Raw genomic sequence first — 55,543 nt, forward strand, 5'->3', positions numbered from 1 at the left:
CGGCGGCTTGCCGCGTCCCGCCACGGCCGCGCGCGCGGCCAGCCCGCCCATGCTGTGGCACAGCAGCAGCGGCGCCTGGCCGGTGGTGGCGGCGATGCGCGCGATGGCGGCGCGCACCTGCAGCGCGTAGTGGTCGAGGTCGCCGAACACGGGTTCGAGGTCGATCGCCTCGCAGTGGTAGCCGGCCGCGGCCAGCGCCGGCTGCATGTCCAGCCAGACCGCGTGGTTGCAGCCGTAGCCGTGCACCAGCAGCAGCGGCGGGCGCGAGCCGGGCGCGCGGGCCGGCGTGAAGCGGCGCCGCGAGCAGAACGGCTGGAGCCAGTCGAACATGCGCAGCACGGCGGCGTATTCGTGCAGGTAGCAGGCCAGCGCCGGCACCGGCGCCAGCGGCGCGGGCCGGGTCGCCAGCAGGGCCGGCGGCCGCGGCGGGCGCTGGCCGGCGGGCACGCCGAAGCCGGCCAGCGAGAGCACGAAGGCGCCGGCCAGCGACAGTCCCAGCAGGCCCAGCACCAGCAGCAGGCCGGCCAGCAGCCCGGCGCCGAGCGTCCAGCCGGCGCGCTCGCGCAGCGCCACCGCGCAGCCCGCCACCGCGGCAGCCTGCAATGCCACCGCGATGCGGCGCAAGGCGGCGGCCGAGAGCGTCATGGCCGGGGCGGGCGCAGGTCGGCCAGGCGGGTGCCGGCCATGCGGTCGTGCAGGAACTGGCGCCGCGGGTCCAGCCACGCCAGCAGGATCCAGATCAGCAGGCCGCCGGCGAGCACGCCGACGAAGGGCCCCTTGACCAGGCCGAGCGCGTGCCCGACGGCCGCCGACGGCGGCAGCCACAGCCACGCCAGCAGGTAGCGCGCGGCGGCGCGCGGCCAGCGCGGCGGCACGCCGGCGGCGGTTTCCACGCGCATGCGCCAGGTCTGCATGGCGAGGGTCTGGCCGTTGCGCTGCCAGAACCAGACGAAGTAGCAGCCCAGCACCAGAAAGCTCCATGCCTGCATGGCGAGCTCGCCGTCCACGCCGAGGCGCCGCAGCGCCGGCCGCGCCAGCAGGTAGAGCGCGGTGGAGGCGCTCAGCACGCCGAACAGCAGCACGCCCTCGTAGAGCATGCAGGCGACGCGGCGGCGCAGCGAGGGCGCCGGGCGAGGGGCGCCGGCCGGGGCGGCTGGCTTGGTGCTGGTACGGGAGGTGGCGGCGGCGGGCATGGCGGAATTGGGCAAGGGCGATGCCGGCCAGGTGCCGGCCGGGAAGAAGGGCGTCGCGACGGTCAGGGAGACCGGCGCGAGGACGGTCACCAAGCCGGTCACGAAGTCAGGCACAAAGGACGGACGCGGCGACAGATGCGGCGACGGCGGCGCGCCCGGGCGCAACGCGCATTATGCCAAAGCCCGGCCGGCGGCAGTTGGCCGGGCAGCCGCGCTTATCGGCGGACCGGCTCGTCGGGGCTGGCCGGTCCGCCGGCGTTGCTGGCCGCGGGCTCGGCGCCGGCGCCGGCGTCGTGTGGCGCATCGGGCGCGGCGAGGATCGCGGCGGGCGCCATCGTGCCGGCTGCCGGCGCGGCGGCCGGCAGGTCGGGCACATGCGCGCCGGCGTCGGAGGCGGGGTGGTGGGCGGCCATGTGCGCGGCGGCCGGCACCTTCTTCTCGAGGTGCAGCTGGCGCGTGGTCTCGGCGGGCAGCCGCTTGCCCGAGGGCAGGGCGCTGACCGCGCCCGGGCGGCGCGGCACCTTCTCGGCGGCGGCCAGGTTCTTCTTCTGTTCTTCAGGCAGTTGCTGGTACTTGTCCCAGGCTTCGGCCTTCTTCTGCGGCGGCAGCGAGCGCGTGATCTGGTAGTTCTCGCGCGCCAGCCGGCGCTGCTGCGGCGTCATCTTGACCCATTCGGTCATGCGCGTCTGCAGGCGCGCCTGCTCGGCCGGCGAGAATTTCGGGTAGCGCTCCGCGATCTGCACCCATTTGCGGCGATTCAGTTCGGGGAAGTTGTTCCACTCGTCTTGCAGCGGGGCGAGCACGCGTTGCTGCACGACGGAGAGCTCGGCCCAGGTCGGATGCGCGTTGACGGGGCTGGTGGCGGCAGAAGCGCCGGTGGCGCGGCCGCCCTGGGCCTGGCACGCCAGCGGCGCGGACAGCCAGGCGGCGGCCGCGGCGGCGCCGGCCAGCAGCAAGCCTGCCAGCCGCCGGCGTGGCGCGGCGCGGCGCGAAGGGGTGCTGGCCATCGCTATTGCTGACCGCGTTTCAGGAACACGTGGAAGCCCTGGTCGGCGTAGGCCGCCGGCGGCAGGTCGTCGAGCAGCATGGCGGCATCCACGTCGGCGAGCTCGTCCACGCGCTTCTGCTGCTGCCAGTGGTAGATGCCGATCAGGCCGGCGCCCAGCGCCACCAGCGTCCACACCAGCCCGAGGCGGCGCAGCCAGGCGCCCGCGCGGTGCAGCGGCGAATCGTCTTCGTCGAACGAGACCGTGGCCGCGCCGGCCGTGGCCAGCTGCGGCGCGGCCACCGCGGCATGCGCCTTGCGGCGCGACAGCGCCATGCGCCGCGCGGCGGCGAGCCGTTCGGTCACATTGGCCGGCAACGCGTTCGCCGAGGCATCCAGTGCCGTGCGAATCTCGTGTGCCAGGCGGCGTTCATTGATTTCTTTTTCGTTTCTGTTACTCATAGTCGGACCCCCCGCGCTCGCAATGCCTGCGCCAGTGTGTGCGTGGCGCGGGAACAGTGAGTCTTGACGCTGCCTTCCGAGCATCCCATGACAGCAGCCGTTTCCGCGACGTCCATATCCTCCCAGTAACGCATCAGGAAAGCTTCGCGTTGACGTGTCGGCAGGCGCTGGATCTCCTGTTCGATGATGTGCATGGTCTGGGCGCGTTCCACTTTGTCGGCGCTGCTTTCGGCGGATTCGGAGCCGATTTCGGCCTCGAAAGTGTCGAGCAGGTCATTATCTTCGCCTTCCCGGTCGTCGCGCAGGTTGGAAAACAGCGTGACCCAGGTGTTTCGCACCTTCTGACGGCGGAACCAGTCGTGGATGGTGTTCTGCAGTATGCGCTGGAACAGCGGCGGCAGTTCGCCGGCGCTCTTGTCGCCGTATTTCTCGGCGAGCTTGATCATGGCGTCCTGGACGATGTCCAGGGCGGCCTCGTCGTCGCGCACCGCAAACACGGCCTGTTTGAAGGCGCGCCGCTCGACGCTGGCGAGAAAGTCGGATAGTTCCTGATCGGTTGCCATGCAGGCGGGGTACAGACGGTGAGGCCGCGGCCGGTGGATGTGCGGGTTACGGCTGCCCGCACGTCCAAAATGGGGGGAATGCTAGCAAATAACCCTGTGGGTGACCATCTTTGTTCTTTGTTGCGGTCATTCACGGGCCCGCCGGCACGGGCTGCAATGGCCGCGGCGCGCGCGGAAAACCGCACCGCGCCGGGCGCGCCCGGGCAGGCAGAAAGCCGTAGACCAGCCTGATGCATTGCGGTATCATCGTCGGTTCACGACATCAGTGGTTGTCTCATCAGGCCGCTTATGAGGCGGTCTACCATGCAGACGCGCACCGCTTGAACCCGCGCCACAAGCCCGGCAGAGAGCATCCGAACAATTTTTTGCCGAAAATTGCAAAGGACTGAAATGAACATGCCCAGCGCGGAATTCTCCCACGCAGACAGCAATTCATCTGCCGCACCCGAAATGATCGGTGCGGAAATCCTCGTTCACGCACTTGCCGAAGAAGGCGTCGAGTACGTCTGGGGCTACCCCGGCGGCGCAGTGCTGTATATCTACGACGAGTTCTACAAGCAGAAGAAGATCGAGCACATCCTGGTGCGCCACGAGCAGGCCGCGGTCCATGCCGCGGACGGCTATGCGCGCGCGACCGGCAAGGTGGGCTGTGCCCTGGTGACTTCGGGTCCCGGCGTCACCAACGCGGTGACGGGCATCGCCACGGCCTACCTGGATTCGATCCCGATGGTGGTGATCACCGGCAACGTGCCGACCCACGCCATCGGCCAGGACGCATTCCAGGAATGCGACACGGTCGGCATCACCCGCCCGATCGTCAAGCACAACTTCCTGGTCAAGGACGTCCGCGATCTCGCTTCGACCATCAAGAAGGCGTTCTACATCGCCGCGACCGGCCGTCCCGGCCCGGTGGTGGTGGACATCCCCAAGGACGTCTCGCGCAACGCCTGCAAGTACGAGTATCCCAAGTCGATCGACATGCGCTCGTACAACCCGGTGAACAAGGGCCATTCGGGCCAGATCCGCAAGGCGCTCGCGCTGTTGCAGGGCGCCGAGCGGCCGTTCATCTACGCCGGCGGCGGGGTGGTGCTGGCCAACGCCAGCGAGGAGCTGCGCCAGCTGGCCGCGCTGACCGGCCATCCGGTCACCAACACGCTGATGGGCCTGGGCTCGTTCCCCGGCACCAGCAAGCAGTTCGTCGGCATGCTCGGCATGCACGGCACGTATGAAGCCAACATGGCCATGCAGAACTGCGACGTGCTGATCGCCATCGGCGCGCGCTTCGACGACCGCGTGATCGGCAACCCGGGGCACTTCACCTCGCAGCCGCGCAAGATCATCCACATCGACATCGACCCGTCTTCGATCTCGAAGCGCGTCAAGGTGGACATCCCCATCGTGGGCAACGTCAAGGACGTGCTGCAGGAGCTGATCTCGCAGCTGCAGGCCAGCGACGTCAAGCCCCGGCGCGAGGCACTGGCCCGCTGGTGGGAGCAGATCGAGCAGTGGCGCTCGGTGGACTGCCTCAAGTACGACCGCAATTCCGAGATCATCAAGCCGCAGTACGTGGTCGAGAAGATCTGGGAACTGACCAAGGGCGATGCGTACATCTGCTCTGACGTCGGCCAGCACCAGATGTGGGCCGCGCAGTTCTACAAGTTCGACCAGCCGCGCCGCTGGATCAATTCCGGCGGCCTGGGCACGATGGGCGTGGGCCTGCCGTATGCGATGGGCATCAAGAAAGCCTTCCCCGAGAAGGAAGTGGTGACCATCACCGGCGAAGGCTCGATCCAGATGTGCATCCAGGAACTGTCGACCTGCCTGCAGTACGACACCCCGGTCAAGATCTGCGCGCTCAACAACCGCTATCTCGGCATGGTGCGCCAGTGGCAGGAGATCGAGTACGACAACCGCTACTCGCACTCCTACATGGACGCGCTGCCCGACTTCGTCAAGCTGGCCGAGGCCTATGGCCACGTCGGCATGCGCATCGAGAAGACCTCGGACGTCGAGCCCGCGCTGCGCGAAGCGTTCCGCCTGAAAGACCGTACCGTGTTCCTCGACTTCCAGACCGACCCCACCGAAAACGTGTGGCCGATGGTGCAGGCCGGCAAGGGCATCTCCGAGATGCTGCTCGGCGCGGAGGACCTGTGATGCGACATATCATTTCGGTCCTGCTGGAAAACGAACCGGGCGCGCTGTCGCGCGTGGTCGGCCTGTTCTCGGCGCGCGGCTACAACATCGAGACGCTGACGGTGGCACCCACCGAGGACGCCTCGCTGTCGCGCATGACCATCGTCACGAGCGGCTCCGACGACGTGATCGAGCAGATCACCAAGCACCTGAACCGCCTGGTGGAGGTGGTCAAGGTGGTGGACCTGACCGAAGGCGCGCACATCGAGCGCGAGCTGATGCTCGTCAAGGTGCGCGCGGTCGGCAAGGAGCGCGAGGAAATGAAGCGCACCGCCGACATCTTCCGCGGCCGCATCATCGACGTCACCGAGAAGACCTACACCATCGAGCTGACCGGCAACGGCGTCAAGCTCGACGCCTTCCTCGACGCCATCGACCGCGCCGCCATCCTCGAGACCGTCCGTACCGGCGGCTCGGGCATCGGCCGCGGCGAACGCATCCTGAAGGTCTGACCCGATTGCAGTATCCCCGGGCGGCATCGCCGCGCGCCGCGCGGCAGCCGCTACCCCGACACACGAAAACGAAAGCTTGAAGGAACCATCATGAAAGTGTTTTACGACAAGGACGCCGACCTCTCCCTGATCAAGGGCAAGAACGTCACCATCATCGGCTACGGCTCGCAAGGCCATGCCCACGCGCAGAACCTGAACGACTCGGGCGTCAAGGTCACGGTCGGCCTGCGCAAGAGCGGCGCATCGTGGAACAAGGCCGTCAACGCCGGCCTGCAGGTCAAGGAAGTGGCCGAGGCGGTCAAGTCCGCCGACGTGGTCATGATCCTGCTGCCGGACGAGCAGATCGCCGAGGTGTACAAGAACGAAGTGCACGACAACATCAAGGAAGGTGCCGCGCTGGCCTTCGCCCACGGTTTCAACGTGCACTACGGCGCCGTGATCCCGCGCGCCGACCTCGACGTGATCATGATCGCGCCGAAGGCCCCGGGCCACACCGTGCGCTCGACCTACGCGCAAGGCGGCGGCGTGCCCCACCTGATCGCCGTGCACCAGAACAAGTCCGGCGCCGCCCGTGACATCGCCCTGTCGTACGCCACCGCCAACGGCGGCGGCCGCGCCGGCATCATCGAGACCAACTTCCGCGAAGAAACCGAAACCGACCTGTTCGGCGAGCAGGCCGTGCTGTGCGGCGGCACCGTCGAGCTGATCAAGGCCGGCTTCGAGACGCTGGTGGAAGCCGGCTACGCGCCGGAAATGGCCTACTTCGAGTGCCTGCACGAACTGAAGCTGATCGTCGACCTGATCTATGAAGGCGGCATCGCCAACATGAACTACTCGATCTCCAACAACGCCGAATACGGCGAGTACGTCACCGGCCCGCGCGTCGTGACCGAGGAGACCAAGAAGGCCATGAAGCAGTGCCTGACCGACATCCAGACCGGCGAGTACGCCAAGAGCTTCCTGCTCGAGAACAAGGCCGGCGCGCCGACCCTGATCTCGCGCCGCCGCCTGACGGCCGAGCACCAGATCGAGGAAGTGGGCGCCAAGCTGCGCGCCATGATGCCCTGGATCGCCAAGAACAAGCTGGTCGACCAGTCGAAGAACTAAGTCGGAATGCAGTCCTGGGCCCGCCGTTTCGCGCGGCGGGCCGCGGCCGTCCGGCCTTCCGCGCGTTCGGTCCCCGCTTCCGGGGGCGCTTTCGCGCGGGGGCTGGACGGCTTTTTGTTATCCTTGTCAGACTTTACCTTCTACCAAGCATTGCATGAACTATCCTCATCCGCTGATCGCCCGTGAAGGCTGGCCGTTCCTGGGCATTGCCTTTGTCATCTCGCTGCTGGTGCAGGTCAGCGCCGGCTTCTGGTGGGCCCTGCCGCTGTGGATCGTCACGCTGTTCGTGCTGCAGTTCTTCCGCGACCCGCCGCGGCCGATCCCGGCCCAGCCGAACGCCGTGCTGGCCCCGGCCGACGGCCGCATCGTGGTGGTCGAGAAAACCCAGGACCCCTATGCCGGGCGCGAGGCGCTGAAGATCAGCGTGTTCATGAACGTGTTCAACGTGCACTCGAACCGCGTGTCGGTGGACGGCCAGGTGGAGAAGGTCGAATACTTCCCCGGCAAGTTCGTCAACGCCGACCTCGACAAGGCCTCGCTCGAGAACGAGCGCAACGCCGTGGTGATCCGCCGCGCCGGCGACGGCAAGGTGGTGACGCTGGTGCAGGTCGCCGGGCTGGTGGCGCGCCGCATCCTCTGCTATACCCGGGTGGGGGAGACCCTGTCGCGCGGCCAGCGCTACGGCTTCATCCGCTTCGGCTCGCGCGTGGACGTGTACCTGCCCGTGGACGCGCGCCCGCGCGTGACCATCGGCGAGAAGGTGTCGGCGTCGTCGACGGTCCTGGCCGAGCTGGACTGATCCGGCCCGCGGCCACTGGAGAAAACAGGCATGGGTGCATTCAACCGGCGCAACAAGCGCGCCAGCAACGGCAACGTGACGCATCTGCGTCCGTTCCGCCACAACCAGTTGCGCGGCGGCGAGCCGGACGGCTACGACGATGCCGCCGACCCCGACATCGAATACGTGCGGCCGCGCCGGCGCGGCATCTACCTGCTGCCCAACGCCTTCACCACCGCGGCGCTGTTCGCCGGCTTCTTCGCCATCGTGCAGGCCATGAACATGCGCTTCGACACGGCGGCCATCGCCATCTTCGCGGCGATGGTGCTGGACGGCATGGACGGCCGCGTGGCGCGCATCACCAATACCCAGAGCGCGTTCGGCGAGCAGTACGACTCGCTGTCCGACATGACCTCGTTCGGCGTGGCGCCGGCGCTGGTGATGTACGAGTGGATCCTGCACGACCTCGGCAAATGGGGCTGGATCGCCGCCTTCGTCTACTGCACCTGCGCCGCGCTGCGCCTGGCGCGCTTCAACGCCAACATCGGCGTGGTCGACAAGCGCTTCTTCCAGGGGCTGCCCAGCCCGGCGGCGGCGGCGCTGGTGGCCGGCTTCGTGTGGCTGGTGATCGACAACAAGCTGCCGGTCAAGGACCTGTGGATGCCGTGGGTGGCGTTCGGCATCACGCTGTACGCCGGGCTGTCGATGGTGTCGAACGCGCCGTTCTACAGCGGCAAGGCGCTCGACGTGCGCTACCGCGTGCCGTTCGGCATGATGGTGCTGGTGCTGGTGCTGTTCGTGGTGGTGTCGACCGACCCGCCGGTGGCGCTGTTCGGGCTGTTCGTGGCCTACGCGATCTCCGGCTACCTGCTGTGGGGCTGGCGCGCGCTGCACGGGCAGCCGGCCGGCGTGCGCAAGGCGCGCGACGGCGGGAACGAACGTTCTTGAGCCGTTCCGGTGAAAAGGCGCTGCGGCGCCTTTTCTTTTTTTTACTCTTCAGTGCTCGCTCTTTTACCGCCGCTCTCTTATCTTGGCTCTCTGATCCCGGCTGCTGTTGCGCCGCTGTTGCGTTGTTGTTCCTTTTCACGATCACAGGAGGTTCTCATGGGCATGCTCGACTTCATCAAGGAAGCAGGAGAGAAACTGTTCGGCGGCGGCGAGGCCAAGGCGGCCACGCCCGCTGCCGCGCCCGCGGCCGATGCCGACGCGGCCAACCGCGCCGCCGGCGACGCCATCGAGGGCTACATCAGGCAGATGGGCCTGGACGCCACCGGGCTGACGGTGCAGGTGGACGGCTCGCAGGGGCTGGTGACGGTGTTCGGCGTGGCGCCGGACCAGGCCACGCGCGAGAAGATCATCCTGTGCTGCGGCAACGTGCAGGGCGTGGACAAGGTCGACGACAAGATGTCGGTCAACGTGGAGACGGCCGAGTCGCAATGGCACACCGTGGTCAAGGGCGACACGCTGTGGGCGATCTCCCAGACCGCCTACGGCAACGGCGCGCTGTACACCGCCATCTTCGAGGCCAACCGCCCGATGCTGTCGAACCCGGACAAGATCTATCCGGGGCAGAAGCTGCGCATCCCGCCGAAGGCCTGACGGCGGGGCGCCGATGGCCGGGGCGGCGCGGACACCGCCTGCGGCCATCGGGCATCGACTATCGGCACGATTGATGCGTCCATGTTGCGCGCGCCCGGCATCTCGGCTATAGTCGCTGACATGATTTCGCGCCAAGCCCTACTCGCCCGCACCACGCTAGGTGGCCTACTAGGCCATCAGGTCGGGACGCGTTCGCGCTGAGGGAAGCCAACACCCTCGCGCAAAGTCACACAGGATTCACAAACGCCCCGGCCTGCATCACTGCACGCCGGGGCGTTCTGCATTCAGCGCCGGCGCAGCGAGAACAGGCCAGGCCCGCCAGACGCCAAGCACAACAGATAAAGCCCAGGAGCCCCATCCATGTCCGACAAACTCATCATTTTCGACACCACCTTGCGCGACGGCGAGCAGTCGCCCGGCGCCTCTATGACCCGCGAGGAAAAGATCCGCATCGCGCGCCAGCTGGAGCGCCTGAGGGTGGACGTGATCGAAGCCGGCTTCGCGGCCAGCTCCAACGGCGATTTCGAGGCCATCCGCGCGATCGCCCAGGTGGTCAAGGACTCCACCATCTGCTCGCTGGCCCGCGCCAACGACAAGGACATCGCCCGCGCCGCCGAGGCGCTCAAGCCGGCCAACTCGTTCCGCATCCATACCTTCATCGCCACCTCGGCGCTGCACATGGAGAAGAAGCTGCGCATGACGCCGGACCAGGTCTATGAGCAGGCCCGCCTGGCCGTGCGCTTCGCGCGCCAGTTCACCGACGACATCGAGTTCTCGCCCGAGGACGGCAGCCGCTCGGACATGGACTTCCTGTGCCGCGTGCTCGAAGGCGTGATCGCCGAGGGCGCCACCACTATCAACCTGCCCGACACGGTCGGCTACGCGGTGCCGGAAGGCTACGCCGCGCTGATCCGCTCGGTGCGCGAGCGCATCCCCAATTCCGACAAGGCGATCTGGTCCGTGCACTGCCACAACGACCTCGGCATGGCGGTGGCCAACTCGCTGGCGGCGGTCAAGCTCGGCGGCGCGCGCCAGGTCGAGTGCACCATCAACGGCCTCGGCGAGCGCGCCGGCAACACCAGCCTCGAAGAGGTGGTGATGGCGGTCAAGACGCGCCGCGACTACTTCGACATGGACGTCGGCGTGGACACCACGCAGATCGTGCCGGCCTCCAAGCTGGTCTCGCAGATCACCGGCTTCGTGGTGCAGCCCAACAAGGCCGTGGTCGGCGCCAACGCGTTCGCGCACGCCTCGGGCATCCACCAGGACGGCGTGCTCAAGGCGCGCGACACCTACGAGATCATGCGCGCCGAGGACGTGGGCTGGAGCGCCAACAAGATCGTGCTGGGCAAGCTCTCGGGCCGCAACGCGTTCAAGCAGCGCCTGCAGGAGCTCGGCATCACGCTCGACAGCGAAAGCGAGATCAACGCCGCCTTCGCGCGCTTCAAGGAACTGGCCGACCAGAAGGCCGAGATCTTCGACGAAGACATCATGGCCATCGTTTCCGACGAGGCCCACGACGTCAACGACCACTTCCGCTTCATCTCGCTGTCGCAGCGCTCGGAAACCGGCGAGCGTCCGCACGCGCGCGTGGTCTTCAACATGGACGGCCAGGAACTGATCGGCGAAGCCGAGGGCAACGGCCCGGTCGACGCCACCCTGCATGCGATCGAAAGCAAGGTCAACAGCGGCGCCGAGCAGGTGCTGTATTCGGTCAACGCCATCACCACGGGCACCCAGGCCCAGGGCGAAGTGACGGTGCGCCTGTCCAAGGCCGGGCGCATCGTCAACGGCGTCGGCACGGACCCGGACATCGTGGCGGCTTCGGCCAAGGCCTACCTGGCCGCGCTGAACAAGCTGCACGACAAGGCCGTGCAGAAGATCAACCCGCAGATCTGACCCGGATCCCCGCGGCAAGCCCGCGGCCTATCCGGCCGCGCGGCTTGAACCGGCCCGCCCGTTTCCCACGAGGACGCTGGCGGGCGTTTTGCGTTTCGTTTGGGCTTTCTTTTGCGCTTCCTTCGCGCTGTCTTTGCGCTGTCTTTGCGGCTTCTCGCGCGCAATGCGCGGGCTTCAGCGGCGCCGTCATCCGGCGCGCATCCCGTGGCAACGGGCGTCATGGTGCCGCCTTCGCGGCGCCGCGCTTTCTGTCGGGCGAGGGCCGCCGCGGTTTGCCTCGGCCCGCGTCCGTGGCTTACCATGCATCGCTTTCGACGGGAGGGCTCTCGATGTGGAGTAGACGATGGCTGGCCGGCTGCCTGCTGGCGCTGGCCGCCGCGGGCGCGGGCGCGCAGGAGCCGATCCGGCTGGGCATGATCGAAGGGTTGTCCGGTCCGTTCGCCAACGCCGGCGACGCGGTGGTGCGCAACCTGCGCATCGCCGTGGAGCGCGTCAATGCGCGCGGTGGCGTGAAGACCGCGCAGGGCGCGCGCCCGTTCGAGCTGGTCACGCTCGACAGCAAGGGCAACGTCGACGAGAGCCTGATGCAGTTCCGCGCGCTGACCGACCGCCACATGCCGTTCGTCCTGCAGGGCAACAGCTCGGCGGTGGCCGCCGCGCTGGTCGGCGCGGTCAACCGCCACAACCAGCGCCAGCCCGACGCGCGCGTGCTGTTCCTCAATTACTCGGCGGTCGACCCGGCGCTGACCAACGAGAACTGCAGCTTCTGGCACTTCCGCTTCGACGCCAGCGCCGACATGCGCATGCAGGCGCTGACCGAGGTCATCCGCGCCGACGCGGGCGTGCGCCGCGTCTATCTGATCGACCAGGACTACAGCTTCGGCCACCAGGTGGCGCGCTCGGCGCGCGAGATGCTGGCCGCCAAGCGCCCCGACCTGCGCATCGTCGGCGACGAATTCCACCCGATCGGCAAGATCAAGGATTTCGCGCCGTACATCGCCAAGATCAAGGCCAGCGGCGCGGACGCCGTCATCACCGGCAACTGGGGCAACGACCTGACGCTGATGGTCAAGGCCGCGCGCGAAGGCGGCCTGAACGCCAGGTTCTACACCTTCTACGGCAACGGCCTGGGCGCGCCCGCGGCGATGGGCGACGCTGGGGTGGGGCGGGTGCTGGCGGTGGCCGAATGGCACCCGAACGTGGGCGGCGCCGCCTCGGATGCGTTCTACCGGGCCTTCCGCGCGCGCTACCCCGAGCCGCGCGACGACTACGTCCACCTGCGCATGCAGATGATGGTCGAGATGCTGGCGCGCGCGATCGAGCGGGCCGGCTCGACCGACGCCGTCAAGGTGGCGCACGCGCTGGAGGACATGCGCTACGTCAACGACTTCCACGAGGCCACCATCCGCGCCAGCGACCACCAGGTGCTGCAGCCGCTCTACGTGTCGGTGATGGAGAAGCAGGGCGGGGAGGTGCGCTTCGACAACGAGGGCTCGGGCTACGGCTTCCGCACGGTCAGGAAACTGAAGGCAGCGCAGACCACATTGCCGACGACGTGCCAGATGGAGCGGTTCTGAGGGATTTGCTGGCAAGCGCGGCCGGATTTCCGCTATAATCGCCGGCTGTCACGGCCAAACCGGGGTCATCCACGGGGCGGGCGGCGGCAAATATGCCTGAAAAGCAACGCAAGCATCGCAAACCAGCAGCACAAGCAATGCAAAAGGGCAATGCAAAAGGCACGACGCAGGCGGCGCATTCCGCGCTGTAGCGTTCGCAAGTGAAAAGGAAATCATCATGGCAGCAGCCGAAACCAGCAGCAAGACCGACATCATCAAGCAGTTCGCACGCGCAACCAACGACACCGGCAGCCCCGAAGTCCAGGTCGCCCTGCTGACCAACCGCATCAACGAACTGACCCCCCACTTCAAGGCCAACATGAAGGATCACCACAGCCGCCGCGGCCTGCTGCGCATGGTGAGCCGTCGTCGCCGCCTGCTGGACTACCTCAAGGCCAACGATGCCGACCGCTATCGTTCGCTGATCGAGAAGCTGGGCCTGCGCAAGTAAGCACCCCAGGATCGTCCGGATGGCAGCGCGAATGGATGCACTGCACGCCTTCGCGTGAAGCCATGAATGCCTGCGTCAGCGCTGCTGATGCAGGCATTTTGTTTTTGCGGGCCGACGCCCGCGACGCTGCCGGGTGGCGCGATGTCCGTTGTGACTTCGGTTCCACCCGGCAGCGCCAGGCGCCACCGCCTGGCGCCCGTTGCGCCAAGACGTGCAACGGAGTAAGTTAGTCCGTTCTTTAGCTTTTTTTTCACACCGGAGTCGGGCAAGGAAGCGGGGCTTTGTGTCATTCCAGCGTGGTATCCGCGGTCGCGGGTATCCCGCTGGAATGGCATAGCACTTCCCTGTGACCGCGACCGACGCGCATCCGGCGGTTCGCCCGCGGCTGCTAACGCGGGCATTGCACAAGCGTGCAAGCACGAACAAAGGAACGCTCATGACCATGTTCAATAAAGTCGTCAAGGAATTCCAGTGGGGCCAGCACACGGTGCGCCTGGAAACCGGCGAAATCGCCCGCCAGGCTGGCGGCGCCGTGATCGTCGACGTGGAAGACACCGTGGTGCTGGCCACCGTGGTGGCCGCCAAGTCGCCCAAGGCCGGCCAGGACTTCTTCCCGCTGACCGTCGACTACATCGAGAAGACCTACGCCGCCGGCAAGATCCCCGGCGGTTTCTTCAAGCGTGAAGGCCGTCCGTCGGAAAACGAGACGCTGACCTCGCGCCTGATCGACCGTCCGCTGCGCCCGCTGTTCCCGGAAGGCTTCTACAACGACGTGCAGGTGGTGATCCACGTGCTGTCGCTGAACCCGGAAGTGCCGGCCGACATCCCCGCGCTGATCGGCGCCTCGGCCGCGCTGGCGGTGTCGGGCATCCCGTTCAGCGGCCCCGTGGGCGCGGCCCGCGTCGGCTACAAGGACGGCCAGTACCTGCTCAACCCGACCCGCGCGCAGATCGCCGCGTCGGAGCTCGACCTGGTCGTGGCCGGCACCGAGCGCGCCGTGCTGATGGTGGAGTCGGAAGCCAACCAGTTGTCGGAAGACGTGATGCTGGGCGCCGTGGTCTATGGCCACGAGCAGATGCAGACCGCCATCAACGCCATCCATGACCTGGTGCGCGACGGCGGCAAGCCCGAGTGGGACTGGGCGCCGGCGCCGAAGAACGAAGCGCTGATCGCCAGGATCGGCGAGATCGCGCTGCCGCTGCTGCAGGACGCCTACCAGCTGCGCCAGAAGTCCGCGCGCAGCCAGAAGCTCAAGGAAGTCTACGCCGCCGTGACGGCCCAACTGGCCGAAGCCGGCGTGGAAGCCGACAAGGTCGAAGTGGGCAACGTGCTGTTCGACATCGAAGCGAAGATCGTGCGCAGCCAGGTGCTGTCGGGCGAGCCGCGCATCGACGGCCGCGACACCCGCACGGTGCGCCCGATCGAGATCCGCTCGTCGGTGCTGCCGCGCGCGCACGGCTCGGCCATCTTCACCCGCGGCGAGACGCAGGCGCTGGTGGTGGCCACGCTGGGCACCAAGGGCGACGAGCAGATCATCGACGCGCTGGCCGGCGAATACCGCGACCGCTTCATGCTCCACTACAACATGCCTCCGTTCGCCACCGGCGAGACTGGCCGCGTGGGCAGCCCGAAGCGCCGTGAAATCGGCCACGGCCGCCTGGCCAAGCGCGCGCTGATCCCGGTGCTGCCGAAGGACGACGAGTTCGCCTACACCATCCGCCTGGTCTCCGAGATCACCGAATCGAACGGCTCGTCGTCGATGGCCTCGGTGTGCGGCGGCTGCCTGGCGCTGATGGACGCCGGCGTTCCGGTCAAGGCGCACGTCGCCGGCGTGGCGATGGGCCTGATCCTGGAAGGCAACAAGTTCGCCGTGCTGACCGACATCCTCGGCGACGAGGACCACCTCGGCGACATGGACTTCAAGGTGGCGGGCACCGACGCCGGCATCACCGCGCTGCAGATGGACATCAAGGTCCAGGGCATCACCAAGGAGATCATGCAGGTCGCGCTGGCGCAGGCCAAGGAAGGCCGCCTGCATATCCTGGGCAAGATGCAGGACGCGATGGGCCACGCGCGCACCGAGCTGTCGGAGCACGCGCCGCGCATGATCACCATGAAGATCCATCCGGACAAGATCCGCGAAGTGATCGGCAAGGGCGGCTCGACCATCCAGGCGCTGACCAAGGAAACCGGCACCACCATCGACATCCAGGAAGACGGCACCATCACCATCGCCTCGACCTCGACCGAAGGCATGGCCGAAGCCAAGCGCCGCATCGAAGGTATCACCGCGGAAGCCGAAGTGGGCAAGATCTACGCCGGCACCGTGCTCAAGCTGCTGGACTTCGGCGCGATCGTCAACATCCTGCCGGGCAAGGATGGCCTGCTGCATATCTCCGAGATCGTCAACGAGCGCGTCAAGGACATCAAGGACTGGCTCAAGGAAGGCCAGCAGGTTCGCGTCAAGCTGATCCAGGCCGACGAGAAGGGCCGCCTGCGCCTGTCCCTGAAGGCCGCGCTGGCCGAAGAGGGCGGCAGCATCAGCCCGATCGTCAACAGCGACGCGCCGGCGAACCCGTCGGCGGAACAGCAGCAGTAAGCTGCCCCGCGCGGTACCCGTAGCAGGAAAAACGGCTGGCGATGTCCAGCCGTTTTTTTGTTTACACTGCGCGAGTCCCGGCCCGGCGCCGTGGCGCGCCTCCAGGGGCCGCGCCGCCGCCGGGCCCCCCGATACCGACCCCAGCCATGCGCGCACGCCGCCGCATGCGCAATGCAAGGAGAAGACATGCAAGCCATCGAAATCCGCGAATACGGCGCCCCCGAGGTCCTGCAACTGACGCAGCGCCCCGATCCCGAGGTCCGCGCGGGCGAGATCCTGATCCGCGTGAGCGCCGCCGGCGTCAACCGCCCCGACGTGTTCCAGCGCACCGGCAACTACCCGGTGCCGCCGGGCGCGTCCGACCTGCCCGGCCTGGAAGTGGCGGGCGTGGTGGCTGGCGGCGACCTCGCGCATGCCGACAACCGCTTCGGCCTCAAGCTCGGCGACCGCGTGTGCGCGCTGGTGCAGGGCGGCGGCTACGCCGAACTGTGCGCGGCGCCAGCGGCGCAGTGCCTGCCGGTGCCGGCGGGCTTGTCGGACGTCGAGGCGGCGGCCCTGCCCGAGACCTTCTTCACGGTGTGGAGCAACGTGTTCGACCGCGGCTACCTCGGGCGCGGCCCGCTCGGCAAGGACGAGACCCTGCTGATCCAGGGCGGCTCGAGCGGCATCGGCACCACCGCGATCCAGATCGCCAAGGCGCTCGGCCACAAGGTCTTCGTGACCGCCGGCAGCATCGAGAAATGTCGCGCCTGCGAGGCGCTCGGCGCCGATCGCGCCATCAACTACAAGACCGAGGACTTCGTCGCCGAGGTCAAGGCGCTGACCGGCGGGCGCGGCGCCGACGTCATCCTCGACATGGTGGCCGGCCCCTACCTCGCGCGCGAGCTGGCCTGCGTGGCCGACGACGGCCGCATCGTCATCATCGCGCTGCTGGGCGGCGCCAAGGCCGAGATCCCGCTGGCCGACATCCTGCGCCGGCGCATCACCGTGACCGGCTCGACGCTGCGCCCGCGCCCGGTGGCGTTCAAGGGCGAGATCGCGCAGGCGCTGCACCGGCACGTGTGGCCGCTGCTGGCCGCCGGCAAGATCAAGCCGGTGATCCACCAGACCTTCCCGGCGGCGCAGGCCGCCGACGCGCACCGCCTGATGGAGTCCAGCGAGCACATCGGCAAGATCGTGCTGACCTGGTAAGGGACGGCGGGGCAGGGCGCGGGGCGCTTCCCGGGGCCGGTCCAGGGCCGCTCTGGTGGCGTAGGGCCCGCGCCCGCGCTACAATAGCGGGTTTTATCGAGAGAGGCGCTCCGTGAGACAAAAGCTCGTCATCGGCAACTGGAAGATGCACGGCAGCCTGGCCGCCAACGCGGCCCTGCTGGCAGGTATCAAGGCCGCACCGGCCAGCGCCCGCCTGGCGGTGTGCGCGCCGTTCCCGTACCTGGCGCAGTGCCAGTCGCTGCTGGCCGGCACGGCCGTGGCGTGGGGCGCGCAGGACGTCTCGGCCGAGGTGCGCGGCGCGTTCACCGGCGAGGTGGCGGCTTCGATGCTGGCCGAATTCGGCGTTTCCTACGTCCTGGTCGGGCATTCGGAGCGCCGCGGCTATCATGGCGAGACCGATGCCGTGGTGGCCGCCAAGGCGGTGCGCGCGCTCGAGTCCGGCATCGTGCCGGTGGTATGCGTGGGCGAGACCCTGGCGCAGCGCGAGGCGGGCGAGACCGAGGCGGTGGTCGGCCGCCAGCTCGACGCCGTGCTGGCGGCGCTGTCGGCCGAGCAGCTCGCGCGCGTCGTGCTGGCCTACGAGCCGGTCTGGGCGATCGGCACCGGCAAGACCGCCAGCAGCGCGCAGGCCCAGGCCGTGCACGCATTCCTGCGCGGCCGCGTGGCGGCGCGCGACGCCGGCGTGGCGGCCGGCATGGCCATGTTGTACGGCGGCAGCGTCAAGCCGGACAACGCGGCAGAACTGTTTTCCATGCCCGACATCGACGGGGGCCTCATCGGAGGCGCCGCGCTGAAGTCGGACGATTTCCTCGCGATCGGCAACGCCTGAATGCCGGCCGCTCACATGGTCTGATCAGGCAAGCGAATCGAACCAAATGGCAATTTTCAAAACTTTGTTGGTAGTGGCGCAGGTACTGTCCGCGCTTGGCGTGATCGGCCTGGTGCTGCTGCAGCATGGCAAGGGCGCGGACGTCGGCGCGGCGTTCGGCTCGGGCGCCTCGGGCAGCCTGTTCGGCGCCACCGGCTCGGCCAACTTCCTGTCGCGCACCACGGCCGTGCTGGCGTCGCTGTTCTTCATCTGCACGCTGAGCCTGACGCTGATGGGCAACTACCGTCCCACTGCCTCGCTGGGCGTGATGGGCGCCGCTCCGCAGTCGGCGCCGGCCCCTGCCGCGGCGGCTTCGGCCCCCGCTGCGCCGACCGTGGCAGCCTCCGGCGCAGCCGCGCCCGCAGTACCGAAATAATCAAGCGGCCTTGCGACGGATTCTTGAAGATTTTTGTAGTTGTGCGTTGAACAAAACAAGAATTTTGGGTTAGAATGCAAGGCTTGAAACGATCCCCCAGCGACGGGGCTCCAGCCAGGATCAAGGTATCCCAGCCAGAGTTCCGAAGGGTGTAAAAACCCTGGGCCCCAAGGCCAGCGCCAGGCAATATTGTTTCTCCCCCAGCCGACGTGGTGAAATTGGTAGACACGCTATCTTGAGGGGGTAGTGGCGAAAGCTGTGCGAGTTCGAGTCTCGCCGTCGGCACCAAACAACTTGATCGGGGCGTGGAGTCCGGAGAGCATCCCGGCTTCGTGCCCCGGCCAGTCCGCAAGGCGGCGTCGTAATTTCTACGGAATGGCGCTTGGGGTGGGCAACAGGTCGCCGCTAGCTGCTGGTGCTGTTGACAACATTCCAGATAAGGCTGGCCGTACCTTGAATCTCGAAGCCTACTTCCCCGTCCTCATCTTCATCATCTTCGGTGTCGTGCTCGGCGTGGCATTGATGTCGATCGGCCGGATCCTCGGCCCCAACAAACCCGACCCCGCGAAGCTCTCTCCCTACGAGTGCGGCTTCGAAGCGTTCGAGGACGCGCGCATGAAGTTCGACGTGCGCTACTACCTCATCGCTATCCTGTTCATCCTGTTCGATCTCGAAACTGCCTTCCTTTTCCCGTGGGGTGTAGCCCTGCGCGAGATCGGCTGGCCGGGATTCTTCTCCATGGGCGTGTTTCTGCTGGAATTCATCGTGGGCTTCGTCTACATCTGGAAAAAAGGCGCGCTCGATTGGGAGTGATGTGAAATGGCAATCGAAGGCGTTCTCAATGAAGGCTTCGTCACGACTACCGCTGACAAGCTGATCAACTGGACCCGCACCGGGTCGCTCTGGCCGATGACCTTCGGCCTGGCCTGCTGTGCCGTGGAAATGATGCATGCCGGCGCGGCACGCTACGACCTGGACCGCTTCGGCGTGGTGTTCCGCCCGTCGCCGCGCCAGTCCGACGTGATGATCGTGGCCGGCACGCTGTGCAACAAGATGGCCCCCGCGCTGCGCAAGGTCTACGACCAGATGGCGGAGCCGCGCTGGGTGATCTCGATGGGGTCGTGCGCGAATGGCGGCGGCTACTATCACTACTCGTATTCCGTGGTGCGCGGCTGCGACCGCATCGTGCCGGTGGATATCTACGTGCCGGGCTGCCCGCCGACGGCCGAAGCGCTGATCTACGGCGTCATCCAGCTGCAGAACAAGATCCGCCGCACCAATACCATCGCGCGCAAGGGCTGACATGGCGAACCTCGATACCCTGAAGGCCGCGCTCGAAAAGACATTGGGCAAGCGTATCCAGAAACTCGTCGAGGCGGTAGGGGAGCTAACCCTGATCGTCAAGGCCGACGACTACCTGGAAACCGCGCTGATGCTGCGCGACGATCCCTCGCTGCGCTTCGAGCAGTTGCTCGACGTGGCCGGCGTCGATTACTCCGCGTACGGCGACGGTGCCTGGGACGGCCCCCGTTTCGCCGCGGTGACGCACCTGCTGTCGATCACCCATAACTGGCGCCTGCGCGTGCGCGTGTTCGCGCCCGACGACGACGTGCCCGTGGTGCCGTCGCTGAACGACGTCTGGAACTCGGCCAACTGGTTCGAGCGCGAAGCGTTCGACTTCTTCGGCATCGTATTCGAAGGCCATAACGACCTGCGCCGCCTGCTGACCGACTACGGTTTCGTCGGCCACCCGTTCCGCAAGGACTTCCCGGTGTCGGGCTTCGTCGAAATGCGCTACGACCCCGAGCAGAAGCGGGTGATCTATCAACCCGTGACCATCGAGCCGCGTGAAATCACGCCGCGCGTGATCCGGGAAGAGAACTACGGCGGCTTGCAGCACTGAGAAGCGCAATGGCAGACATCAAGAACTACACCCTGAACTTCGGCCCGCAGCACCCGGCGGCACACGGCGTGCTGCGCCTCGTGCTCGAGCTCGACGGCGAAGTGATCCAGCGCGCCGACCCGCACATCGGCCTGCTGCACCGTGCCACCGAGAAGCTGGCGGAGCAGAAGACCTGGATCCAGAGCGTGCCGTACATGGACCGCCTCGACTACGTGTCGATGATGGTCAACGAGCATGCCTACGTGATGGCGATCGAGAAGCTGCTCGACGTCGACGTGCCCATCCGCGCGCAGTACATCCGCGTGATGTTCGACGAGATCACGCGCCTGCTGAACCACCTGATGTGGATCGGCGCGCATGCGCTCGACGTGGGCGCGATGGCCGTCTTCCTGTACGCGTTCCGCGAACGCGAAGACATGTTCGACATGTACGAGGCGGTGTCGGGCGCGCGCATGCACGCGGCCTACTACCGTCCGGGCGGCGTGTACCGCGACCTGCCCGACACGATGCCGCAATACAAGGCGTCGAAGATCCACAACGAGCGCGCCATCAAGGCCATGAACGAAGCGCGTTCGGGCTCGCTGCTGGACTTCATCGAGGACTTCACCAACCGCTTCCCGAAGTACGTCGACGAATACGAGACGCTGCTCACCGACAACCGGATCTGGAAGCAGCGCCTGGTCGGCATCGGCGTGGTGAGCCCCGAGCGCGCGCTGCAGATGGGCTTCACCGGTCCGATGCTGCGCGGCTCCGGCATCGAGTGGGACCTGCGCAAGAAGCAGCCCTACGAGGTGTACGACCGCATGGACTTCCAGGTGCCGGTGGGCGTGGGCGGCGACTGCTACGCACGCTACCTGGTGCGCGTGGAAGAGATGCGCCAGTCCAACCACATCATCAGGCAGTGCATCGACTGGCTGCGCCGCAACCCGGGCCCGGTGATGAGCGACAACCACAAGGTGACGCCGCCGGCGCGCGTGGACATGAAGTCGAACATGGAAGAGCTGATCCACCATTTCAAGCTCTTCACCGAAGGTATCCACGTGCCCGAAGGCGAAGCCTACGCGGCGGTGGAGCACCCGAAGGGCGAGTTCGGCATCTACGCGATCTCCGACGGCGCGAACAAGCCGTACCGCCTGAAGATCCGGGCGCCGGGCTTTGCCCATCTGGCAGCCCTCGACGAAATGGCCAAGGGCCACATGATTGCAGACGCGGTAACGATCATCGGCACGCAGGACATCGTCTTCGGCGAGATCGACCGCTAACAGGAGCCGCCGGCCCCGGACGACGATCCGGGCGCCCCTGGCCGGAATCCGGGCAAGGCCCGCGTCCGGCCACGGGAAACCTGCGGTGGGCCAGGCATGCTCCGACATGCGGGCCGCAACGGCAGCGACGGCTGCAAACCTGCGCAATGCGCGCCACGTGGCGGGCATGAACGCAAATGACTCGGCGTATTACAGCAACGACCATGCTATCAGCAGAAGCTCTCAAGGAAATCGATCGCGCGATCGCCAAGTATCCGGCTGACCAGAAGCAGTCGGCCGTGATGGCGGCGCTGGCCGTGGCACAGGGCGAAGTGGGCTGGGTCTCTCCGGAAGTCATGCAGTTCGTCGCCAGCTACCTCGACATGCCCCCGGTGTGGGTCGAGGAAGTCGCGACCTTCTACAACATGTACGACACCAAGCCGGTCGGCAAGTACAAGCTGACGGTCTGCACCAACCTGCCCTGCGCCCTGTCGGGCGGCGAGCGGGCCGGCGAGTATCTCAAGCGCAAGCTCGGCATCGACTACAACGAAACCACTCCGTGCGGCACCTTCACGCTCAAGGAAGGCGAATGCATGGGCGCCTGCGGCGACGCGCCGGTGATGATCGTCAACAACACCCGCATGTGCAGCTTCATGAGCGACGCCAAGCTCGATGCGCTGGTCGACGAGCTCAAGGCCACCGAAGCCGCCAAGGGGGACAAGTAACATGACCTCTCTGCACGACCGCCACATCAAGCCGCTGATCCTGGCCGGCCTCGACGGCAGCAACTGGCACCTCGAAGACTACGTCAAGCGCGGCGGCTACCAGCAGCTGCGGCGCATCCTGACCGAGAAGGTCACGCCCGAGCAGGTGATCGCGGACGTCAAGGCCTCGGGCCTGCGCGGGCGCGGCGGCGCGGGCTTCCCCACCGGCCTGAAGTGGAGCTTCATGCCGCGCCAGTTCCCGGGCCAGAAGTACCTGGTCTGCAATACCGACGAGGGCGAGCCCGGCACCTTCAAGGACCGCGACATCATCCGCTACAACCCGCACGCGCTGATCGAAGGCATGGCCATCGGCGCGTACGCGATGGGCATCACCGTGGGCTACAACTACATCCACGGCGAGATCTGGAACGAATACCGGATCTTCGAGCAGGCGCTCGAGGAAGCGCGCGCGGCGGGTTTCCTGGGCGACGACATCCTGGGCTCGGGCTTCAACTTCCAGCTGCATGCCCACCACGGCTACGGCGCCTACATCTGCGGCGAGGAAACCGCGCTGCTCGAATCGCTGGAAGGCAAGAAAGGCCAGCCGCGCTTCAAGCCGCCGTTCCCGGCCAGCTTCGGCCTGTACGGCAAGCCGACCACCATCAACAACACCGAGACCTTCGCCGCGGTGCCGTTCCTGCTGGGCGTCGGCCCGGACAACTACCTGAAGATGGGCAAGCCGAACAACGGCGGCACCAAGATCTTCTCGGTGTCCGGCGACGTCGAGCGCCCCGGCAACTACGAGATCCCGCTGGGCACGCCGTTCTCGGCGCTGCTGGAGCTCGCCGGCGGCATGCGTGGCGGCAAGCGCATCAAGGCGGTGATCCCGGGCGGCTCGTCCGCGCCGGTGGTGCCGGGCGATTTGATGATGGCGTCCGACATGGACTACGACTCGATCTCCAAGGCCGGCTCGATGCTGGGCTCGGGCGCGGTGATCGTGATGGACGAGACGCGCTGCATGGTCCGCTCGCTGCTGCGCCTGTCGTACTTTTACTTCGAAGAATCGTGCGGCCAGTGCACGCCGTGCCGCGAAGGCACGGGCTGGCTCTACCGCATGGTGAATCGCATCGAACACGGGGAAGGGCGCCAGGAAGACCTGGACCTGCTCAATAACGTCGCTGAAAACATCATGGGCCGCACCATCTGCGCGCTCGGTGATGCGGCAGCGATGCCGGTCCGCGGCATGCTCAAGCACTACTGGAAAGAGTTCGAGTATCACGTCGAACACAAGCAGTGCATGGTTCCGGCCTACATCTAAGCGTGGCAGAACATGGTTGAACTCGAGATCGACGGCAAGAAGGTTGAGGTTGCTGAAGGCAGCCTGGTGATGGAAGCGGCCCGCAAGCTGGGCACCTACATCCCGCACTTCTGCTACCACCGCAAATTGTCCATCGCGGCCAACTGCCGCATGTGCCTGGTCGAGGTCGAAAAGGCGCCCAAGGCGCTGCCGGCCTGCGCCACTCCCGTCACCCCGGGCATGAAGGTCTTCACCAATTCGGAGAAGGCGGTCAAGGCCCAGAAGTCGGTGATGGAATTCCTGCTGATCAACCACCCGCTGGACTGCCCGATCTGCGATCAGGGCGGCGAGTGCCAATTGCAGGATCTGGCGGTCGGCTACGGCGGCTCGGAATCGCGCTACAAGGAAGAGAAGCGCGTGGTGTTCCACAAGAGCGTGGGCCCGCTGATCTCGATGGAAGAGATGACGCGCTGCATCCACTGCACCCGCTGCGTGCGCTTCGGCCAGGAAGTGGCCGGCGTGATGGAGCTGGGCATGCTCAACCGCGGCGAGCACTCGGAAATCACCACGTTCGTGGGCCAGACGGTCGACTCCGAGCTGTCGGGCAACATGATCGACCTGTGCCCGGTCGGCGCGCTGACCAGCAAGCCGTTCCGCTACTCGGCCCGCACCTGGGAACTGGCGCGCCGCAAGTCGGTGTCGCCGCATGACGGCCTCGGCGCCAACCTCGTGGTGCAGACCAAGAACCAGCGCGTGATGCGCGTGCTGCCGCTGGAAAACGAAGACGTCAACGAGTGCTGGCTGTCCGACAAGGACCGCTTCTCGTACGAAGGCCTGAACAGCGCCGACCGTCTCACCAAGCCGCTGCTCAAGCAGGGCGGCGAGTGGATGGAAACCGACTGGCAGACCGCGCTGGAATACGTGGCCAACGGCCTGGCCGGCATCAAGCGCGAGCACGGCGCCGACCAGATCGCCGCGCTGGCCAGCCCGCACAGCACGCTGGAGGAACTCCACCTGCTGGGCAAGCTGGTGCGCGGCCTGGGCAGCGACAACATCGACTTCCGCCAGCGCCAGACCGATTTCTCGGCCGCCGTGAAGGGCGCGCCGTGGCTGGGCCTGCCGATCGCCGAAGTCTCCGCGCTGCAGCGCGTGCTGGTGATCGGCTCGGCCCTGCGCAAGGACCACCCGCTGCTGGCCGCGCGTCTGCGCCAGGCCGGCAAGAAGGGCGCCCGCGTGGCCGTGCTCGGCGCCAACGCCGACGACCTGCTGATGCCGCTGGCCGCCCGCATCGACGCGGCGCCGTCCGCCTGGGCCGCGGCCCTGGCCGGCGTGGCCCGCGCGGTGGCCGCCGCCAAGGGCGTGGCCGCACCGGCCGGCACCGACGGCTTCGACGGTGACGACAAGGCCAGGCTGATCGCCGACGCGCTGCTGTCGGGCGAGCGCCGCGCCGTGTTCCTCGGCAACGAGGCCGTGCGCCATCCGCAGTTCGCCACGCTGCACGCGCTGGCGCAGTGGATCGCCACCGAGACCGGCGCCACGCTGGGCTTCCTGACCGAAGCCGCCAACACCGTGGGCGGCCACATCGCCGGCGCGCTGCCGCAGAACGGCGGCGCCAACGCGCAGGCCATGTTCGCCACCCCGCGCCGCGCCTACGTGCTGCTCAACGCCGAACCCGAGTTCGACGCCGCCAACCCGCGCCAGGCCCTGGCCGCGCTGGGCCAGGCCGGCACCGTGGTGGTGCTGTCGCCGTTCCGCTCGGAAGCCGCGCTGCAATACGCCGACGTGATCCTGCCGGTGACGCCGTACACCGAGACCGCCGGCACCTTCGTCAACTGCGAAGGCCTGCCGCAGAGCTTCAACGGCGTGGTGCGCGCGCTCGGCGACGCGCGCCCGGCCTGGAAGGTCCTGCGCGTGCTGGGCAACCTGCTCGACGTGCCGGGCTTCGACTACGAGACCGCCGAGAACGTGCGCGACGACGTGCTGGCCAAGCCGGTCGCGGCGCAGCTGAGCAACGCCACCGACGCCGCCATCCGCGTGAGCGCGGCCGCCGGCGGCATCGAGCGCGTCGCCGACGTGCCGATCTACCACGCCGACCCGATCGTGCGCCGCGCCGACTCGCTGCAACTGACCGCCGCCGCGCGCCGCGCCATGCAGGCCGGCCTGTCGGCCGACCTGTTCGCCGCGCTCGGCGTGCAGGCCGGCGACCCGGTGCGCGTGACGCAGGGGCAGGGCAGCGTGGTGCTGCCGGCGGCGCTGGAAGCGGCGCTGCCCGCCGGCACCGTGCGCGTATCCGCGGGCACCGTCGCCGCGGCCAGCCTGGACGCCACGTCGGGCACCGTCACCGTTGAGAAAGCCATCGACCTGGCCAGCGCCGCGAAGGGCGCGGCCGAGCCGGCGGCCACGGCATAAGAAGAGCGAGAAAGAAACATGATCGACTGGATTACCTCGCAAGGGCAGAATCTCTTCGGCGGCGCCTGGACGCCGCTGTGGATCCTGATTCGCGCCGTGCTCATCGTGGTGCCGCTGCTGCTGTGCGTGGCCTACCTGATCCTGTGGGAGCGCAAGCTGATCGGCTGGATGCATGTGCGTATCGGCCCGAACCGGGTCGGCCCGCTCGGCCTGCTGCAGCCGATCGCCGACGTGCTCAAGCTGCTGCTCAAGGAAGTCATGATGCCGACGCAGGTCAGCCGGGGCATGTACCTGGTTGCCCCGCTGATGGTGCTGATGCCCGCCGTGGCGGTCTGGGCGGTGATCCCGTTCCAGGCCGAGGCTGTGATGGCCAACGTCAACGCCGGCCTGCTGTACGTGATGGCGATCAGCTCGGTCGGCGTGTACGGCGTGATCCTGGCCGGCTGGGCCTCGAACTCCAAGTACGCCTTCATCGGCGCCATGCGCGCCGCGGCGCAGATGGTGTCGTACGAAATCGCGATGGGCTTCGCCCTGGTGACGGTGCTGATGGTGTCGGGCAGCCTGAACCTGTCGGCCATCGTCAACACGCAGAACACCGGCTACTTCGCCGGCCTGGGCATCAACATCCTGTCCTGGAACTGGCTGCCGCTGCTGCCGATGTTCGGTGTCTACTTCATCTCCGGCGTGGCCGAGACCAACCGCCACCCGTTCGACGTGGTGGAAGGCGAATCGGAAATCGTGGCCGGCCACATGATCGAATATTCGGGCATGGCCTTCGCGCTGTTCTTCCTGGCCGAGTACATCAACATGATCATCATCTCGACGATGACCGCGCTGATGTTCCTGGGAGGCTGGGCGCCGCCGTTCTCGAGCTTCATCACCAATGCGATCCCGGGCTTCTTCTGGCTGCTGTTCAAGGTCTTCCTGCTGCTGTCGGTCTTCATCTGGCTGCGCGCGTCGTTCCCGCGCTACCGCTACGACCAGATCATGCGCCTGGGCTGGAAGGTCTTCATCCCGCTTACGGTGGGCTGGCTGATCATCGTCGCGATCTGGATCCGGTCGCCTTGGAATATCTGGCATTGAACGGCCAGGGCAGGTGCGCCGCCGCCCCCGGCGGTGCCCTGCGGAATCATTAGGAAGCAATCGTCATGCTGCTCGCCATCAAGGACTTCTTCAACAGCCTGCTCCTGAAGGAACTCTTCAAGGGCATGGCTCTGACCGGGCGCTATCTCTTCGCCCGCAAGGTCACGGTCCAGTTTCCCGAAGAGAAGACGCCGATCTCGCCGCGTTTCCGCGGCCTGCACGCGCTGCGCCGCTACCCCAACGGCGAAGAGCGCTGCATCGCCTGCAAGCTGTGCGAGGCGGTCTGCCCGGCGATGGCCATCACCATCGAGTCCGACGCGCGCGCCGACGGCACCCGCCGCACCACGCGCTACGACATCGACCTGACCAAGTGCATCTTCTGCGGCTTCTGCGAAGAGGCCTGCCCGGTCGACGCCATCGTCGAGACGCACATCCTCGAGTACCACGGCGAGAAGCGCGGCGACCTGTATTTCACCAAGGATCTGCTGCTGGCCGTGGGCGACCGCTACGAACCGCAGATCGCCGCGGCCAAGGCCGCGGACGCCAAGTACCGCTGAGCATCGCCCAAGGCGGAGCATTACAGGGCGTGCCGGCCGAATCTGGCCGGCGCTGCCAACGAACAAGTGAATCCGGCCCCGCTGGGGCCGACGAAAAGGATGCCGCAAGGGCAGGCCGCCGGAGGCGGCTTGTGCCGGAAGGCTCAAAGAGGATCCGACAGGAACCATGGAACTGACGACCACCATCTTCTACGTCTTTGCGCTGGTGCTGGTGCTCTCCGCACTGAAAGTCATCACCGCGAAGAACCCCGTGCACTCCGCACTGTTCCTCGTGCTGTCGTTCTTCACGGCCGCCGCGATCTGGATGCTGCTGAAGGCCGAATTCCTCGCCATCCTGCTGGTGCTGGTGTACGTGGGCGCCGTGATGGTGCTGTTCCTGTTCGTGGTGATGATGATCGACATCGACATCGAGCACCTGCGACGGGACTTCTGGACCTACGTGCCGCTGGCCTCGGTGGTCGGCGCGCTGATCATCGCCGAGATGGCCACCGTGCTGGTGCGCAACTTCATCGGCACCACCACGCCGCTGAACAACGTGGCGCAGGGCCCGGGCTACTCGAACACCGGCGCGCTCGGCAAGCTGATCTACACCGATTACATCTACGCCTTCGAAGTGGCCGGCATCATCCTGCTGGTGGCGATCATCGCCGCCGTCGCGCTGACGCTGCGCCGCCGCAAGGACAACAAGGCGCAGGACGTGGGCGAGCAGCTGCGCACCCGCCGCGAGGATCGCGTGCGCCTGGTCTCGATGCCCGCGGAAGCCAAGGCGCAGGACGCCGCCGCTGCCGCCAACAAGAACTGAAGCCCGGAGACACGCTGTGCTATCTCTCGCCCATTTCCTCGTGCTCGGTGCGATCCTCTTCGCCATCAGCATCGTTGGTATCTTCCTGAACCGCAAGAATGTGATCGTGCTGCTGATGGCGATCGAGTTGATGCTGCTCGCGGTCAACATGAACTTCGTCGCCTTCTCGCATTACCTCGGCGACCTGGCCGGTCAGGTTTTCGTTTTCTTCATCCTCACGGTGGCCGCGGCCGAGTCGGCAATCGGTCTGGCAATCCTGGTCGTGCTGTTCCGCAACCTGGACACGATCAACGTGGACGACATGGACACCCTCAAGGGCTGATCCGCATCGCCACGCCATGAATCAAGACTGTAATCCGACCGCACACCACTAAGCGTCCTATGGCAACCACGCTCGACCCCAACCTGCTACTGGCGATCCCGCTCGCACCGCTAGCCGGTGCAGCCATCGCCGGCCTGTTCGGCACCAAGTTCTTCAGCACGTTCTCCTCGGAGACGCGCGCCGGCCGCACGCTGGCCCACACCGTGACCATCCTCGGCGTGGCGATCTCCTGCCTGCTGTCGATCATCGTGCTGCTGGATGTGCTGAACGGCGCGAGCTTCAACGCCACGGTGTACGAGTGGATGACGATCGGCAGCCTCAAGATGGAAGTCGGCTTCCTGGTCGACTCGCTCACCGCGATGATGATGGTGGTGGTGACCTTCGTCTCGCTGATGGTGCACATCTACACCGTCGGCTACATGGCGGAAGACCCCGGCTACAACCGCTTCTTCGCCTACATCTCGCTGTTCACCTTCTCGATGCTCATGCTGGTCATGAGCAACAACTTCCTGCAGCTGTTCTTCGGCTGGGAAGCGGTGGGCCTGGTGTCGTACCTGCTGATCGGCTTCTGGTACACCCGGCCGACGGCGATCTTCGCCAACCTGAAGGCCTTCCTGGTCAACCGCGTCGGCGACTTCGGCTTCATCCTCGGCATCGGCCTGCTGCTGGCCTACAGCGGCAGCATGAACTACACCGACGTGTTCGCCGCGCGCGACCAGCTCGCCACGATCCTGTTCCCGGGCACCGACTGGATGATGATCACGGTGGCCTGCATCTGCCTGTTCATCGGCGCGATGGGCAAGTCGGCCCAGTTCCCGCTGCACGTGTGGCTGCCGGACTCGATGGAAGGCCCGACCCCGATCTCCGCGCTGATCCACGCCGCCACGATGGTGACGGCCGGCATCTTCATGGTCGCGCGCATGTCGCCGCTGTTCGAGCTGTCCGACACCGCGCTGTCCTTCGTGCTGGTGATCGGCGCGATCACCGCGCTGTTCATGGGCTTCCTGGGCATCATCCAGAACGACATCAAGCGCGTGGTGGCGTACTCCACGCTGTCGCAGCTCGGCTACATGACCGTGGCGCTGGGCGCGTCGGCCTACTCGGTGGCGGTGTTCCACCTGATGACCCACGCCTTCTTCAAGGCGCTGCTGTTCCTCGCGGCCGGCTCGGTCATCATCGGCATGCACCATGACCAGGACATCCGCAACATGGGCGGCCTGCGCAAGTACATGCCGATCACCTGGATCACCTCGCTGGTCGGTTCGCTGGCGCTGATCGGCACGCCGTTCTTCGCGGGCTTCTACTCCAAGGACTCGATCATCGAGGCGGTGGCGGAATCGCACATCGCCGGTTCGGGCTTCGCCTACTTCGCGGTGCTGGCCGGCGTGTTCGTCACGGCGTTCTACTCGTTCCGCATGTACTTCCTGGTGTTCCACGGCGAAGAGCGCTTCGGCAAGGCGCACGACGCGCACCACGCCCACGCGCACGGCCACGATGACCACGAGGAAGAGGAAGCCGGCCACGACGAGCACCATCACGGCCTGGCCCCGGGCCAGAAGCCGCACGAGTCGCCGTGGGTGGTGACGCTGCCGCTGGTCATGCTGGCCATCCCCTCGGTGGTGGTCGGCGCGTTCGCCATCGGCCCGATGCTGTTCGGCGACTTCTTCAAGAACGGCGTGGCCTTCAAGAACGTGATCTACGTCGGCGAGAACCATCATGCGATGGAGGAGCTGGCCGAAGCCTTCCACGGCTGGGTGGCGATGGGCCTGCACTCGCTGACCACGCCGGTGCTGTGGCTGGCCATCGCGGGCGTGGTGCTGTCGTGGTTCTTCTACATGAAGCGCCCGGACATCCCCGCCGCGATCAAGCAACGCTGCTCGGGCCTGTACACGCTGCTCGACAACAAGTACTACATGGACGCCATCAACGAGGCCGTGTTCGCGCGCGGCGCGCGCCTGCTGGGCACCGGCCTGTGGAAGGGCGGCGACCAGGGCCTGATCGACGGCCTGGTGGTCAACGGCGCGGCCCGCGTGGTGGGATGGTTCGCATCGGTCAGCCGCTACCTGCAGTCCGGCTACATCTACCACTACGCATTCGCCATGATCCTGGGCATGCTGGTGCTGCTGTCGCTGACGGTGTTCGGCACCTCGTTCGCCACGGTGGGCGCCAAGTAAGGAAAACAAGAAAATGGTTCTGTCTTTCGCTATCTGGCTGCCTATCTTCTTTGGCTTGCTAGTCCTTGCCTCCGGGTCTGACCGCAGTCGCTGCTACGTGCGCTGGATGGCGCTGTTCGGCTCGGTCGTCAGCTTCGTCGCCACGTTGCCCCTGGTCTTCCACTTCGACCGCTCCACGGCTGCCATGCAGTTCGTCGAGAAGTCGGCCTGGATCGAGCGCTTCAGCATCAACTACCACCTCGGCGTCGACGGCATCTCGATGTGGTTCGTGGTGCTGACGGCCTTCATCACGGTGATCGTGGTGATCTCGGCCTGGGAAGTGATCACCGAGCGCGTGGCCGAGTACATGGCCGCGTTCCTGATCCTGTCCGGCCTGATGGTCGGCGTGTTCAGCGCGCTCAACGGCATGCTGTTCTACGTGTTCTTCGAAGCCACCCTGATCCCGATGTACATCATCATCGGCGTGTGGGGCGGCCCGAACCGCGTGTACGCGGCCTTCAAGTTCTTCCTCTACACGCTGCTCGGCTCGCTGCTGACGCTGGTCGCGCTGCTGTACCTGTACAGCAAGACCGGCACCTTCGACATCCTCGAATGGCACCAGGCCAGGCTGTCGATGAACGAGCAGATCGGCCTGTTCATCGCCTTCTTCCTGGCCTTCGCGGTCAAGGTGCCGATGTGGCCGGTGCACACCTGGCTGCCCGACGCCCACGTGGAGGCGCCGACCGGCGGCTCGGTGGTGCTGGCCGCCATCATGCTGAAGCTGGGCGCCTACGGCTTCCTGCGGTTCTCGCTGCCGATCGCGCCCGACGCGAGCCACAGCCTGGCGGGGTTTATCATCGCCATCTCGCTGATCGCGGTGATCTACATCGGCCTGGTGGCGCTGGTGCAGGCCGACATGAAGAAGCTGGTGGCGTATTCGTCGATCGCCCACATGGGTTTCGTCACGCTCGGCTTCTTCATCTTCAACGAGATCGGCCTGGAAGGCGGCATCGTGCAGATGATCTCGCACGGCTTCGTCTCGGGCGCCATGTTCCTGTGCATCGGCGTGCTGTATGACCGCATGCACTCGCGCCAGATCGCCGACTACGGCGGCGTGGTGAACACCATGCCGAAGTTCGCCGCGCTGTCGGTGTTCTTCGCGATGGCCAACTGCGGCCTGCCGGCCACCTCGGGTTTCGTCGGCGAGTTCATGGTCATCCTGGGCGCGGTCAAGTTCAATTTCTGGATCGGCCTGCTGGCGGCCACCGCGCTGATCCTGGGCGCCGCCTATTCGCTGTGGATGGTCAAGCGCGTGATCTTCGGCGACGTGGTGAACAAGCACGTCGCCGAGCTGATCGACCTGAACAAGCGCGAGTTCTTCATGCTCGGCCTGCTGGCGATCATGACCCTGTACATGGGCCTGTATCCGAAACCCTTCACCGACGTCATGCACGCTTCCGTGGTGAACCTGCTGTCGCACGTGGCGCAGTCGAAGCTGTAATCGGGAAGAGAAACAAACATGCAACCGTCCTCGACACTGGCACCTGTGGCGCCAATCATCTTCCTGGCGATCTCGATTGCCGCGGTCAACTGGATCGACTTGGCGCGCGGGCGCAAGCGCACCAGCCTGGCCTATCCGCTGTCGCTGCTGATCACGCTGGTGCTGACCTTCTGGTTCGGCCTCAACGCCGCCGCCGGCGACACCCACTACGCGTTCTCCAACCTGGTGGTGGTGGATCCGATGGCCAACGTGCTGTCGGCGTTCTGCTCGGCCGCGCTGTTCATCACGCTGGTCTACACGCGCGGCTACCTGGCCCAGCGCGACATGTACAACGGCGAGTTCTACATGCTCGCGCTGTTCACGCTCGGCGGCCAGATCGTCATGATCACCGGCAACAACTTCCTGACCCTGTACCTGGGCCTGGAACTGCTGTCGCTGGCGTCCTACGCGCTGGTGGCCCTGCGCCGCGACAACCGCGTGACCTCCGAATCGGCCATCAAGTACTTCGTGCTCGGCGCGCTGGCCTCGGGCTTCCTGCTGTACGGCATGTCGATGCTGTACGGCGCCACCGGCTCGCTGAACCTCGGCGAAGTGTTCCGCGTGGTCGAGTCGGGCCGCGTCAACACCACCATGCTGGCCTTCGGCGTGGTCTTCATCGTGTCCGGCATCGCCTTCAAGATGGGCGCGGCGCCGTTCCACATGTGGATCCCGGACATCTATCAGGGCTCGCCGACCGCGGTGACGCTGCTGATCGCCGGCGCGCCGAAGCTGGCCGCGTTCGCGATGGCGCTGCGCCTGCTGGTCGAAGGCCTGCTGCCGCTGGCGGTGGACTGGCAGCTGATGCTGGTCGTGCTGGCCGTGGCCTCGCTGGCGATCGGCAACCTGACCGCCATCGTGCAGACCAACCTCAAGCGGATGCTGGCGTACTCCACCATCTCGCACATGGGCTTCCTGCTGCTGGGCATGCTGTCCGGCGTGGCCGGCGGCAGCGCCGAGGGCGCCGCCGGCGCCTACGGCGCGTCGATGTTCTACGCCGCGACCTACGTGCTGACCACGCTGGGCACCTTCGGCATCGTGCTGCTGCGCGCCGGCAAGGACTTCGAGGCCGAGACCCTGGACGACCTCAAGGGCCTGTCGCGCAAGAACCCGTGGTTCGCGCTGCTGATGCTGGTGATGATGTTCTCGCTGGCCGGCATCCCGCCGACCGTGGGTTTCTACGCCAAGCTGGCCGTGCTCGAGGCGGTGGTCAAGAGCGGCATGACCTGGCTGGCCGTGGTGGCGGTGCTGTTCTCGCTGATCGGCGCGTTCTACTACCTGCGCGTGGTCAAGCTGATGTACTTCGACGCGCCGGCCGACGAGCACAAGCTGGAATCGTCGTTCGGCCTGCGCTCGATGCTGAGCCTGAACGGCGCGCTCATCATCGGCCTGGGCCTGTTCCCGTCGGCGCTGATGAACCTGTGCTACCAGGCCATCCGCGCCACGCTGGCGTCGTGACGCAAGGCGGCGCAGGCAGATGAGTTCGTCCGCGGCAGGCTGGTTTGTCATCTTGCTGGCACTTGTGTGTGCCAACCTGCCGTTCGTCAACCAGCGGCTGTTCGCCGTGATCCCGCTGCGCTTCGCCAGGAAGCCGCTGTGGGTCCGGCTGGCCGAGTTGATCACCTGGTACGTGTGCGCCGGCCTGGCTGGCTTCGCGGTGGAGGCGGGCCTCGGCAACGCCTTCCCGCAGGGCTGGCAGTTCTACGCCATCACCGCCTGCATGATGCTGGTGTTCGCCTTCCCCGGCTTCACCTGGCAATACCTCGTCAAACATCGCGCGGCCTGAGGCCCGGGCAGTGAAGGCGCCCGGCCGGCCGTGCCCGGACCCGGAGCTTTCATGAGCGACACGATGGACACGGCCGCGGCCGATGCCGGCCACGGCGATCCCGCCGCCGGCGACGATCTCGCCCTCAGGGAAACCTGCGTGGCCTCCGCCACGCTGCACCAGGGCAAATTCCTCACGCTCAGGCAGGACATCGTCAGGCTGCCCGACGGCAAGCATGCCGGGCGCGAGTACGTGCTGCATCCCGGCGCGGTGATGATGATCCCGCTGTTCGACGACGGCACCGTGCTGATGGAGCGGCAGTTCCGCTATCCGGTCGGCGAGGTGATGCTCGAATTCCCGGCCGGCAAGCTCGACCCCGAGGAAGGCGCGTTGCGCTGCGGCGAGCGCGAGCTGCGCGAGGAAACCGGCTACAGCGCGCGGCGCTGGGACTACCTCACGCGCATCCACCCGGTCATTTCCTACTCCACCGAGTTCATCGACATCTTCCTCGCGCGCGACCTGGCCGCGGGCGAGGCCGAGCTCGACGACGGCGAATTCCTGGAAACCTTCATCGTGCCCGCGGGGCAGGTGCTGGACTGGGTGCGCGCCGGCCGCATCACCGACGTCAAGACCATCATCGGCGCGTTCTGGCTCGAGAAAGTGATCTCTGGAGCCTGGCAGCCCGGCGAACAGGCGCTGCCCGGCCCGCGCTGAGGCGCGCCGGCGCTTTCCCCGGCCACATCCGGCCATGCCCGGCGCGGCGCCGGGCATGCGCGTAGAATCCCATTCCTTAGCCGTGCATGCGCGGCCATGCCCCGGCTTTTCCACCTTTTCCACCGTGCGGAACACGCGCGGGAGGCCGGCCGGGCAAGGCCGCAAAAAAATTAGCACGACCGTTCACAAAATTCCGTTTCGCGGATACTATAGCTTTCGACGGGCTGGAAACATCATGAAGGTGCTCGACCTGCGCTGCGCGCAAGACCATCGTTTCGAGGGCTGGTTTGCTTCGGAGGACGATGCGCAGGCGCAGATTTCGCAGAAACTCGTCCAATGCCCGATCTGCGCCGACCATGCCATCACCCGGCTGCCCAGCGCGCCGCGCCTGAACCTGTCCGGCGCGGCCGCCGCGCCGGCGGGCAGGGCGGCCGCCGGGGCGCAAGCCCCGGGCGCGGCTCCGGTGACGCTGCAATCGCTCTACATGAAGGCGGTGAAGCAGGTGCTGGCGCAGACGGAGGACGTGGGCGAGCGCTTTGCCGAGGAGGCCAGGCGCATGCATTACGACGAGGCGCCGGAACGCGGCATTCGCGGCACGGCGTCCCCCGACGAAGTGCAGGCGCTTGCCGAAGAGGGCATCGATACCTTCCAGCTCGTGGTGCCGGCTGCGCTCAAGCAGACGGCTCACTGAACAGCGTCCTGTGCCCGCGGCAGTGTCTTGCCGGCGCATGACGCGCTAGCAAGAACAATTGCCGGTCCCAAACCGGCATCACTGGAGACGGGCATGGATCTCAACTACTCGGCGGCCGACGATGCCTTCCGCGCGGAAGTGCGCGCCTGGCTGGAGGCCAATCTGCCGGCCGACATCAGCAGCAAGATTCTCAACCATCGCCGCCCCAGCCGCGACGACCTGGTGCGCTGGCACAAGCTGCTGGCCGGCCGCGGCTGGTCCGCGCCGCACTGGCCCGTGGAATATGGCGGCACCGGCTGGAATGCCACCCAGCGCCATATCTGGGACGAGGAAAATGCCCGCGTCGGCGCGCCCGGCGTGCTGCCCTTCGGCGTGGCGATGGTCGCGCCCGTGATCATGAAGTACGGCAGCGAAGCGCAGAAGCAGTACTACCTGCCGCGCATCCTGGACTGCACCGACTGGTGGTGCCAGGGCTATTCCGAGCCGGGCTCGGGCTCCGACCTGGCCTCGCTCAAGACCCGGGCCGAGCTGACCGCCGACGGCAAGCACTACGTCGTCAACGGCCAGAAGACCTGGACCACGCTCGGCCAGCACGCCGACATGATCTTCTGCCTGGTGCGCACCGATCCCGAAGCCAAGAAGCAGGAGGGCATCTCGTTCCTGCTGATCGACATGAAGACGCCGGGCATCACCGTGCGCCCGATCATCATGCTCGACGAAGAGCACGAAGTGAACGAGGTGTTCTTCGACAACGTGCAGGTGCCGGTGGAAAACCGCGTCGGCGAAGAGAACCGCGGCTGGACTTACGCCAAGTACCTGCTCGGCCACGAGCGCACCGGCATCGCCCGCGTGGGCAACTCCAAGCGCGAACTGGGCTTCCTCAAGCGCGTGGCGAAGCAGCAGCAGAAGAACGGCCGCCCGCTGCTCGAAGACCCGCTGTTCGGCGCCAAGGTCGCCGCGCTGGAGATCGAGCTGATGGCGCTGGAGCTGACCGTGCTGCGCGTGGTGTCGAGCGAGAGCGCCGGCAAGGGCCCCGGCCCCGAGGCCTCGATGCTCAAGATCAAGGGCACCGAGATCCAGCAGATGCTGACCGAGCTGATGGTGGAGGCCGTCGGCCCCTACGCGCAGCCGTTCGACACCGCCTACCTGGAATGCGAGCACGACCACGCGGTCACCGGCTACGACGATGCCGCGCCGCTGGCCGCCTACTACTTCAACTATCGCAAGACCTCCATCTACGGCGGGTCCAACGAAATTCAGAAGAACATCATCAGCCAGATGATCCTGGGACTGTGAGGAGACACGCGACATGAACTTCAATCTCAGCGACGAACAGAAGCAGCTGGCCGATGCCATCCACCGCTTCATCGACAAGAGCTACGACTTCGAGACCCGCAGGAAGAACATCAGGTCCGCCAGCGGCCACGGCGACGCGGCCTGGGGCGCGCTGGTCGAGCTTGGCCTGACCGCGCTGCCGGTGCCGGAAGCGCAGGGCGGCTTCTCGGGCACCGCCATCGACATGATGGTGGTGCAGCAGGAGCTGGGCCGCGGCCTGGTGGTGGAGCCGTACCTCGCCACCGTGGTCGGCGCCTGCGCGCTCAGGCTGGCCGGCGGCCAGGACGCGCTGCTGGAGCAGGTCGCCGGCGGCGAGCTGAAGCTGGCGGTGGCCTTCAACGAGCCGCACGCGCGCTACGCGCTCAACGACGTGCGCGTCACCGCCAAGGACGGCAAGCTCAACGGCCGCAAGTCCGTGGTCCTCCACGGCGCGCAGGCCGGCAAGCTCATCGTCTCGGCGCGCACCGCCGGCGCCGATGCCGACACCGGCGGCATCTCGCTGTTCCTGGTCGACCCGCGGGCCGCCGGCGTCAGCGTCACCGACTACCGCACCATCGACAACCTGCGCGCCGCCGACATCGCCTTCCAGGATGCGCCGGGCGAACTGCTGGGCACCGCCGGCGCCGCGTGGGACGTGATCGAGCAGGTCGCCGACTACGCCGCCGTGCTGCTGTGCGCGGAAGCGGTCGGCGTGATCGACGCGCTCAACGCCGCCACGCTGGAATACGCCAAGACGCGCCAGCAGTTCGGCCAGCCCATCGCGCGCTTCCAGGCGCTGCAGCACCGCATGGTGGAGATGTTCATCCACGCCGAGCAGTCGCGCTCGATCACGCTGCTGGCCGCCGCCCGCTTCGATGAGGCCAGCCCCGCCGAGCGCCGCCGCCTGGCCTCCGCCGCCAAGGCGCGCGTGGGGCAGGCGGCCCGCTCGGTCGGGCAGGAAGCGGTGCAGATCCACGGCGGCATGGGCGTGACCGACGAACTGCCGGCCGCGCACATGTTCAAGCGGCTGACGCTGATCAACACCACCTTCGGCGACGTCGACCACCACCTGGGCCGCTTCGCGGCGCAGCCCGGGTTCCTGGAAACCGCCTGATCCGGGAACATGACAGAAACCGCGCCGCAGTCCGGGCGCGGTTTTTTTTCATGCCGCGGCCACCGCCGCGCCACATGCCACAGGCCACACGCCACAGAAGGAAAAGGAGCATCCATGCCTTCCCTGTATTTCGAAGACTTCACCGTCGGCAGCAAGCGCGACCTCGGCTCGCACCTCGTGACCGAGGAAGAGATCCTCGCCTTCGCGCGCCAGTACGATCCGCAGCCCTTCCACGTCGACAAGGACGCGGCGCAGAACAGCATCTACAAGGGCCTGATCTCGAGCGGCTGGATGACCTGCTCGATCATGATGCGGCTGCTGGTGGACAACATGACTTCCAAGTCGGCCAGCATGGGCTCGCCCGGCGTGGACGAGATCCGCTGGCTCAAGCCGGTCTACGCCGGCGACACGCTGAGCGTGTCGCTGGTGGTGCTCGATGCGCGCGCGTCCACCTCCAAGCCGGACCGCGGCGTGATCCACACCCAGTGGGAAGCCACCAACCAGCGCGGCGAGCTGGTCTGCACGGTCAAGGGCATGGGCATGTACGGCCGCCGCCCGGCCTGAGGCCGTTGCCAGCCCGCCTGCATCAAGGCATCATCTGGCGGCGCCGGCCCGCGCCGCTTTCGCCATCTTCGCCACCCCGCCACCCCCGCGACAACAACAAGGAGACACCATGCGTACCATCGCTTCGCTCGAAGAACTGGAAAGCCTGCAAGGCCAGGAAGTGGCCGTCAGCGACTGGATCGAAGTCACCCAGCACCAGGTCAACCAGTTCGCCGAAGCCACCGGCGATCATCAATGGATCCACGTCGACGTGGAGCGCGCGCGCCGCGAGTCGCCGTTCGGCGGCCCGGTGGCGCACGGCTTCCTCACGCTGTCGCTGCTGCCCGCGTTCCTGCACAACGCGCTCGACATGCCCGGCGTGAAGATGGGCGTGAACTACGGCCTGAACCGCGTGCGCTTCACCGCGCCGGTGCCGGTCGGCAGCCGCCTGCGCGCGCGCGTGAAACTGCTCTCGGTGGAGCGCCTCGAGCCGCTGCCCAACGCGCCCGCGCTGGTCGGCGCCCAGTCGATCTGGGAAGTCACGGTGGAGCGCGAAGGCAGCGAGCGGCCCGTGTGCGTGGCGGAGTCGATCACGCGCCGCTACTCGTAGCGCCGGCTCGCGGCACCGACGCATAGCACCCACAGCATCGCATGGCCGGGCGCGCCTGCCGCGCCCGGCGCGTATTTCTCGCCGACGCGCGCCGCCGCCCACGCCGCGGCGGTTCGCATCGACCCCTCCCCGCACCACGAAGCCGCCGCGCCAGTCCCGTCGCCGGTTGCGCCGTTCATCCCCCCCCTGGTTCCCCACCGCCATTCGCATCCGCGGAGCGGCCGCCACGCACCACGGCGCGGCAGTCCGGCCAGCGCGCGCGGCCGCGCATGCCCCAATCTGAGTCTGGCCGCCGCCGTGCACGGAGTTGGTGCGCATACATCGCGCACAGTCGTGGTGCGCAGGGCTTTCCCCCGCCACCGGAAGCACGCCACGGCTCGCCCCGCGGCGCCCGGCGCTCATGGCACGCTAGTTGCAGATACGTTACTTGGGGTGCGTTGTTCCTTATCAAACACGAGACAATCTGGGAGCTGCAATGAAACGACGTGACATGCTGAAGCTGTCGGCGGTAGCCGCCGCGGCGCTTTTCGCAACGGCCGGGGTCAGCCCGCTGGCGATGGCGCAGTCCAAGGATCCGATCAAGGTCGGTGTCCTGCATTCGTTGTCCGGCACCATGGCCATTTCCGAAACGTCGCTCAAGGACGTGGCGCTGATGACCATCGACGAGATCAACAAGAGCGGCGGCGTGCTCGGCCGCAAGCTCGAGCCGGTGGTGGTCGATCCGGCCTCCAACTGGCCGCTGTTCGCCGAGAAGGCGCGCCAGCTCGTCACCAACGACAAGGTCGCCGTGACCTTCGGCTGCTGGACCTCGGTGTCGCGCAAGTCGGTGCTGCCGGTCTACGAGGAACTCAACGCGCTGCTGTTCTACCCGGTGCAGTATGAAGGCGAGGAGATGTCCAAGAACGTCTTCTACACCGGCGCGGCGCCCAACCAGCAGGCCATCCCCGCGGTCGAGTACCTGATGAGCAAGGAAGGCGGCGGCGCCAAGCGCTTCTTCCTGCTGGGCACCGACTACGTCTACCCGCGCACCACCAACAAGATCCTGCGCGCCTTCCTCAAGAGCAAGGGCGTGGCGGACAAGGACATCGAAGAGGTCTACACGCCGTTCGGCCACAGCGACTACCAGACCATCGTCGCCAACATCAAGAAGTTCTCGCAGGGCGGCAAGACCGCGGTGATCTCCACCATCAACGGCGACTCCAACGTGCCGTTCTACAAGGAGCTCGGCAACGCCGGCCTGAAGGCCAAGGACGTGCCGGTGGTGGCCTTCTCCGTGGGCGAGGAAGAACTGCGCGGCATCGACACCAAGCCGCTGGTCGGCCACCTGGCCGCGTGGAACTACTTCATGTCGGTCAAGAACCCGACCAACGACGCCTTCAAGAAGGAATGGGCGGCGTGGGTCAAGGCCAACAACCTGCCGGGCGGCGACAAGCGCGTGACCAACGACCCGATGGAAGCCACCTACGTCGGCATCCACATGTGGGCGCAGGCCGTGAAGAAGGCCGGCAGCACCGATCCGGACAAGGTGCGCGCGGCCATGTACGGCCAGACCTTCAAGGCCCCGGACGGCTTCACGCTGACGATGGGCGACAACCACCACCTGTACAAGCCGGTGATGATCGGCGAAGTCAAGGGCGACGGCCAGTTCACGGTGGTGTGGAAGACGCCGAAGCCGATCCGCGCGCAGCCGTGGAGCCCGTTCATCTCCGGCAACGAAGGCAAGCCGGACAAGGTGATGTAAGCCGGCGGCGCAAGCCGCCGCGCGATGCCGGCGCGAGGCGCGCTGCCTCTCCCGCCGGGCCGCGGCGCGGGGCAGGGGCGGGCCGGCAACGCGCCGCGCCGGCCCGCGCCGCCGCGCGCGGCATCGTCAGAAGGCCCGAAGGCCAGCCGGTCTGACGGCCGGCCCTTTCTTCCGCCCTGTCCGCCGGGCGGAAGCCGCCCGCATCGCTGCGCCCCCAAAGTACAAGAGACGCGACCCGAAGCGCGCAACCAGGACTCCGCCAGCCCTATGCACCGATCCTTTTCCCTTTCCGCCTTGCCCTGGCTGCGCGCCATGCTGGCCGCGCTGCTGCTGGCCGCGGCGCCGCTGTGGGCCGCGCCGCTCACGCAGGCCGACCTCAAGCCGCTGGCCGAGGACGACTTCGACGCCAAGACCGCCGCGCTGACCGCGCTGGCCAAGGCGCCGCCGGAACAGGCCGGCCCCATCCTCAAGGCGCTGCAGGACGACGCGCTGCAATACGCGCCGTCGGTCGGCATGGTGCGCCAGGACGGCGACAAGACCCTCGACGCGATCACCGGCAAGCCCGTGGCCGTGAAGGCCGACGAGCTCGAATCGCTCACGCTCAACAACAGCCTGCGCGCACTGGTGGACAGCGCCGCCAGCAGCATGCTGCTGCAGTCGCCCGACGCCACGGTGCGCGCGCAGGCCGTCGACACGCTGCTGGACCAGCCCGGCAGCGCCTCGCGCGAGACCGTGGAAGCCGCGCGCAAGGCCGAGGCCGACGCCGGCCTGCGTGCCAAGCTCGACGTGATCTGGGCCAACATCGTGCTGGCCGAAGGCAGCCGCGACGACCGCCTCGAGGCGGTCCGCATCCTCGGCCGCGACAGCAACCCGCAAAGCCGGCAGAAGCTCCAGCCGCTGGTGGAGAAGGACGCCGCCGGCAACTACCGCGAGCCCGACGCCGAACTGCGCGGCGCCGCCCAGCAGGCGCTCGACGCGCTGCGCGGCGACCAGCGCCGCGCCGAGCTGATCGGCAACCTGTTCGCCGGGCTGAGCCTGGGCAGCGTGCTGCTGCTGGCGGCACTCGGGCTGGCCATCACCTACGGCCTGATCGGCGTCATCAACATGGCGCACGGCGAATTCCTCATGATCGGCGCCTACGCCACCTACATGGTGCAGGGCGTGTTCCGCGCGCACTTCGCCGGCGCCTTCGACTGGTATCTGCTGGCGGCGCTGCCGGCCTCGTTCCTGGCCTCGGCCATCGTCGGCTTCGTGCTCGAGCGGCTGGTGCTGCGCCATCTGTACGGGCGCCCGCTGGAAACCCTGCTGGCCACCTTCGGCGTGAGCCTGCTGCTGATGCAGGCGGTGCGCACGCTGTTCGGCGCGCAGAACGTGGAAGTGGCCAACCCGTCGTGGATGAGCGGCGGCATCGAATGGCTGCCGGGGCTGGTGCTGCCCTACAACCGCATGGTCATCATCGTGTTCGCGCTGGCCGTGGTGGCGGTGGCGTGGGGCGTGCTCAACCGCACGCGGCTCGGCCTGTTCGTGCGCGCCACCACGCAGAACCGCACCATGGCGGCCTGCGTGGGCGTGCGCACGTGGAAGGTGGACAGCTACGCGTTCGCGTTCGGCGCGGGCATCGCCGGGCTGGGCGGCTGCGCGCTGTCGCAGATCGGCAATGTCGGGCCGGACCTCGGCCAAGCCTACATCATCGACTCCTTCATGGTGGTGGTGCTGGGCGGCGTGGGCCAGCTGGCCGGCACCATCATCGGCGCCTTCGGCCTGGGCCTCGTCAACAAGTTCATCGAGCCGTTCTACGGCGCGGTGCTGGCCAAGATCTTCGTCCTGGTGCTGATCGTGCTCTTCATCCAGAAGCGCCCGCAGGGACTGTTCGCGCTCAAGGGGCGCAGCGCGGAGGCATGATGCAGACATCGACAAGCAATCCATCCGCAACGGGTTTCCGGCTGGCCGTGCCGGCGCGCCAGCCGCTGTTCACGCGGCGCGGCTGGTCGGCGCTGGTGGTGCTGGCGCTGATCGCCGCGGTGGGCGTGCCGGTGTGCGCGCTGCTGCTGCCAGAGGGCCATCCGCTGCACGTGTCGGCTTACGTGCTTACGCTGGTCGGCAAGATCATGTGCTTCGCGCTGGCCGCCATCGCGCTGGACCTGGTGTGGGGCTACTGCGGCATCCTCAGCCTCGGCCACGGCCTGTTCTTCGCGCTCGGCGGCTACGCGATGGGCATGTACCTGATGCGCTCGATCGGGCGCGAGGGCGTGTACAAGAGCGACCTGCCCGACTTCATGGTGTTCCTCGACTGGAAGGAGCTGCCGTGGTTCTGGCACGGCACCGGGCACCTCGGCTACGCGCTGCTGCTGGTGGTGCTGGTGCCGGGCGTGCTGGCGTGGCTGTTCGGCTTCTTCGCGTTCCGCTCGCGCATCAAGGGCGTGTACCTGTCGATCATCACGCAGGCCATGACGTACGCCGCCATGCTGCTGTTCTTCCGCAACGAGACCGGCTTCGGCGGCAACAACGGCTTCACCGACTTCAAGCGCATCGCCGGCTTCGCGGTGGCCGCGCCGCACACGCGCACCGCGCTGTTCGTGCTGACCTTCGCCGCGCTGCTGGCCGGCTTCATCGCCTGCCGCTACATCGTCACCTCCAAGCTCGGCCGCGTGGTCACGGCGGTGCGCGACGCCGAGATGCGCGTGATGTTCTCGGGCTACAACCCGCTCGGCTACAAGCTGTTCGTGTGGACCTTCTCGGCGGTGCTGTGCGGCATCGCCGGCGCGCTCTACGTGCCGCAGGTGGGCATCATCAACCCGGGCGAGATGTCGCCGGCCAACTCCATCGAGATGGCGGTGTGGGTGGCCGTGGGCGGGCGCGGCACGCTGATCGGCCCGGTCATCGGCGCCTTCCTCGTCAACGGCGCCAAGACCATGTTCACGGCGTACTTCGCCGAATACTGGCTGTTCCTGCTCGGCGCCATGTTCGTGCTGGTCACGTTGTACCTGCCGGACGGCGTGATCGGCCTGCTCAAGCGGCTGCGCGGTGAGCCGGCGCGGCGCCAGCCCGCGCAGGGCGCGGCCCCGGCGGGCGCCTCGCCCGTCGTCACCCCATCGAATGCAAGCGAGGCGGCGCCGGCCGGCGCCACCCGCAGCGGAGGCGACGCATGAACGCGGCACTCGGAAACCAACAGGCGGAAAGCGGCGACGCCACCGGCCTCGGCCGCGTGCTGGAGCCGGGCGTCATCGACGTCTCGCACGGGCCCATCCTCTACCTGGAAGACGTCACCGTGCAGTTCGACGGCTTCCGCGCGCTCAACAACCTGTCGCTGTCGATCGACCACGGCGAGCTGCGCTGCGTGATCGGCCCCAACGGCGCCGGCAAGACCACCATGATGGACGTGATTACCGGCAAGACCGGGCCGCGCAACGCCAACGTGAGCGGGCGCGTGTTCCTCGGCCAGAGCATCGACCTGATGCGCATGACCGAGCCGAAGATCGCGCAGACCGGCATCGGCCGCAAGTTCCAGAAGCCCACCGTGTTCGAGCAGCACGAGGTGTGGGAGAACCTGGAGCTGGCCATGAAGGCCGACAAGCGCTGGTGGTCGTCGCTGCGCGCGCGGCTGGGCGCCGAAGGCCATCGCCGCATCGAGGAAACGCTGGCGCTGACCGGGCTCGAGGACGAGGCCTACCGCCCCGCGGGGCTGCTCTCGCACGGGCAGAAGCAGCGCCTGGAGATCGGCATGCTGCTGATGCAGCAGCCGCAGCTGCTGCTGCTCGACGAGCCGGTGGCCGGCATGACCGACGAGGAAACCATGCAGCTCGCCGCGCTGCTCAACAGCCTGCGCGGCACCTGCTCGATGATGGTGGTGGAGCACGACATGGAGTTCGTCGCCGCGCTGGCGGGCGACACCGGCACCGTGACCGTGCTGGCCGAGGGCAGCCTGCTGGCCGAAGGCACGCTCGACGCGGTCAAGCGCGACGAGCGCGTGATCGAATCCTACCTGGGAAGATAACCATGCTGCAGGTCAACGCACTGAACCAGTTCTACGGCGGCAGCCACATCCTGCGCAACGTCAGTTTCGAGGTGCCGCAGGGCAAGCTGACCACGCTGCTGGGCCGCAACGGCGTGGGCAAGAGCACGCTGCTCAAATGCCTGATGGGCGTGGTGCCGACCAAGAGCGGCAGCATCAGCTGGGCCGGGCACGCGCTGGAGAAGAAGCCGCCCTACGAGCGCGTGGCCTCCGGGCTGGCCTACGTGCCGCAGGGCCGCGAGATCTTCCCGCGCCTGACCGTGGAAGAGAACCTGCTGATCGGCGCGGCCAGCCTCAAGCGCCCGAGCGGCGTGCCCGACCGCATCTACCAGTTGTTCCCGGTGCTGCGCAGCATGCGCGCGCGCCGCGGCGGCGACCTTTCCGGCGGGCAGCAGCAGCAACTGGCGATCGGCCGCGCGCTGATGAGCGAGCCGGAACTGCTGATCCTGGACGAGCCCACCGAAGGCATCCAGCCGTCCATCATCCAGGACATCGGCCGCGCGCTGCGGCTGCTGGTGGACGAGTTCGGCATGACCGTGCTGCTGGTGGAGCAGTACTACGAGTTCGCGCGCCACCTGGCCGACCACTACGTGGTGATGAGCCGCGGCGAGGTGGTGGCGAAGGGCGAGGGCGCGCGCATGGAAGAGGACGGGGTGCGGGAGCTGATCGCGGTGTGAGGCGGGCGGCAAGCTGCGCGCTGCGCCACCGCGATACCACTTCCAGCCGGCCGGGCCGCGCGCTATGATGCCCGCATCACGCGCGCCGCGCCGCCGGCGCCCGCTTTCCAGGTTCCCATGCGTCATCCGGATTTTCCTTCGACCGTTGCCGTGCCGCCCGCATGGGAGGCCAGCCTGCGCCTGGCGTTCGCCGCGCGCGGCGAACGCACCGCGCTGGTCGAGCGGCGCCACCGCGGCCCGCTGCTGGTGCAGAAGCCGCTCTATCCCGAAGGCGGCATCTGCCACGCGGTGATCCTGCATCCGCCCGCCGGCATCGCCGGCGGCGACAGCCTGGAGATCGGCCTGGCGGCGGGTGCCGGCGCGCATGCCGTGATCGCCACGCCGGGCGCGACCAAGTGGTACAAGTCGCTCGGCCGCGCGGCGGCGCAGCGCGTCACGCTAGAACTGGATGCGGGCGCGCGGCTGGACTGGCTGCCGCAGGAGAACATCGTGTTCGACGACGCGCATGCGTGCCTGTCCACCACGCTGACGCTGGCGCCCGGCGCCAGCGCGATCGGCTGGGATGCCGTGGTGCTGGGGCGCCAGGCCAGCGGCGAGACCTGGGCGCGCGGCACGCTGCGCATGGACACGCGCATCGCGCTGGCGGGCAGCCGGCGCGCGCTGTGGCTCGAAAGCGCGCGGCTCGACGCCGGCTCGGCGCTGCGCCGCGCGCCGGCCGGGCTGGACGGGCTCAACGTCATGGCCACGCTGTGGGCGGTGGGCGAGGGCGCCACGCCGGCGCTGGCCGAGGCGCTGGCGGAAACGCTGCCGTACCGCGCCGACCTGCGCGCCGGCGTGACGCGCCTCGAGCAGGACAGCCACGCCATGCTGCTGCTGCGCGTGCTGGGCGCGCGCATGGAAGACGTGCGCGCGCTGATGGTGCGGGCGTGGAGCGCGCTGCGCGAGCCCATCCACGGCGTGCCGGCGCGGCCGCTGCGCCTGTGGGCGACATGAGGGTCCGGCGCGGCGCCGGCACGGACAACAACGAAACAACGGGAATGCCGAGATGGAACTGACTCCGCGAGAGAAAGACAAGCTGCTGATCTTCACCGCCGCGCTGCTGGCCGAGCGCCGCCGCGCGCGCGGGCTCAAGCTCAACTACCCGGAAGCGGTGGCGCTCATCACCGCCGCCATCATGGAAGGCGCGCGCGACGGCCGCACCGTGGCCGAGCTGATGCACGAAGGCACCACCGTGCTGACGCGCGAGGACGTGATGGACGGCGTGGCCGAGCTGATCCCCGAGATCCAGGTCGAAGCCACCTTCCCGGACGGCACCAAGCTGGTCACGGTGCATCACCCGATCGTCTGAGGCGAGCCACGCCGAACCCTGCCGCATCCTGTCCAACAAGAAAATACGAGGCATCAAGACATGAACCGTTCCACCCGCGCGCGCGCCATCGTCGGCGCCTCCCTGGCGCTGGCCAGCGCCGCCGCCATCGCCCATCCCGGCCACGATGCCGCCACCGTCGGCGCCAGCCTGTGGGCCGGCCTGCTGCATCCGTTCACCGGCATGGACCACCTGCTGGCGATGACCGGCGTGGGCGTGTGGAGCGCGCTGGGCGCGCGCTCGCCGCGCGAGGCGCTGCGCATGCCGTTCGTGTTCGTCGCGCTGATGCTGGCCGGCGCCGCGCTCGGGCTGGCGGGGGCGGGGCTGCCGCTGGTGGAGCCGATGATCGCCGCCTCGCTGCTGGTGATCGGCCTGCTGGTGGCGCTGCACGCCAGGCTGCCGGCGTGGGCCGGCATGGCCATCGTCGGCGGCTTCGCCGTGTTCCACGGCTACGCGCACGGCGCCGAGCTGCCCACCGCGGCGGGCGCGCTGCCGGCCGCGGCCGCCTACGTGGGCGGCTTCACCGTGGCGACCATGATGCTGCACCTGAGCGGCATCGGCCTGGGCCAGGCGCTGCGCCGCCACGCCGGCTGGCTGGCGCGCGTGGCCGGCGCGGGCGTGGCGCTGTACGGCGTCGGCCTGATGGTGGCCTGATGTGGCTCGATGCGGCCCGGCGCCGCTTTCGCATCGCGTTGGAAACGTCGACAAGGAACCCGACATGATTCCCGGTGAACTGATGCCCGCCGAGGGCGAGATCGAACTCAACGCGGGCCGCCAGACGGTCAGCGTGACGGTGGCCAACACCGGCGACCGGCCGGTGCAGGTCGGCTCGCACTTCCATTTCTACGAGACCAATGCCGCGCTCGACTTCGACCGCGAGGCCGCGCGCGGCTTCCGCCTGAACATCGCCGCCGGCACCGCGGTGCGCTTCGAGCCGGGCCAGAGCCGCACGGTCGAGCTGGTGGCGCTGGCCGGCGCGCGCATCGTCTACGGCTTCAACGCCAAGATCATGGGAGCGCTGTGATGAGCGTGAAAATCTCCAGGCAGGCCTATGCCGAGATGTTCGGCCCCACCACCGGCGACCGCTTGCGGCTGGCCGACACCGGGCTGGTGATCGAAGTCGAGAAGGACTTCACCATCTACGGCGAGGAAGTGAAGTTCGGCGGCGGCAAGGTGATCCGCGACGGCATGGGCCAGAGCCAGCGCATGGCGAAGGACTGCGTCGACACCGTCATCACCAACGCGCTGATCGTCGACCACTGGGGCATCGTCAAGGCCGACATCGGCCTCAAGGACGGGCGCATCGCATCCATCGGCAAGGCCGGCAACCCGGACATCCAGCCCGGCGTGACCATCGTGGTCGGCCCCGGCACCGAGGTGATCGCGGGCGAGGGCATGATCGTCACCGCCGGCGGCATCGACAGCCACATCCACTTCATCTGCCCGCAGCAGATCGAGGAAGCGCTGATGAGCGGCGTCACCACCATGATCGGCGGCGGCACCGGGCCGGCCACCGGCACCTTCGCCACCACGGTGACGCCGGGGCCGTGGTTCATGGAGCGCATGCTGCAGGCGGTGGAGGCGTACCCGATGAACATCGGCCTGCTCGGCAAGGGCAACGCCAGCCAGCCGGGGCCGCTCACCGAGCAGGTCGAGGCCGGCGCCATCGGCCTCAAGCTGCACGAGGACTGGGGCACCACGCCGGCGGCCATCGACACCTGCCTGGGCGTGGCCGACGCCACCGACACCCAGGTCGCGATCCACACCGACACGCTCAACGAGGCCGGCTTCGTCGAGGCCACGGTGGCGGCGTTCAAGGGCCGCACCATCCATACGTACCACACCGAAGGCGCCGGCGGCGGCCACGCGCCCGACATCATCAAGGTGTGCGGCGAGGCCAACGTGCTGCCGTCGTCGACCAATCCGACGCGGCCCTACACGGTCAACACGCTCGACGAGCACCTCGACATGCTGATGGTGTGCCACCACCTCGACCCGTCCATCGCCGAGGACATCGCGTTCGCCGAGAGCCGCATCCGCCGCGAGACCATCGCCGCCGAGGACATCCTGCACGACCTGGGCGCGTTCTCGATGATCTCCAGCGACTCGCAGGCGATGGGGCGCGTGGGGGAGGTCATCATCCGCACCTGGCAGACCGCGCACAAGATGGCCGCGCAGCGCGGCAAGCTGCCCGGCGACCCCAACGACGCGCGCGGCGGGCACGACAACTTCCGCGTCAAGCGCTACATCGCCAAGTACACCATCAACCCCGCGCTCACGCACGGCATCGCCCACGAAGTGGGCTCGGTCGAGGTCGGCAAGTGGGCCGACCTGGTGCTGTGGAAGCCGGCCTTCTTCGGCGTCAAGCCGAGCCTGATCCTCAAGGGCGGCATGATCGCGGCGGCGGCGATGGGCGACCCCAACGCGTCGATTCCCACGCCGCAGCCGGTGCACTACCGCCCGATGTTCGCCGCGGCCGGGCGCGCGCTGCACAAGTCGTCGCTGACCTTCGTCTCGCAGGCCGCGCTGGCCGCCGGCGTGGGCGCGCGCTACGGGCTGGAGAAAACGCTCTCGGCCGTGCGCGGCACGCGCACCGTGGGCAAGCGCGACATGGTGCACAATGACTGGCAGCCGCACGTCACGGTCGATCCCGAGACCTACCAGGTTGTCGCCGACGGCCAGTTGCTGATGTGCGAGCCGGCCACCGTGCTGCCGATGGCGCAGCGCTATTTCCTGTTCTGAATTTCCGTTTCGAGCCCGCCTTGCAGAAGATCGACAAACACCTGAGCGCCCCGCACGGCATCGCCGCCGTGCTGGTGCGCCGCGCGCCCAAGCTGGTGCTGCCCTTCGCCGAACGCAGCAAGAGCCGCCTGCGCGCCACGCTCGACAACGGCGAGGAAGTCGCCCTGTTCCTGCCGCGCGGCACCGTGCTGCGCGGCGGCGACCTGCTGGTCACGGAAGGCGGCGTGTTCGTCGAGGTGCAGGCCGCGGCGGAGTCGGTGCTGCAGGTCGGCGCGGCCGACCCGCAGGCGCTGATGCGCGCCGCCTACCACCTCGGCAACCGCCACACGCCGGTGGAAGTCGGGCGCGACTACCTGCGCCTCGAATACGACCCCGTGCTGGCCGACATGCTCGCGCGCCTGGGCGTGCGCGCCGAGCGCGCCGAACTGCCGTTCGAGCCGGAAGCGGGCGCCTACGGCGGCGGCCACAAGCACGGCCACGACGCCACCTTCGCCGAGGACTACGCGGCGGCGCAGGCGGTGTTCCACGAGCATCATGGGCACGATCACGATCACGATCACGATCATGGGCATTCGCATGGCCACGTGCACGATGCGCACTGCGGCCACGACCACAAGCATTGAGTCGGCAACAAGCGCATGAAGACCCCGCCGCTCTCCAATCGGCCCGCAGCCGGGCTCCCCTCTCCCGCTTGCGGGAGAGAGGATGGGGAAGAGGGCGGGCGCACGCCGGAGCCGGCGTTCGTGAAATCGCTGCGGGCCAACCAGACCGAGGCGGAGCGTCGTCTCTGGTACCACTTCCGCGCACATCGTTTCATGGGCCTGAAGATCCGACGCCAGAGTCAGCTCGGCCCGTTCATCGCCGACTTCGTCTGCATGGAACTGAAGCTCGTGATCGAGGCCGATGGCAGTCAGCATGGCGACGGTTCCGATGCTAGGCGAGATGCCTGGTTTCGGCGTAACGGCTTCACCGTCCTACGGTTCTGGAACAACGAGGTGCTTGGCCAGACCGACGCGGTGCTGGAACGGGTGCGCGAGGTGGCGTTGAGGCTGGGGCACGTGGATGCGCCGGCCCTCTCCCCCGGCCCCTCTCCCGCAAGCGGGAGAGGGGAGCAAACCGTTGGTTCGCGGGGGCGTGCCAACAGGACCACATCATCCCCGTCTGAGCTCCCCTCTCCCGCGCGCGGGAGAGGGGCCGGGGGAGAGGGCAAGCGCGCGCCGGAGCCGCTGCCTTCCACCATGCCTGCTGCCGTCACGAGGCCGCGATGACCCAGCTCTCCCAACTGCTCTCCCTCCTGCACTTGGCCTCGCCCGCGCTGCCGATCGGCGGTTTCAGCTATTCGCAGGGCCTGGAGGCGGCCATCGACTGCGGCCTGGTGCGCGACGCCGACAGCGCCGAGCAGTGGGTGCGCAGCAACCTGCTCGACGTGCAGGCGCAGTGCGAGGCGCCGGTGTGGCTGCTGCTGTTCCGCGCCTGGCGCGCGGGCGATGCCGGCGGCGTGGCGCAGTGGAACGACTGGTTCCTCGCCACGCGCGAGAGCGCGGAGCTGCGGCTGGAGACCGGGCAGATGGGTTGGTCGCTGGCGCGGCTGGTCGCGCAGATGGAGTGGGGCGACAATGCGCTGCGCGCGCAGCTCGCGGCACTGTCGCCGGTGTGCCTGCCCACGGCCTTCGCCGCGGCGTGCGCGGCGCTCGGCGTGGACGAGCGCGACGGGCTGGCGGCCCATTGCTTCAGCTGGGCCGAGAACCAGGTGGCCGCGGCGCTCAAGGCGGTGCCGCTTGGGCAGGTGGCCGGCCAGCACATCCTGCGGCGGCTGCACGCGGCGGTGGCGGAGACGGTCGGCGAGGCGGCGCGCCGCGCCGACGCCGAGCCGCCCGAGCTGTCGACCTTCTCGCCGATGCTGGGCCTGCTGTCGGCCCGCCACGAAACCCAGTATTCCCGGCTGTTCCGTTCCTGAGCGGCCCATCTTCACCGAGATACGATTCCCGATCATGACCCAGGCCCGTACCAAGAAGAATCCCCCGCTGCGCGTCGGCGTGGGCGGCCCCGTCGGTTCCGGCAAGACCACCTTGCTGGAGATGCTGTGCAAGGCCATGCGCGAGCGCTATGACCTGGTGGCCATCACCAACGACATCTACACCAAGGAAGACCAGCGCCTGCTGACCATCTCGGGCGCGCTGCCGGCCGAGCGCATCATGGGCGTGGAGACCGGCGGCTGCCCGCACACCGCGATCCGCGAGGACGCCTCGATCAACCTCGAGGCGGTCGACCGCATGCTGGCGAAGTTTCCCGACGCCGACATCGTCTTCATCGAATCGGGCGGCGACAACCTCGCAGCCACCTTCAGCCCGGAATTGTCGGACCTGACCATCTACGTGATCGACGTGGCCGGCGGCGAGAAGATCCCGCGCAAGGGCGGGCCCGGCATCACCAAGTCGGACCTGCTGGTGATCAACAAGACCGACCTCGCACCCTACGTCGGGGCCAACCTCGACGTGATGGAGAGCGACGCGCGCAAGATGCGCGGCGCGCGTCCGTTCGTGATGGGCAGCGTGAAGTCGGGGCAGGGGCTGGAGCAGGTGATCGCGTTCATCGAGCGCCAGGGCCTGCTGGCGGTGTAGGCTTGCCGCGCGCCGGCGGCATTTGCGCCGCCGGCCGCTTGTGGCATACTTTGCAGCCTATGCCCGTTGCCGTCTTCGCCCCTTCCTTGCCGTGCCACGCCACCGATTCCGGTGACGCCGCCGCACGCATGGGCGCAGCGCGGGCATGCCCGGCGCCTGCCGCCGTCTTCTCCTCTTCCGCTTTCTCCATCATTCGAATTATCCGGGGTCGCTGAGCTGCGGCTTTGGCTGGTGCTCGGTGGCCCGTGGTCCGTTTGACCGCGCACGCCGCCCGGCCTGCGCGCGACTTCCGATCCGATGGAGAATCCCGATGTCCGACCTTCCCGAGCTGCGCGCGCACGCCAGCTATCCCGTCCTGGCCGAGATCCAGGACGCGGCGCAGCGCCTGCGCGGCAACGTGCTGGAAACCCCCGTGTGGCGCTGGCAGACCGGCGCCGTGCGGCAGCTCGACCCGGCCACCGAAGTGTGGCTCAAGATGGAGCTGTTCCAGATCACCGGCACCTTCAAGCTGCGCGGCGCGCTCAACAGCATGGCGCGGCTCGACGCCGGCGCGCGCCGGCGCGGCGTGGTGGCGGCGAGCGCCGGCAACCACGCGATGGCGGTGGCCTATGCCGCCCGGGTGGCGGGCGTGGACGCCAAGCTGGTGATGCCGGCCGGCGCCAGCCCGGCGCGCGTGGCGGCGTGCCGCGAGTGGGGCGCGCAGGTGCTGCTGCTGCCCGACGTGCATGCCGCCTTCGCGCACGCGCAGCAACTGGCGGCGCAGGAAGGCCGCACGGTGGTCCATCCGTTCGATGGCCCGCTGATCGCGCAGGGCACGGGCACGGTGGGGCTGGAGCTGATGCGCCAGGTGGCGGGGCTGGAGGCGGTGGTGGTGCCGGTGGGCGGCGGCGGCCTGTGCGCGGGCATCGCCGCGGCGGTCAAGCAGATCAACCCGGCCTGCAAGGTCTATGGCGCGGAGCCGGCCGGCGCCGACGCCATGACGCGCAGCTTCGAGGCGGGGCGCCCGCAGGTGCTGGAGCGCGTGGACACCATTGCCGACAGCCTCGGCGCGCCCTATGCGATGGACTACAGCTTCGGCGTGTGCAGCCGTTTCGTCGACGACATGGTGCGGGTCTCGGACGAGGCTATCCGCGAGGCCATGCGCATGCTCTACCGCGACATGAAGCTGGCGACCGAGCCGGCCACCGCGGTTTCCACCGCGGCCCTGCTGGGACCGCTGCGCGAGCGGCTCGAAGGCCGCAAGGTGGCGCTGGTGCTGTGCGGGGCCAACCTCGACGCGGCGCGCTTCGCCGAGCTGCTGGCGGCCTGACGGGCATCGGGGCCGGCGCCCGCCGCATCACATCTGCTGCTGCGCCCGCGCCGCGATCACCCGCGCCACCGAGGCGATGGCATCCTGCTCGGTGTCGTTCATCAGCGCCATGTGGCGCACGGTCACGCGCTGGGCCGGCGTGATGTTGAACTCCGCGCAGCGCTGCTCGAGCACCAGCGCGCCGCCGTCGCCCTTGCCGCTGCCGAAGTTCAGCATCTCGGCCGGGTTGACGCCGAGCGTGCCGGACAGCGCGCAGATGTTGATGAGGGAGACATTGCGCACGCCGCGCTCGATGCCGCTGAGGTAGGAACGCGCCATGCCGCTTTCCAGCGCGAGTTTTTCCTGCGACCAGCCGCGCTGCCTGCGAAGTTCCGCCAGGTGCAGCCCGAAGAGCTTGAGAGGATCACCGATCATGGCTCGATTCGTGGAGAAGGACGAAGCGAGGTTAAGGGTTTGACCTCTTTGTATCGACGCCTTATAGTAGGTCTCACTATGAGTGTCGGATGCGAACGGCAGGAAAGATGCCGCAATCTGCTAGGAAAAATCCGTCAAGTGCGGCTAATTGTTAAGGGAATGTAATAGGCCGGAGCGCGGCGTTCCGCCGCGTGCCGGCTCTCCGGCGGGGCGCGCCCGGGGCAGGAGTGCCGGCCGCGCGTGTGCCCGGTCCGGCATCGCCATGATGCCCGCGGCCGGCGCGCCGGAACTTGTCCGATTGATACGGAGGCGGGTTGGCCCGCGGGGAACGCCGGCAGGGCCGGGCGCGGCCGTGCGGACCCGATCCCCGGGCAGGCGCGGCATTTGTCCATCTGGCATCCATCCAGCGGAAAGGAGGTGACATGCGTGTGTTTTCCTTGTTCGACGCGCAGGTGCGCGGCGAAATCGTGGCCGGCGCGGCGGCTTCGGCGCTGCGCGTCGGCCTGCAGGTCAGGGTGGTGCCGGAAGCCGCGGGCCTGGGCAGCAGCGGCGACTACGTCTTCCTGCGGCAGGGCGCGATGCAGCCCGGCATCGCCGCCGCGCGGGCGGAGTGGTGGGCCTGCCTGTGCGGGGCGGTCAAGGTGACGCCGGCCGGCTGCGCGCCGGTGCTGCTGTCGGCCGGCAGCGTCTATGCGATCCGCCAGGGCGAGCGCCTGCGGCTGGCGGCGCTGCAGGACAGCGTGCTGGTGCGCGCGGTGCTGGACCCGCAGGCGGTGGGGCTGGTGGGCGCCGGGCTGACCAGCAGCTTCGATGCGTTCGCGGCGGGCCAGGCGGAGCGCTGGCGCATGCAGGGCGGGGCTGGCGATGCGCAGGCGGGGCCGGCCGGCGGGCATGCGCCGCCGCGCCTGAACGCGGCCTTCGTGACGATCGCCGAGGGCGAGCCGGCCTGGGCCGAGCGGCTGCGCGCCGGCGGCCTGAACTGGGCCGCGTGCCACGAAGGCACGCTGCGCCTGCAATGGCATTCGCCGTGGCCGCATGTGGAGCGCCAGGTGGCGTACCTGCAGCCCGGCATGGTGTTCGCTCCGGACCCGGAGGAGGGCTACCGCATCGACGCCCTCGATCCCGTGGCCAGCCTGCTGTGCTGCCTGCAGGCGCCGCGGCGCGAGCCGGCCTGCGCGGGCGTGGCGGGCGTGGAGGGCGCAGGGGGCGGCGCGGCGCAGGCGGTCTCGCTGCACTGAGCCGCCGGCGCGCGCAATGACGCCGCGGGCTTCAGCGGCGCTGGTACTGCGTGGCGCCGAACAGGACTTCCCGTTCCTTGTCGTCGCGGATGGGCTTGCGCGCGCCGGCCAGCACCTCCACGCCGCGCTTGACCGCGGGGCGCTCGGCGATCTCGTTGAACCAGCGCTTCAGGTGCGGGTAGTCGTCCAGCTCCACGCCCTGGTTCTGCCAGCTGCGCAGCCACGGGAAGGTGGCGATGTCCGCCACCGTGTACATGTCGCCGGCCAGCCACGGATGCGCCGACAGGCGCTTGTCGATCACGCCGTACAGG

The 55,543-nt window shown here is 67.9% G+C and carries 58 protein-coding genes and 1 tRNA gene (1 of these 59 cut by a window edge); 51 read left to right on the forward strand and 8 right to left on the reverse strand.

Features of this window, described 5'->3' with window-relative positions; all coding sequences use genetic code 11:
* From K206_RS0117080 to K206_RS0117100, 5 genes are all read right to left on the reverse strand, one after another.
* Positions 1-645: triacylglycerol lipase (locus K206_RS0117080; protein WP_020203612.1), on the reverse strand; the 645-nt coding region annotated here is incomplete at its 3' end.
* Positions 642-1,193: an RDD family protein gene (locus K206_RS0117085; RefSeq protein WP_029043740.1), complete on the reverse strand. Its 552-nt coding sequence runs from the start codon at positions 1,191-1,193 to the stop codon at positions 642-644. The genes K206_RS0117085 and K206_RS0117080, both read right to left, overlap by 4 nt.
* Positions 1,194-1,408: 215 nt before the next feature.
* A complete protein-coding gene (locus K206_RS0117090) occupies positions 1,409-2,200 on the reverse strand; it encodes a DUF3106 domain-containing protein (RefSeq protein WP_020203614.1) in 792 nt (263 codons plus the stop codon).
* 2 nt (positions 2,201-2,202) lie between these two features.
* Positions 2,203-2,640 carry a DUF3619 family protein gene (locus K206_RS0117095; protein WP_020203615.1) on the reverse strand — a complete coding sequence of 146 codons (438 nt, stop codon included), beginning with the start codon at positions 2,638-2,640 and terminating at the stop codon, positions 2,203-2,205.
* A complete protein-coding gene (locus K206_RS0117100; RefSeq protein ID WP_020203616.1) occupies positions 2,637-3,203 on the reverse strand; it encodes an RNA polymerase sigma factor in 567 nt (188 codons plus the stop codon). The genes K206_RS0117095 and K206_RS0117100 overlap by 4 nt, the downstream gene beginning before the upstream one ends.
* A gap of 390 nt (positions 3,204-3,593) precedes the next feature.
* Between K206_RS0117100 and K206_RS0117105 the strand changes: the two genes are divergently transcribed.
* From K206_RS0117105 to K206_RS0117275, 35 genes are all read left to right on the forward strand, one after another.
* Positions 3,594-5,357: an acetolactate synthase 3 catalytic subunit gene (locus tag K206_RS0117105; RefSeq protein WP_029043741.1), complete on the forward strand. Its 1,764-nt coding sequence runs from the start codon at positions 3,594-3,596 to the stop codon at positions 5,355-5,357.
* Positions 5,357-5,848, forward strand: a complete 492-nt coding sequence (ilvN, locus tag K206_RS0117110; RefSeq protein WP_020203618.1) for an acetolactate synthase small subunit — start codon at positions 5,357-5,359, stop codon at positions 5,846-5,848. The genes K206_RS0117105 and ilvN overlap by 1 nt, the downstream gene beginning before the upstream one ends.
* Before the next feature lie 90 nt (positions 5,849-5,938).
* Positions 5,939-6,955 carry a ketol-acid reductoisomerase gene (gene ilvC, locus K206_RS0117115; RefSeq protein ID WP_020203619.1) on the forward strand — a complete coding sequence of 339 codons (1,017 nt, stop codon included), beginning with the start codon at positions 5,939-5,941 and terminating at the stop codon, positions 6,953-6,955.
* 154 nt (positions 6,956-7,109) lie between these two features.
* On the forward strand, positions 7,110-7,754 hold the full coding sequence (locus K206_RS0117120; RefSeq protein ID WP_020203620.1) for a phosphatidylserine decarboxylase: 645 nt from the start codon (positions 7,110-7,112) through the stop codon (positions 7,752-7,754).
* Between the two features lie 30 nt (positions 7,755-7,784).
* Positions 7,785-8,681: a CDP-diacylglycerol--serine O-phosphatidyltransferase gene (gene pssA, locus K206_RS0117125; protein WP_020203621.1), complete on the forward strand. Its 897-nt coding sequence runs from the start codon at positions 7,785-7,787 to the stop codon at positions 8,679-8,681.
* Positions 8,682-8,837: 156 nt separating this feature from the next.
* Entirely contained in the window at positions 8,838-9,332 is a 495-nt protein-coding gene (lysM, locus tag K206_RS0117130; RefSeq protein WP_020203622.1) for a peptidoglycan-binding protein LysM, read from the forward strand.
* 360 nt (positions 9,333-9,692) lie between these two features.
* Positions 9,693-11,231, forward strand: coding sequence for a 2-isopropylmalate synthase (locus K206_RS0117135; protein ID WP_020203623.1), 1,539 nt, complete (start codon positions 9,693-9,695; stop codon positions 11,229-11,231).
* A gap of 329 nt (positions 11,232-11,560) precedes the next feature.
* A complete protein-coding gene (locus K206_RS0117140) occupies positions 11,561-12,808 on the forward strand; it encodes a branched-chain amino acid ABC transporter substrate-binding protein (RefSeq protein WP_020203624.1) in 1,248 nt (415 codons plus the stop codon).
* A 217-nt stretch (positions 12,809-13,025) separates the two neighbouring features.
* Complete coding sequence (rpsO, locus tag K206_RS0117145; RefSeq protein WP_020203625.1) at positions 13,026-13,298, forward strand: 30S ribosomal protein S15; 273 nt, start codon at positions 13,026-13,028, stop codon at positions 13,296-13,298.
* 436 nt (positions 13,299-13,734) lie between these two features.
* On the forward strand, positions 13,735-15,897 hold the full coding sequence (gene pnp / locus K206_RS0117150; RefSeq protein WP_020203626.1) for a polyribonucleotide nucleotidyltransferase: 2,163 nt from the start codon (positions 13,735-13,737) through the stop codon (positions 15,895-15,897).
* Between the two features lie 186 nt (positions 15,898-16,083).
* Positions 16,084-17,088, forward strand: coding sequence for an NAD(P)H-quinone oxidoreductase (locus tag K206_RS0117155; protein ID WP_020203627.1), 1,005 nt, complete (start codon positions 16,084-16,086; stop codon positions 17,086-17,088).
* Positions 17,089-17,200: 112 nt separating this feature from the next.
* On the forward strand, positions 17,201-17,938 hold the full coding sequence (tpiA, locus tag K206_RS0117160) for a triose-phosphate isomerase (protein ID WP_029043742.1): 738 nt from the start codon (positions 17,201-17,203) through the stop codon (positions 17,936-17,938).
* Positions 17,939-17,984: 46 nt separating this feature from the next.
* Positions 17,985-18,353: a preprotein translocase subunit SecG gene (gene secG, locus K206_RS0117165; RefSeq protein WP_029043743.1), complete on the forward strand. Its 369-nt coding sequence runs from the start codon at positions 17,985-17,987 to the stop codon at positions 18,351-18,353.
* A 203-nt stretch (positions 18,354-18,556) separates the two neighbouring features.
* Positions 18,557-18,641 (forward strand) — tRNA-Leu (locus K206_RS0117170).
* A 165-nt stretch (positions 18,642-18,806) separates the two neighbouring features.
* Positions 18,807-19,166, forward strand: coding sequence for an NADH-quinone oxidoreductase subunit A (locus tag K206_RS0117175; RefSeq protein ID WP_020203630.1), 360 nt, complete (start codon positions 18,807-18,809; stop codon positions 19,164-19,166).
* A gap of 6 nt (positions 19,167-19,172) precedes the next feature.
* Positions 19,173-19,655 carry an NADH-quinone oxidoreductase subunit B family protein gene (locus K206_RS0117180; RefSeq protein WP_020203631.1) on the forward strand — a complete coding sequence of 161 codons (483 nt, stop codon included), beginning with the start codon at positions 19,173-19,175 and terminating at the stop codon, positions 19,653-19,655.
* Position 19,656: 1 nt separating this feature from the next.
* Complete coding sequence (locus tag K206_RS0117185) at positions 19,657-20,256, forward strand: NADH-quinone oxidoreductase subunit C (RefSeq protein WP_020203632.1); 600 nt, start codon at positions 19,657-19,659, stop codon at positions 20,254-20,256.
* An 8-nt stretch (positions 20,257-20,264) separates the two neighbouring features.
* Positions 20,265-21,518, forward strand: coding sequence for an NADH-quinone oxidoreductase subunit D (locus tag K206_RS0117190; protein WP_020203633.1), 1,254 nt, complete (start codon positions 20,265-20,267; stop codon positions 21,516-21,518).
* A gap of 203 nt (positions 21,519-21,721) precedes the next feature.
* Positions 21,722-22,222 (forward strand): NADH-quinone oxidoreductase subunit NuoE, encoded by a 501-nt coding sequence (gene nuoE / locus K206_RS0117195; RefSeq protein ID WP_020203634.1) that lies wholly within the window; start codon positions 21,722-21,724, stop codon positions 22,220-22,222.
* Position 22,223: 1 nt separating this feature from the next.
* The gene (gene nuoF / locus K206_RS0117200) at positions 22,224-23,519 is read left to right on the forward strand and encodes an NADH-quinone oxidoreductase subunit NuoF (RefSeq protein ID WP_020203635.1); all 1,296 of its coding nucleotides are present in this window, start codon (positions 22,224-22,226) and stop codon (positions 23,517-23,519) included.
* Between the two features lie 12 nt (positions 23,520-23,531).
* The gene (gene nuoG, locus K206_RS0117205) at positions 23,532-25,907 is read left to right on the forward strand and encodes an NADH-quinone oxidoreductase subunit NuoG (protein WP_020203636.1); all 2,376 of its coding nucleotides are present in this window, start codon (positions 23,532-23,534) and stop codon (positions 25,905-25,907) included.
* 18 nt (positions 25,908-25,925) lie between these two features.
* A complete protein-coding gene (gene nuoH / locus K206_RS0117210) occupies positions 25,926-26,990 on the forward strand; it encodes an NADH-quinone oxidoreductase subunit NuoH (RefSeq protein ID WP_020203637.1) in 1,065 nt (354 codons plus the stop codon).
* Between the two features lie 65 nt (positions 26,991-27,055).
* Positions 27,056-27,547: an NADH-quinone oxidoreductase subunit NuoI gene (gene nuoI / locus K206_RS0117215; RefSeq protein ID WP_020203638.1), complete on the forward strand. Its 492-nt coding sequence runs from the start codon at positions 27,056-27,058 to the stop codon at positions 27,545-27,547.
* A gap of 166 nt (positions 27,548-27,713) precedes the next feature.
* Entirely contained in the window at positions 27,714-28,349 is a 636-nt protein-coding gene (locus K206_RS0117220; protein WP_020203639.1) for an NADH-quinone oxidoreductase subunit J, read from the forward strand.
* Positions 28,350-28,365: 16 nt separating this feature from the next.
* Entirely contained in the window at positions 28,366-28,671 is a 306-nt protein-coding gene (gene nuoK / locus K206_RS0117225) for an NADH-quinone oxidoreductase subunit NuoK (RefSeq protein ID WP_006156828.1), read from the forward strand.
* A gap of 59 nt (positions 28,672-28,730) precedes the next feature.
* The gene (gene nuoL, locus K206_RS0117230; protein WP_020203641.1) at positions 28,731-30,845 is read left to right on the forward strand and encodes an NADH-quinone oxidoreductase subunit L; all 2,115 of its coding nucleotides are present in this window, start codon (positions 28,731-28,733) and stop codon (positions 30,843-30,845) included.
* Positions 30,846-30,858: 13 nt separating this feature from the next.
* Positions 30,859-32,325 carry an NADH-quinone oxidoreductase subunit M gene (locus tag K206_RS0117235; protein WP_029043744.1) on the forward strand — a complete coding sequence of 489 codons (1,467 nt, stop codon included), beginning with the start codon at positions 30,859-30,861 and terminating at the stop codon, positions 32,323-32,325.
* Between the two features lie 18 nt (positions 32,326-32,343).
* Positions 32,344-33,819, forward strand: coding sequence for an NADH-quinone oxidoreductase subunit NuoN (gene nuoN / locus K206_RS0117240; protein WP_029043745.1), 1,476 nt, complete (start codon positions 32,344-32,346; stop codon positions 33,817-33,819).
* Positions 33,820-33,838: 19 nt separating this feature from the next.
* Complete coding sequence (locus tag K206_RS0117245) at positions 33,839-34,147, forward strand: DUF2818 family protein (protein ID WP_020203644.1); 309 nt, start codon at positions 33,839-33,841, stop codon at positions 34,145-34,147.
* Between the two features lie 63 nt (positions 34,148-34,210).
* The gene (locus tag K206_RS0117250; RefSeq protein WP_052165897.1) at positions 34,211-34,840 is read left to right on the forward strand and encodes an NUDIX domain-containing protein; all 630 of its coding nucleotides are present in this window, start codon (positions 34,211-34,213) and stop codon (positions 34,838-34,840) included.
* A gap of 235 nt (positions 34,841-35,075) precedes the next feature.
* Positions 35,076-35,531 carry a DUF1178 family protein gene (locus K206_RS0117255; RefSeq protein WP_020203646.1) on the forward strand — a complete coding sequence of 152 codons (456 nt, stop codon included), beginning with the start codon at positions 35,076-35,078 and terminating at the stop codon, positions 35,529-35,531.
* A 93-nt stretch (positions 35,532-35,624) separates the two neighbouring features.
* Entirely contained in the window at positions 35,625-36,827 is a 1,203-nt protein-coding gene (locus K206_RS0117260; RefSeq protein ID WP_020203647.1) for an acyl-CoA dehydrogenase family protein, read from the forward strand.
* 13 nt (positions 36,828-36,840) lie between these two features.
* On the forward strand, positions 36,841-37,959 hold the full coding sequence (locus K206_RS0117265; RefSeq protein WP_020203648.1) for an acyl-CoA dehydrogenase family protein: 1,119 nt from the start codon (positions 36,841-36,843) through the stop codon (positions 37,957-37,959).
* A 114-nt stretch (positions 37,960-38,073) separates the two neighbouring features.
* Positions 38,074-38,523: a MaoC family dehydratase gene (locus K206_RS0117270; protein WP_020203649.1), complete on the forward strand. Its 450-nt coding sequence runs from the start codon at positions 38,074-38,076 to the stop codon at positions 38,521-38,523.
* Positions 38,524-38,632: 109 nt separating this feature from the next.
* Positions 38,633-39,112, forward strand: a complete 480-nt coding sequence (locus K206_RS0117275) for a MaoC family dehydratase (protein ID WP_020203650.1) — start codon at positions 38,633-38,635, stop codon at positions 39,110-39,112.
* Here the strand turns inward: K206_RS0117275 and K206_RS44660 are convergent.
* The gene (locus K206_RS44660) at positions 39,103-39,231 is read right to left on the reverse strand and encodes a hypothetical protein (RefSeq protein WP_255359642.1); all 129 of its coding nucleotides are present in this window, start codon (positions 39,229-39,231) and stop codon (positions 39,103-39,105) included. The genes K206_RS0117275 and K206_RS44660 overlap by 10 nt on opposite strands.
* A 356-nt stretch (positions 39,232-39,587) precedes the next feature.
* On the opposite strand from K206_RS44660, the gene urtA reads away from it, so the two are divergent.
* From urtA to K206_RS0117350, 15 genes are all read left to right on the forward strand, one after another.
* Positions 39,588-40,853 (forward strand): urea ABC transporter substrate-binding protein, encoded by a 1,266-nt coding sequence (gene urtA, locus K206_RS0117280; RefSeq protein ID WP_029043746.1) that lies wholly within the window; start codon positions 39,588-39,590, stop codon positions 40,851-40,853.
* A 267-nt stretch (positions 40,854-41,120) separates the two neighbouring features.
* On the forward strand, positions 41,121-42,755 hold the full coding sequence (gene urtB, locus K206_RS0117285; protein WP_052165896.1) for an urea ABC transporter permease subunit UrtB: 1,635 nt from the start codon (positions 41,121-41,123) through the stop codon (positions 42,753-42,755).
* Positions 42,755-44,002 (forward strand): urea ABC transporter permease subunit UrtC, encoded by a 1,248-nt coding sequence (gene urtC / locus K206_RS0117290; protein WP_029043747.1) that lies wholly within the window; start codon positions 42,755-42,757, stop codon positions 44,000-44,002. The genes urtB and urtC overlap by 1 nt, the downstream gene beginning before the upstream one ends.
* Positions 43,999-44,847: an urea ABC transporter ATP-binding protein UrtD gene (urtD, locus tag K206_RS0117295; RefSeq protein WP_020203654.1), complete on the forward strand. Its 849-nt coding sequence runs from the start codon at positions 43,999-44,001 to the stop codon at positions 44,845-44,847. Before urtC ends, urtD begins: the two co-directional genes overlap by 4 nt.
* A 2-nt stretch (positions 44,848-44,849) precedes the next feature.
* The gene (gene urtE, locus K206_RS0117300) at positions 44,850-45,542 is read left to right on the forward strand and encodes an urea ABC transporter ATP-binding subunit UrtE (RefSeq protein WP_020203655.1); all 693 of its coding nucleotides are present in this window, start codon (positions 44,850-44,852) and stop codon (positions 45,540-45,542) included.
* Between the two features lie 117 nt (positions 45,543-45,659).
* Positions 45,660-46,535 carry an urease accessory protein UreD gene (locus K206_RS0117305; RefSeq protein ID WP_029043748.1) on the forward strand — a complete coding sequence of 292 codons (876 nt, stop codon included), beginning with the start codon at positions 45,660-45,662 and terminating at the stop codon, positions 46,533-46,535.
* A gap of 52 nt (positions 46,536-46,587) precedes the next feature.
* Complete coding sequence (locus K206_RS0117310; RefSeq protein WP_020203657.1) at positions 46,588-46,890, forward strand: urease subunit gamma; 303 nt, start codon at positions 46,588-46,590, stop codon at positions 46,888-46,890.
* Positions 46,891-46,950: 60 nt separating this feature from the next.
* The gene (locus K206_RS0117315; RefSeq protein WP_020203658.1) at positions 46,951-47,562 is read left to right on the forward strand and encodes a HupE/UreJ family protein; all 612 of its coding nucleotides are present in this window, start codon (positions 46,951-46,953) and stop codon (positions 47,560-47,562) included.
* A gap of 64 nt (positions 47,563-47,626) precedes the next feature.
* Positions 47,627-47,932: an urease subunit beta gene (locus tag K206_RS0117320; RefSeq protein WP_020203659.1), complete on the forward strand. Its 306-nt coding sequence runs from the start codon at positions 47,627-47,629 to the stop codon at positions 47,930-47,932.
* Complete coding sequence (gene ureC, locus K206_RS0117325) at positions 47,932-49,650, forward strand: urease subunit alpha (protein ID WP_020203660.1); 1,719 nt, start codon at positions 47,932-47,934, stop codon at positions 49,648-49,650. Before K206_RS0117320 ends, ureC begins: the two co-directional genes overlap by 1 nt.
* Positions 49,651-49,670: 20 nt before the next feature.
* Entirely contained in the window at positions 49,671-50,273 is a 603-nt protein-coding gene (ureE, locus tag K206_RS0117330; RefSeq protein ID WP_020203661.1) for an urease accessory protein UreE, read from the forward strand.
* A gap of 120 nt (positions 50,274-50,393) precedes the next feature.
* Positions 50,394-50,918 (forward strand): endonuclease domain-containing protein, encoded by a 525-nt coding sequence (locus K206_RS0117335; RefSeq protein ID WP_043366839.1) that lies wholly within the window; start codon positions 50,394-50,396, stop codon positions 50,916-50,918.
* Positions 50,915-51,607 carry an urease accessory protein UreF gene (locus K206_RS0117340; protein ID WP_020203663.1) on the forward strand — a complete coding sequence of 231 codons (693 nt, stop codon included), beginning with the start codon at positions 50,915-50,917 and terminating at the stop codon, positions 51,605-51,607. The genes K206_RS0117335 and K206_RS0117340 overlap by 4 nt, the downstream gene beginning before the upstream one ends.
* A gap of 34 nt (positions 51,608-51,641) precedes the next feature.
* Positions 51,642-52,271: an urease accessory protein UreG gene (gene ureG / locus K206_RS0117345; RefSeq protein ID WP_020203664.1), complete on the forward strand. Its 630-nt coding sequence runs from the start codon at positions 51,642-51,644 to the stop codon at positions 52,269-52,271.
* A 310-nt stretch (positions 52,272-52,581) separates the two neighbouring features.
* A complete protein-coding gene (locus K206_RS0117350; RefSeq protein WP_020203665.1) occupies positions 52,582-53,580 on the forward strand; it encodes a threonine/serine dehydratase in 999 nt (332 codons plus the stop codon).
* Positions 53,581-53,607: 27 nt separating this feature from the next.
* Here the strand turns inward: K206_RS0117350 and K206_RS0117355 are convergent, their stop codons facing one another.
* Positions 53,608-53,994 (reverse strand): helix-turn-helix domain-containing protein, encoded by a 387-nt coding sequence (locus tag K206_RS0117355; RefSeq protein ID WP_020203666.1) that lies wholly within the window; start codon positions 53,992-53,994, stop codon positions 53,608-53,610.
* A 422-nt stretch (positions 53,995-54,416) separates the two neighbouring features.
* On the opposite strand from K206_RS0117355, the gene K206_RS0117360 reads away from it, so the two are divergent.
* Positions 54,417-55,232 (forward strand): hypothetical protein, encoded by an 816-nt coding sequence (locus K206_RS0117360; protein WP_020203667.1) that lies wholly within the window; start codon positions 54,417-54,419, stop codon positions 55,230-55,232.
* Positions 55,233-55,263: 31 nt separating this feature from the next.
* On the opposite strand, the gene K206_RS0117365 is transcribed toward K206_RS0117360, so the two are convergent.
* A protein-coding gene (locus K206_RS0117365) for a glutathione binding-like protein (RefSeq protein ID WP_020203668.1) crosses the window boundary here: on the reverse strand, positions 55,264-55,543 show its 3' end. Its footprint extends 413 nt past the window's final position; only the last 280 of its 693 coding nucleotides appear in the window; the start codon falls outside the window, past its right edge; the stop codon is at positions 55,264-55,266.

The organism is Cupriavidus sp. WS (assembly GCF_000395345.1).
In the GTDB taxonomy this organism is placed as follows: Bacteria; Pseudomonadota; Gammaproteobacteria; order Burkholderiales; family Burkholderiaceae; genus Cupriavidus; species Cupriavidus basilensis_B.

What these genes read in the sequence shown, in the direction of transcription:
- K206_RS0117085 (WP_029043740.1), bottom strand. Translation starts at nt 1,193, where the DNA reads ATGCCCGCCGCCGCCACCTCCCGTACCAGCACCAAGCCAGCCGCCCCG.
- K206_RS0117090 (WP_020203614.1), bottom strand. Translation starts at nt 2,200, where the DNA reads ATGGCCAGCACCCCTTCGCGCCGCGCCGCGCCACGCCGGCGGCTGGCA.
- K206_RS0117095 (WP_020203615.1), bottom strand. Translation starts at nt 2,640, where the DNA reads ATGAGTAACAGAAACGAAAAAGAAATCAATGAACGCCGCCTGGCACAC.
- K206_RS0117100 (WP_020203616.1), bottom strand. Translation starts at nt 3,203, where the DNA reads ATGGCAACCGATCAGGAACTATCCGACTTTCTCGCCAGCGTCGAGCGG.
- K206_RS0117105 (WP_029043741.1), top strand. Translation starts at nt 3,594, where the DNA reads ATGAACATGCCCAGCGCGGAATTCTCCCACGCAGACAGCAATTCATCT.
- ilvN (WP_020203618.1), top strand. Translation starts at nt 5,357, where the DNA reads ATGCGACATATCATTTCGGTCCTGCTGGAAAACGAACCGGGCGCGCTG.
- ilvC (WP_020203619.1), top strand. Translation starts at nt 5,939, where the DNA reads ATGAAAGTGTTTTACGACAAGGACGCCGACCTCTCCCTGATCAAGGGC.
- K206_RS0117120 (WP_020203620.1), top strand. Translation starts at nt 7,110, where the DNA reads ATGAACTATCCTCATCCGCTGATCGCCCGTGAAGGCTGGCCGTTCCTG.
- pssA (WP_020203621.1), top strand. Translation starts at nt 7,785, where the DNA reads ATGGGTGCATTCAACCGGCGCAACAAGCGCGCCAGCAACGGCAACGTG.
- lysM (WP_020203622.1), top strand. Translation starts at nt 8,838, where the DNA reads ATGGGCATGCTCGACTTCATCAAGGAAGCAGGAGAGAAACTGTTCGGC.
- K206_RS0117135 (WP_020203623.1), top strand. Translation starts at nt 9,693, where the DNA reads ATGTCCGACAAACTCATCATTTTCGACACCACCTTGCGCGACGGCGAG.
- K206_RS0117140 (WP_020203624.1), top strand. Translation starts at nt 11,561, where the DNA reads ATGTGGAGTAGACGATGGCTGGCCGGCTGCCTGCTGGCGCTGGCCGCC.
- rpsO (WP_020203625.1), top strand. Translation starts at nt 13,026, where the DNA reads ATGGCAGCAGCCGAAACCAGCAGCAAGACCGACATCATCAAGCAGTTC.
- pnp (WP_020203626.1), top strand. Translation starts at nt 13,735, where the DNA reads ATGACCATGTTCAATAAAGTCGTCAAGGAATTCCAGTGGGGCCAGCAC.
- K206_RS0117155 (WP_020203627.1), top strand. Translation starts at nt 16,084, where the DNA reads ATGCAAGCCATCGAAATCCGCGAATACGGCGCCCCCGAGGTCCTGCAA.
- secG (WP_029043743.1), top strand. Translation starts at nt 17,985, where the DNA reads ATGGCAATTTTCAAAACTTTGTTGGTAGTGGCGCAGGTACTGTCCGCG.
- K206_RS0117180 (WP_020203631.1), top strand. Translation starts at nt 19,173, where the DNA reads ATGGCAATCGAAGGCGTTCTCAATGAAGGCTTCGTCACGACTACCGCT.
- K206_RS0117185 (WP_020203632.1), top strand. Translation starts at nt 19,657, where the DNA reads ATGGCGAACCTCGATACCCTGAAGGCCGCGCTCGAAAAGACATTGGGC.
- K206_RS0117190 (WP_020203633.1), top strand. Translation starts at nt 20,265, where the DNA reads ATGGCAGACATCAAGAACTACACCCTGAACTTCGGCCCGCAGCACCCG.
- nuoE (WP_020203634.1), top strand. Translation starts at nt 21,722, where the DNA reads ATGCTATCAGCAGAAGCTCTCAAGGAAATCGATCGCGCGATCGCCAAG.
- nuoF (WP_020203635.1), top strand. Translation starts at nt 22,224, where the DNA reads ATGACCTCTCTGCACGACCGCCACATCAAGCCGCTGATCCTGGCCGGC.
- nuoG (WP_020203636.1), top strand. Translation starts at nt 23,532, where the DNA reads ATGGTTGAACTCGAGATCGACGGCAAGAAGGTTGAGGTTGCTGAAGGC.
- nuoH (WP_020203637.1), top strand. Translation starts at nt 25,926, where the DNA reads ATGATCGACTGGATTACCTCGCAAGGGCAGAATCTCTTCGGCGGCGCC.
- nuoI (WP_020203638.1), top strand. Translation starts at nt 27,056, where the DNA reads ATGCTGCTCGCCATCAAGGACTTCTTCAACAGCCTGCTCCTGAAGGAA.
- K206_RS0117220 (WP_020203639.1), top strand. Translation starts at nt 27,714, where the DNA reads ATGGAACTGACGACCACCATCTTCTACGTCTTTGCGCTGGTGCTGGTG.
- nuoL (WP_020203641.1), top strand. Translation starts at nt 28,731, where the DNA reads ATGGCAACCACGCTCGACCCCAACCTGCTACTGGCGATCCCGCTCGCA.
- K206_RS0117235 (WP_029043744.1), top strand. Translation starts at nt 30,859, where the DNA reads ATGGTTCTGTCTTTCGCTATCTGGCTGCCTATCTTCTTTGGCTTGCTA.
- nuoN (WP_029043745.1), top strand. Translation starts at nt 32,344, where the DNA reads ATGCAACCGTCCTCGACACTGGCACCTGTGGCGCCAATCATCTTCCTG.
- K206_RS0117245 (WP_020203644.1), top strand. Translation starts at nt 33,839, where the DNA reads ATGAGTTCGTCCGCGGCAGGCTGGTTTGTCATCTTGCTGGCACTTGTG.
- K206_RS0117250 (WP_052165897.1), top strand. Translation starts at nt 34,211, where the DNA reads ATGGACACGGCCGCGGCCGATGCCGGCCACGGCGATCCCGCCGCCGGC.
- K206_RS0117255 (WP_020203646.1), top strand. Translation starts at nt 35,076, where the DNA reads ATGAAGGTGCTCGACCTGCGCTGCGCGCAAGACCATCGTTTCGAGGGC.
- K206_RS0117260 (WP_020203647.1), top strand. Translation starts at nt 35,625, where the DNA reads ATGGATCTCAACTACTCGGCGGCCGACGATGCCTTCCGCGCGGAAGTG.
- K206_RS0117265 (WP_020203648.1), top strand. Translation starts at nt 36,841, where the DNA reads ATGAACTTCAATCTCAGCGACGAACAGAAGCAGCTGGCCGATGCCATC.
- K206_RS0117270 (WP_020203649.1), top strand. Translation starts at nt 38,074, where the DNA reads ATGCCTTCCCTGTATTTCGAAGACTTCACCGTCGGCAGCAAGCGCGAC.
- K206_RS0117275 (WP_020203650.1), top strand. Translation starts at nt 38,633, where the DNA reads ATGCGTACCATCGCTTCGCTCGAAGAACTGGAAAGCCTGCAAGGCCAG.
- K206_RS44660 (WP_255359642.1), bottom strand. Translation starts at nt 39,231, where the DNA reads ATGCGAACCGCCGCGGCGTGGGCGGCGGCGCGCGTCGGCGAGAAATAC.
- urtA (WP_029043746.1), top strand. Translation starts at nt 39,588, where the DNA reads ATGAAACGACGTGACATGCTGAAGCTGTCGGCGGTAGCCGCCGCGGCG.
- urtB (WP_052165896.1), top strand. Translation starts at nt 41,121, where the DNA reads ATGCACCGATCCTTTTCCCTTTCCGCCTTGCCCTGGCTGCGCGCCATG.
- urtC (WP_029043747.1), top strand. Translation starts at nt 42,755, where the DNA reads ATGCAGACATCGACAAGCAATCCATCCGCAACGGGTTTCCGGCTGGCC.
- urtD (WP_020203654.1), top strand. Translation starts at nt 43,999, where the DNA reads ATGAACGCGGCACTCGGAAACCAACAGGCGGAAAGCGGCGACGCCACC.
- urtE (WP_020203655.1), top strand. Translation starts at nt 44,850, where the DNA reads ATGCTGCAGGTCAACGCACTGAACCAGTTCTACGGCGGCAGCCACATC.
- K206_RS0117305 (WP_029043748.1), top strand. Translation starts at nt 45,660, where the DNA reads ATGCGTCATCCGGATTTTCCTTCGACCGTTGCCGTGCCGCCCGCATGG.
- K206_RS0117310 (WP_020203657.1), top strand. Translation starts at nt 46,588, where the DNA reads ATGGAACTGACTCCGCGAGAGAAAGACAAGCTGCTGATCTTCACCGCC.
- K206_RS0117315 (WP_020203658.1), top strand. Translation starts at nt 46,951, where the DNA reads ATGAACCGTTCCACCCGCGCGCGCGCCATCGTCGGCGCCTCCCTGGCG.
- K206_RS0117320 (WP_020203659.1), top strand. Translation starts at nt 47,627, where the DNA reads ATGATTCCCGGTGAACTGATGCCCGCCGAGGGCGAGATCGAACTCAAC.
- ureC (WP_020203660.1), top strand. Translation starts at nt 47,932, where the DNA reads ATGAGCGTGAAAATCTCCAGGCAGGCCTATGCCGAGATGTTCGGCCCC.
- K206_RS0117340 (WP_020203663.1), top strand. Translation starts at nt 50,915, where the DNA reads ATGACCCAGCTCTCCCAACTGCTCTCCCTCCTGCACTTGGCCTCGCCC.
- ureG (WP_020203664.1), top strand. Translation starts at nt 51,642, where the DNA reads ATGACCCAGGCCCGTACCAAGAAGAATCCCCCGCTGCGCGTCGGCGTG.
- K206_RS0117350 (WP_020203665.1), top strand. Translation starts at nt 52,582, where the DNA reads ATGTCCGACCTTCCCGAGCTGCGCGCGCACGCCAGCTATCCCGTCCTG.
- K206_RS0117355 (WP_020203666.1), bottom strand. Translation starts at nt 53,994, where the DNA reads ATGATCGGTGATCCTCTCAAGCTCTTCGGGCTGCACCTGGCGGAACTT.
- K206_RS0117360 (WP_020203667.1), top strand. Translation starts at nt 54,417, where the DNA reads ATGCGTGTGTTTTCCTTGTTCGACGCGCAGGTGCGCGGCGAAATCGTG.